We start from the raw sequence: 56722 nt of genomic DNA, 5'->3' as shown, positions 1-56722 counted from the left end.
CGCGGTCGGACGGTCGATACGGACGAATGCGGGACACTGCTGCTCCTCGATGAGTGGGGTGGGCTGTCAGCCTACCGAGGTGACCGCCGGATCGTCTCGGCGCGACCCCGTCACCCACGGCAGCAGCCACGCCCCGAGCACCAGCACGACGCCGGCCCCGACCAGTGCGCCGCCGAGCGTGTCGGTGGCCCAGTGCACCGAGAGCAGGGTGCGCGAGATCGCCATCGCGACGACCCACGCTATGCCGAGAATCGCGGTCCACACCCGCGGGAACACGAGCCACAGCACCATCGCGATCGTCGCTGCGTTCGCCGCATGCCCCGAAGGGAATGAACCGAAGTCGCTCGCCACGATCATGTCCTCCGGACGCGCCCGGCCGAACAGGTGCTTGAGCAGCTGCACCGCACCGGCGCTCACGAGGAACGCCACGGCGGCGAACACGGCCGCCTGCCATCGGCGCGCGATCAGGAGCGCGATGATCACCAGCATCGGCACGAGGAGGATCGCGACCCAGCCGCCGCCGATGTGATCGAGCAGCAATGCGAACGACAGCATCCAGTCGGAGCGCGACGCGCTGATCGTGTCATTCCACCAGGTGTCGAACCCTGGCGGCTCGGTGTACCCGAACACGATCGCCGCTCCGAGGAGCGTCGCCGCGACGAGCATCCCTGTTCCCCACCACAGCAGCGTTCGTGATCTCATCGGACCATTCTGCCGGTCGGAAGCTGAAAATCAGGGAGCCAGCATGCCGACAGTCCGCGGTCGCACGATCAGCCACAGCGAAAGGATGCCGATCGCGGCGCATCCGACCATGACCGATGCCATGCTCGTGGCGGTGATTCCGGTGCCGTGCGAGATCCATCCGACGACCGGCGAGACGAGTCCCGCGACGCCGAAGTTCGTGGCGCCGATGACCGACGCCGCAGTGCCTGCCGCCTTGCCGTGGCGGTCGAGCGCGAGCACCTGCACGTTCGGGAAGGTGAAGCCGCAGGCCGTCATGAAGACGAACAGTGGGATGACCGTGCCCCAGAGGCCGAGCCCGAGCTGGTCGGTCACGATGATGGCGATACCGGCGAGCAGCAGCACGGCTGTGGAGTACGCCATCACCCATTGCGGGCCGAATCGTGCGGCGAGTCGCGAGGCGGTCTGGACGCCGGCGACGACGCCGAGCGAATTGACCGCGAACAGCAGGCCGTACTGCTGCGCATCCAGCCCGTGGGTCTGCTGGAACAGGAACGGCGATGCCGACAGATAGGAGAACAGGCCGGAGAAGGTCATGCCGCCGATGATCAGCACGCCGATGAAGACACGGTCGGAGAACACCGAGCGGTAGCGCTGCAGGACGGTCGCGCCGCCCTTCTCCTGGCGACGCGCGATCGGCAGCGTCTCGGGCACGAACACCACGGTCGACACCAGCATCACCACGCCGTAGAGGGCGAGCACGACGAAGATGCCCCGCCACGGCATGAACGTGAGCAGCCACGACCCGATCAGCGGGGCGATCACGGGCGCGACGCCCGAGACCAGAGCGAGGCGCGACAGCATCACGACCAGACGACGACCGCCGAACAGATCGCGCACGATCGCCATCGCGACGACGCCACCTGCGGCGGCTCCCACTCCCATGAGCACGCGGGCGCCGCTGAGCAGCGGAAGGGTCGGGGCGTATGCGGCGGCGACGCTGGCCAGCACATGAAGCGCGGTCACGATGATCAGCGGAATGCGCCGACCCACCTTGTCGCTGAGCGGGCCCACCACGAGCTGGCCCAGTGCGAACCCGATCATCGTGCCGGTCAGGGTCAACTGGATGGCGGCGGCCGTGGTCTCGAAGTCCTGCTCGAGCACCGGGAAGGCAGGCAGGTACAGGTCGATCGTGAAGGGTCCGAGCGCGGTGAGAGCACCGAGCAGCACGATGTACAGTGCGCGGCGGCCGTTCGAGATCGAGTCGCCGGGGTGCAGCATGATCGGGGCCGTGGCGGGGTTCGACCCGAGGGTGCGGATCGCCCCCGTCGCCGACGGGATGCGGATGCTGCCCGTCGCCGTCCGCTCGGGCGCGGGGGTCGTCGAGATGGAGTCAGTGCGTGGAGCGTCGGGCACGACGGTCCTTCCGGAGTTCTAGGGGCGTGTTCGAGGAGGGTGCGCTCGAGGGATGCGTTCGCGTCGCAAGGGCCACCGAATCGGCGAACGCTGTCGAATCGATTCGAATCGGGCGAAGAGTCCATGGTACAGCCCGCCGGCGCACACCCGCATGCCGCGAGGACGGATGGATGCCGAAACGCGCGGTCTCCGCATGCATTCGTCTTCTGAGCCAGCGCCCGCATGGTGATCCGCGCCCCGCGACCGCCGACCTCGGCGGACGGCGGACCCGGCGGACAGACCTCCGACCGCCGACCGACGACCGACGACCTGCGATCAGCGGAGGCGCGCGAGTCCCTGCTCGAGATCGGCGATGAGGTCGTCGACGCCCTCGATGCCCACCGACAGGCGCACCACGTTCTCGGGCACGGCGAGCGCGGTTCCTCTCACCGAGGCGTGGGTCATGTCCGGCGGATAGCCGATCAGCGACTCGACGCCGCCGAGGGACTCGGCGAGCTGGAAGAGCTCGGTCGACTCGGCGAACGCCTTGGCGGCATCCGCACCCGCCGACAGTCCGAGCGACAGCATCCCGCCGAAGCCGCTCATCTGCCCTGCGGCGATGTCGTGCCCCGGGTGCGAGGCGAGCCCCGGGTAGTACACGGTCGCGAACTCGGGGCGCGCCGTGGCCCACTCGGCGATGGCCTGTGCGTTCTCGGAGTGCTGGCGCACCCGCACCGCGAGCGTCTTGATGCCGCGGGTCGTGAGCCAGGCGTCGAGCGGGGCAGAGACCGCGCCCACGGCGAACTGCTGGAACTTGATCTGCTCGAAGAAGCGGTCGTCTCCGAACACCACCGCTCCGCCGAGGACGTCGGAGTGTCCGCCGAGATACTTCGTCGTGGAGTGCACGACGAGGTCGGCGCCGAGCGAGAGCGGCTGCTGCAGTGCCGGAGAGGCGAAGGTGTTGTCGACGACCGCGATGGCACCGGCGGCGTGCGCGATCTCGGCGACGAGCGCGATGTCGACGATCTTCAGCAGCGGGTTGCTGGGTGTCTCGACCCAGACGATCTTCGTCTCGGGGCGGATCGCCGCGCGCACCGCGTCGACGTCGGACAGTTCGACCGTCGAGAACTCGATCCCCCACGGTGCGAGTACGCGGGCGAACAGGCGGTAGGTGCCGCCGTAGACGTCGTTGCCGAGCACGACATGGTCGCCGGGCTTCAGGATGCCGCGCAGCAGCGCGTCCTCTGCTGCGAGCCCCGAGGCGAACGACAGGGCGTTCGCGCCGCCCTCGAGCGCCGCGAGCTGCGTCTCGAGCGAGGAGCGCGTCGGGTTGCCTGCGCGGTTGTACTCGTAGCCGTCGCGGAACCCGCCGATGCCGTCCTGCACATGGGTGGACGCCTGATAGATCGGCGGGATGATCGACCCCGTGGTCGGGTCGGGTGCCTGACCGGCGTGGATGGCTCGGGTGGCGAAGGCATGCTCTGACATGCTCCTCAGCCTACGTCCGCCCCGGGGAGGTCGGCTGGCCCTGTTACGCCGGGCGTCAGCGCGAGAGGTACGACAGCAGATCCTGCCGGGTGAGCACGGTGTGCGGCTTGCCATCGAGCGTGACGAGCAGCGCGTCGGCGTCGGCCAGAGCGGCCCTCGCCTGCGCGAGGGGGGCATGGATGCCGAGAAGCGGCAGCCGCTCACCCACGTGCGCTCCCACGGCATCCGCCGGCTTGGCGTCGCCGCGGAACAGCAGGTCGAGCAGACCCTTCTCGTCGACCGTGCCGACGACCTCGCCCATCATCACGGGCGGCTCCGCGCTCAGCACCACCAGCTGCGAGACGTCGTACTCGGTCATCATGCCGATGGCCTCGAGCACGGTGTCGGTCGGGTGCGCGTGCACCAGATCGGGTATCCCCTCCCCCAGCCGGGCGGTGCGGGCGGCCAGCACGTCGGCCACCGTCTCGCCCTCCTCGACCTCGCTGAAGCCGTAGGAGCGCATCCAGCCGTCGTTGAAGATCTTGCTGAGGTAGCCGCGTCCGCCGTCCGGCAGCAGCACCACCATCACAGCATCCGCCGGCAGGTCGCGAGCGACCCGCAGCGCGCCGACCACGGCCATGCCGCTGGAGCCGCCGACGAGGATTCCCTCTTCACGCGCGAGTCGCCGGGTCATCGCGAACGACTCCGCGTCGTCGACCGCGACGATCTCATGCGGAACCCTCGGATCGTAGGCGCCGGGCCAGATGTCCTCGCCGACCCCCTCGACCAGATACGGGCGTCCCTTGCCACCGCTGTAGACGCTGCCCACCGGGTCGACTCCCACGATGCGCACGCGATCTTCCGACACCTCACGCAGATAGCGACCGGTGCCCGTGATCGTGCCCCCGGTGCCGACGCCGGCGACGAAGTGCGTGATCAGTCCGTCGGTGTCGCGCCAGATCTCGGGACCGGTGGTCTCGTAGTGGCTGCGGGGTCCGTTCGGATTCTCGTACTGGTTCGGCTTGAACGCCCCGGGGATCTCGCGGGCGAGCCGATCGCTGACGCTGTAGTACGACTCCGGGCTCTCTGCCGCGACCGAGGTCGGCGTCACGACCACCTCGGCACCGTATGCCCGCAGCACGTCGATCTTGTCCTCCCCGACCTTGTCGGGCAGCACGAAGACGCACTTGTATCCGCGCTGCTGGGCGACCAGTGCGAGGCCGACGCCGGTGTTCCCGCTCGTGGGCTCCACGATGGTGCCGCCCGGCTTCAGGTCGCCCGAGGCCTCGGCGGCATCGATGATCCTCGAGGCGATGCGATCCTTCGCGGAACCGCCGGGGTTGAGGTACTCCAGCTTCACCAGCACGGTGCACGCGACGCCCTCGGTGACGTGCTGGAGCTTCACGAGGGGCGTGTCGCCGACGAGGTCGACGATGGAGTCTGCGTACTTCATGTTCACAGCGTACGTGCGACGATGCCGCGACCGGGGCTGTGTTGCGCCCGATCGCGGCATCGTGTGCTCGACCTGTCGTACCGACCCGATCAGCCCTTCGTGGACCCCGCCAGGAGTCCTCGCACGAAGTACCGCTGGAGCGAGAAGAACACGATCAGCGGGACGATGATCGACACGAACGCACCTGCAGTCAGGAGGTACCAGCCCTCACCGCGGCCGGTGATCTCGGCGAGCACCTTGGTGATCGGCGAGGCGGCGCCGTCGGCGAACACCAGGGCGACGAGCAGGTCGTTCCATACCCACAGGAACTGGAAGATCGCCACCGACGCGATCGCCGGCATCGTCAGCGGCAGCACGATCCTGAAGAAGATCTGGCCGCGGGATGCACCATCGACGCGCGCGGCTTCGATGATCTCGCCGGGGATCTCCGACATGAAGTTGTGCAGCAGGTAGATCGCCAGCGGCAGCGCGAACATGGTGTGGGCGATCCACACCTGCGCATAGCCGCCGGAGGCGTCGAGTCCCTGCGTCACCTGCACGCCGAACAGGTTGATCCCCCGCGAGAACGATGACAGCAGCGGCACCAGCGCCATCTGGATCGGCACGATCTGCAGTGCGAACACGAAGATGAACAGCGCGTTGCGTCCCTTGAAGTCGATCCACGAGAACGCGTACGCCGCCATCGCCGCGATCATCAGCGGGATGAGCGTGGCCGGGATCGTGATCACGATCGAGTTGAAGAAGGACTCCAGGATCGTCAGCTGCGTGGTGCCCGACTGCAGCACCGCCACGTAGTTGTCGATGGTGAACTGTGGATTGGTGAAGAACGTCCACCACCCGGTGGTCTCGATCGCATCCCTCTCACGGAACGACGAGATGAACAGTCCGAGCGTCGGGATGGTCCACACCACGGCGATGACGATCGATGCGACCGTCGCCCACGGGCGGCTGAGCCGCTTGCGTGCACGGCCTGCCGACGCTTCGAAGCGTCCGGCGGTCGTGATCGCCCTGGTGCTCTGGTCGGTGTCTGAGTTCACGGTGTCGGTCATCGGATCTCCCGCTGCTTCTTGATCTGGCGCGCGTTGTAGATGACGATCGGGAGCACCAGGATGAACAGGATGACGGAGAGCGCAGCGCTGCGACCCGCCTCGAACTTGGAGAACTGCGTGTACATCTCGTTCGCGAGCACGGATGTGCCGTAGTTGCCACCGGTCATGGTTCGCACGATGTCGAACACCTTCAGCGAGGCGATCGAGATCGTGGTCAGCACGACGATCAGCGCCGGTCGGATCGACGGGATCGTCACCGAGCGGAATCGCTCCCAGGCGTTCGCGCCGTCAAGCTCGGCCGCTTCGAGAAGCTCGGTGGGCACGCCCTTGATGGATGCCGAGAGGACGACCATCGCGAACCCGGTCTGCACCCAGATCAGCACGACGATCAGCGCCAGGTTGTTCCACGGACCGTTCAGCAGGAACTGCTGCGGCTCTCCGCCGAACCAGACCAGGATCTGGTTGAGCAGACCGATCTGCTCGAACTCCGGACCGCGATAGGCATACACGAAACGCCAGATGATGCTCGCGCCGACGAACGAGATCGCCATCGGCATGAAGACCAGCAGCTTGTAGATCTTCTCGCCGCGGGTCTTGTCGATGAAGACCGCGTAGGCCAGACCGACCATCGTCGAGAGCGTCGGAACCAGCAGCACCCAGACGATCGTGTTCACCACCGAGGTGACGCCGTCGGACTGCGTGAAGATCCAGAGGTAGTTCGAGAAGCCGACGAAGTCGCTGCCGGTCGAGTTCCAGAATGACGCGTAGACGGTCTGGATCGACGGAAGGATTAGTCCTGCCACCAGCAGCAGCATCGCCGGCGCCATGAAGGCGACGAGCTGGATCAGGTATCCCGCTCCGTCGCGGGATCGGTAGTCGAGGAAGAAGAACAGCGCTCCCACGGCGACTGCCACTCCCATCGCCCAGTAGTACGAGTTGAAGAACCACATCACCGCGAACGGGATGAGGAGGCACATCGCGAGGCGAATGCCGGTGTAGAGCGCGCCCTTTCGCGGCGCGATGTCGACGAGCAGCAAGATGACGACGACGACCACCGCGAAGGCGAGGACGACGGCGAGAGCTTGGACGATCGGGGGCAGAGACCCGATCCATTGGAAGAACACAGTCGCGTTCATGGATTCCCCTTCATGAGACGGAGCTGATCAGCGGACGGCGCGCCCATGCGTGGTCCGAGTGCGAGAGAGGGTGGGCCGCCCATCGGGGCGGCCCACCTCATCCGATCAGCTGGAGGGCCAACCGGTCTCGATCTGGGTCAGCACCTCGTCAGTCGAGGTCCCGTTGATCCAGGCGACCATGCCCTTCCAGAAGGTTCCGGAGCCGACGGCTCCGGGCATCTGGTCGGATCCGTCGAAGCGGAACGTCACCGAGTCGTCCTGCAGCAGCTTGATCGACTCCTGCAGGATCGGGTTCTCGACGGCTTCGATGTCGACCCCCTTGTTCGCAGAGGTCACGCCGCCGAGTGCGAGACGGCTGTCCGCCCACTCGGGGCTCGAGAGGTACTCCAGCACCTTCTGCGTCGCCTCGTCGTCGCTGAACGCGCCGACGATCTCGCCACCACCGGTGATGAACGTCTCGTCCTCGCTCTGGCTCGGAAGCAGGAAGGCCCAGACGTCGCCCTCCTCGGAGATGTCCGTGCCCTCGGGGAAGAAGCCCGAGAGGAAGGACGCCTGGTGGGTCAGCGCGCACTCGCCGCTGGCGACTGCCGGGGCGACATCACCGAATGCGGTCGAGTTGATCGAGCGCACGTCACCGAAGCCGCCGTTGACGTAGGCCGGGTTGAGCAGGAGTTCACCCGTCGCGTCGAACGCCTCCTTGATCTGCGGGTCGGTGAACGGGATCTCGTTCTTGACCCACTGGTCGTAGACATCTGCTCCGGCGTTGCGGAGCACGAGGTCCTCGATCCAGTCTGTTCCGGGCCAACCCGTCGCGACGCCCGACTCGAAGCCGGCGCACCACGGAGCCTTGCCACTCGTCTCCTGGATCTTCTGAGTGAGCGTGAGCAGCTCTTCCCAACTCGTCGGCTCCTCGACACCCCATTCGGCGAACTTCTTGGGCGAGTACCAGACCCAGCCCTTGACGCTCGCCATGAGCGGTGCGCCGTAGAACTCGTCCTCGTAGGTGCCGAAGTCGACCCACCCCTGCGTCCAGTACTCCTTCGCGTTCGCCTCGACCGCTTCGGGTGCTGGCTTCAGGAAGTCGCGGGCGGCGTAGTCCGCGAAGAGTCCGGGCTGCGGGAAGATCGCGATGTCGGGCGGGTTGCCGCCCTGTGCGCGCGTTCCGAGCTGAGTCTCGAAGTCCTGGCTGCCCTCGTACTTGATCTCGATGTCGTTCTCTTCTTCGAAGTCCGCCCAGGACTCCGCGAGGAGTTCCGCTTCTCCCTCGACGATCGTGCCGTAGATCGTGACGGAGTTATCGCCGCCACCACCGCCTTCTCCCCCGCCGTCCGTGCCGCCGGGAGCACCACAGCCGGCGAGCGCGATGCCCGCGACTCCCAGCAGTGCGATTGGCGCGTAACGCCGGGAACGCTGTGACAGACCCATGTGAATTCTCCTCTTCGAGTTTCACGGCTCCCACGTCATTCTGCGCCGCCCCTCGGCGCAGAATCGGGAACCGATTCCAGGACAACCTACCGGGGTCTCACGCCGCGACACAATAAGCCAGGATCACAAGCTCGCAACCTTTCGCGATGTCCGATGCTCGGACGTGGGAGCGCTCCCGAGCGATTCGTATGGAACCGGTTCCTTTCCCGCCGCTGAACGGTTACGCTTTCATCGGCGTGGAGGCGCGGACTCGCGTCGAAAGGCATGGTCGAGGAGGACCGATGAGCACGATCGCGGACGTCGCGGCGCGCGCAGGCGTGTCGAAGGCGACGGCGAGCCGAGCGCTCAGCGGACGCGGATACGTCTCCGACGGCACCCGTCAGAGGGTCGCCGATGCCGCCGATGAACTCGCCTACGTCGCCCACTCCTCCGCGACCAGCCTCGCCACGGGGCGGACGCAGACCGTCGGCGTCATCATGCCGCCTGTCGACCGCTGGTACTTCTCCGAGCTGCTGGCCGGGATCCAGGAGTCGCTGTTCGCTCTCGACTACGAGCTCGCCCTCTACGGCATCCGCGAAGGCAGCGAGACCCGCGAGCGCCTCTTCGACACGGTGCTGCCCGGCCGGCGGTTCGACGGGATCATCGCCGTCGGCATCCAACCCAGCGCGCAGGAGCTCGAGCGGCTGCATCGCTCAGAGCGGCCGCTCGTCAGTGTCGGCCCCTACAGCGAAGGGTCGAGCGCGGTGTCCATCGATGACGTCGCCGCCGCTCGCATCGCCACCGAGCACCTCATCGAACTCGGCCACACGGACATCGCATTCGTCGGTGGTTCCACGGATCCGGACGACCTCAGCTTCGGCGACGCCCAGCGTGTCGAGGGATACCTCGAGGCACTCGCTGCAGCGGGCCTCGAAGCGATCGCCAGGATCGCGGATGCGCGCCCGACGATGCCCGGCGGCTACGCCGCCGCCGTCGAGCTGCTCGGTGATCGCCGAGGGCGACCCACCGCGATCGTCGGCGTGTGCGATGAGGCGGCGATCGGAGCGATGATCGCGGCCCGGCGCCTGGGGATCGCCGTCCCCACGGAACTCAGCATCGTCGGGGTCGATGACCACGAGCACGCCGAGATGTTCGCGCTCACCACCATCAAGCAGTCGCCACGGGAGCAGGGGCACGAGGCGGTGCGGCTGCTGCAGCAGCAGATAGACCAGCCGGACTCGCCACGAGAGCGCACTGTGACGGCATCCGCCCTGGTCGTTCGCAGTTCCACCGCGGGTCGACGCTGACCCGCGACCTCGCTCGCGAGGCCTCTCACCGGCCCCGGACGCACGAAAGCCCCGGGCGGACCCGGGGCTTTCGTGAAGCGTTCAGACGCATCCAGGGCGAGGCGCACGCGCCGCGACCTGGAACGGATTACTTGAGGGTAACCGTGGCGCCTGCCTCTTCGAGAGCAGCCTTTGCCTTCTCGGCGGCTTCCTTGTTCGCGCCCTCGAGCACGGCCTTGGGAGCACCGTCGACGACAGCCTTGGCCTCGCCGAGGCCGAGCGAGGTGAGCTCGCGGACGGTCTTGATGACCTGGATCTTCTTGTCGCCGGCAGCCTCGAGGATGACGTCGAAGGAGTCCTTCTCCTCGACCTCTTCAGCAGCGCCGCCGCCTGCGCCTGCAACGGCGACGGGGGCAGCAGCGGTGACCTCGAACTTCTCCTCGAACGCCTTGACGAAGTCGTTGAGCTCGACGAGGGTCAGGCCTGCGAACTGCTCGAGCAGCTCCTCAGTGGTGAGCTTAGCCATGATGTATCTCCTAGATAGATGGGTTTGTTGAACGAGATCGCAGGTCGCTCACGCGGCCTCAGCGGTCTCCAGCTTTTCGCGAAGAGCATCGATGGTGGCGGCAGCCTTGCCCATCGTGGCCTTCATCATGCCCGCAGCCTTCGCCAGCAGAACCTCACGGCTCTCGAGCGCGGCGTACTTGTTGACCTCGTCGGCGGTGAGGGCGTTGCCCTCGAAGATGCCCGACTTGATCACGAGAAGCGGGTTGGCCTTGGCGAAGTCACGAAGAGCCTTGGCAGTGGCGACGAAGTCACCGTGCACGAACGCGACGGCCGACGGACCCTTGAGGTCGTCGTCCAGCGCGGTGATGCCAGCCTTGTTGGCGGCGATCTTGGTCAGCGTGTTCTTCACCACGGCGTACTCAGCGTCCTGACGGATGCTGTTGCGCAGCTCCTTGAGCTGGGCAACCGTCAGACCGCGGTACTCGGTCAGCAGAACGGCAGTCGAGTTCTCGAATGACTTCGTGAGCTCGGCAACCGATGCGTCCTTCTGCGCCATGGTCACTCCTTGGTGTGTACGAGGCGCCCCACGGAGGTGAGGCGCCGGTTCCGACCGCTGGCAACAGAAAAGCTCCGGCGCAAGCGCACGGAGCTTTGGGAAGTTCGTGTCCTGCGCGGGCCCCTGCTGAGCAGAGCTTCGATCCTCATGCGCTAGCGCACACGACGATGACCAGCGGTCTTCGGTTACGACAACTGTACCCCACGGCATCCCCGGCCCCAAATCGGTCGGGATCACCGACGGTGCGCGGCGCGACCTCCGTGGCCCGCGAGCGCGTCGGCGGCGCGGATGAGACTCAGGTGCGAGAGCGCCTGCGGGGTGTTGCCGGCCTGCCGCGCGTTCGCGACGTCGTACTCCTCCGACAGCAGTCCGAGGTCGTTCGTCATCCCCATCAACCGCTCCATCAGATCGCGCGCCTCGTCGACACGGCCACTCGTCGCATACTGCTCGACCAGCCAGAAGCTGCACGCGATGAAGGGATGCTCATCGCCGTCGAGCCCGTCCACACCCGACTCCGTGCGGTAGCGGCGGAGGAATCCGTCGGTGAGCAGGGTGCGCTCGATCTGCTCCACCGTGCGCAGCATCCGCGGATCGTCAGGGTCGCAGAACCCCACCTGAGGCAGCACGAGCAGCGACGCATCCACCTCGATCGAGCCGTAGTGCTGAACGAAGTACCCGTGGTCCGCGTCGACTCCGTGCTCGTCGATCTCGCGCCGCAGCCCGTCACGGACCCCCGCCCACCGATCGGCGTCGCCCGGGAGGCCATGCTCGTTCACGGCCCGGACGCCGCGGTCGAGCGCAGCCCACATCATGACCCTCGAATGCGTGAACCACTGCGGCTCGCCCCGGATCTCCCAGATGCCGTTGTCGGGACGCTGGATCGAGGCGATCACCTGCTCGATGAGCGCCCGCTGGAGGGGCCACGAGAAGTCCCCTTCCTCGAGGCCGGCGATCCGGGCCGCCTCCAGGGCGACGAGCACCTCGCCGATCACATCGCCCTGGTGCTGGTCGACCGCCCCGTTGCCGATCCGCACCGGGGCCGCGCCTCCGTAGCCGGGCAGACTCGTGAGCTCTCGTTCGATGAGGTCGCGCTCTCCCGCGATCCCGTACATGATCTGCACCTCGTTCGGCTCACCGGCCACGGCTCGGAGCAGCCATCGCCGCCAATGGTGCGCCTCGGTGAGGAACCCGTGAGCGATGAGGGCTTCGAGCGTCAGGGCGGCGTCCCGCAACCAGACGAAGCGGTAGTCCCAGTTGCGCGAGCCGCCGAAGTCTTCGGGAAGCGATGTCGTGGCCGCAGCCACGATGCCACCGGTGTCCTTGTTCGTGAGTGCCCTCAGCACCAGCAGAGACCGCACGACCTCGCCGCGGTACGCGCCGTCGTGCTGGATCCCGCTCGCCCACCCCTGCCACCAGGATCGCGTGGCGGCGATCGCGTCGTCGACGTCGAGTGCCGCCGGCGCGTGCTCGTGCGAGGGGAACCAGCTGAGCGTCAGGTCACGGACCTCCTCCGCGGCGACCGTGAACGTCGCACGGTGCCGGTGGTCCTCCGCGACGAGCCGCACGCCGCGCACGGTCACGGCTTCGGGTCCGGCCGTCGCGCGCAGCGCCGGCTCCTCACTCGTGCCCACCTGCCGCACCCACGGGAGCCTCCGGGAGTAGTCGAAGTGCAGGCGCAGCTCGGTGACGAATTCGACGTGGCCCGCGATCCCGACGACCCTGCGAACGACATCGCTGCGCGAGGAGTGCAGCGGCATGAACTCCTGCACCTCTGCGGTGCCGCCGGCCGTCTCCCATCGGGTGACCAGGATGAACGTGTCCGACACGTAGTGGCGCTGCGAGGTCGCGGCGGCGTCGAGCGGTCGCAGGCTCCAGCATCCGTTGCTCGCCTCTCCGAGCAGGGCTCCGAACAACGACGGCGCGTCGAAGCGAGGAAGGCAGAGCCAGTCGATGCTGGCCTCCTTCGAGACGAGCGCGCCGGTGCGGCAGTCGCTGAGCAGGGCGTAGTCCTCGATGGGAGCGGGCATCGACCGATTCTGGCACGACCGTCCGTCGAGTGGACGGGATACGGTGAGACCATGACCGATGCGACGACGCTGGTGATCCTCGGGGCCGGTGGCGACCTCACCGCCCGGCTCCTCCTCCCCGCGCTGGGACAGCTGCTGACGCGGGAGCCCTCCCGCGCGGTGCGCATCGTCGGCGCCGACCGCGAGGAGTGGACCGACGCGGATCTCGAGTCCGTCGTCCGCGCGTCGTTCGCGTCGATGGATGCCGAGGATGCCGCGTCCCGCGTGGACGTGACGTACACGCGGACCGACATCACACATCCGGACGACCTCCGCGCACTGTTGAAGGACTGCACCGGGCAGGTCGCGCTCTACTTCGCCGTGCCGCCCGCCGTGGCCGCGGCATCTGTCGCGACTCTCACCCCCGACATGCTGCCGGCGGGCGCGATGCTCGTCATGGAGAAGCCCTTCGGCACGGACGAGGCGAGTGCCGAAGAGCTGAACCGGACGTTGACCGATCTCGTGCCCGAGAGCCAGGTGTTTCGGGTGGACCACTTCCTCGGCCGCTCGACCACGCTCAACCTCCTCGGGGCGCGGTTCGCGAACCGCATCCTCGAGCCGCTCTGGTCTGCCGAGAGCATCGAGTCGGTCGACATCGTCTACGACGAGTCACTGGCGCTGGAGGGACGCGCGGGCTACTACGACAAAGCGGGCGCACTGGTCGACATGATCCAGAGCCACCTGCTGCAGGTGCTCGCCGTGCTCGCGATGGAGGAGCCGGCGACTCTCGATGAGATCGACTTCCGGGCCGCGACCTCTGCGGTGCTCCGTGCGACCGCGGTGTGGGGCGACGACCCCGCGGGGTCGTCGCGTCGAGCCCGATACACCGCAGGAGAGATCGACGGCGCGGCGAAGCCGTCGTACGTCGACGAGCCGGGGGTCGACCCCGACCGCCAGACCGAGACGCTCGCCGAGGCGACGTTCGAGGTGCGGAACGCCCGATGGGCGGGGATCCCGTTCCGGCTCCGCTCCGGCAAAGCCCTCGGCACGCCTGCAAGGGAGATCGTCGTGCGCTTCCGTCCGGTCCGCCACCTGCCACGGGGACTCACGGGCACGTCGGACGGCGCGGTGCTGCGGTTCTCGCTGGGACCGGACCGGATGTCCCTCGAGCTGAACCTCAATGCGTCCGAGGACCCGTTCGAGCTGGAGCGGGCCACGTTGTCGGCCGAGCTCGGAGAGGGTGCACTCAAGGCGTATGCCGAGGTCCTGTCCGGCGTCTTGGACGGCGACCCGATGCTGGCAGTGCGCGGCGACGCCGCCGAACAGTCCTGGCGCATCGTGGCTCCGATCCTCGAGGCGTGGCGGCAGGGCGATGTGCCGCTCGACGACTACGTCGCCGGATCCTCCGGCCCTGAGGGGTGGCCTGCGCTCGGCTGACCCCTTTTCCGACGCGGCGAGCGCCCGGGGGATGCCACGGAGCGGCGTGTGCGGGAGGGAGAGTCGGCGACCGGGGTTACCCTCGATAGGTGACCCCCGAACTCCAAGCTCGCATCGTCGCGGACTCCCGCGACCGCGTGGCCTGGATGAGGGCACGATCGCGCGGGATCACCGCCACGGACGTCGCCGGACTCACGAGCGAGAGGTCGATCGCGCGCGCGGCCGACTCGAAGCTCGGCGGTGGGCCCCGCTTCGGAGGCAACGCCTATACCGATCACGGGAGACGCCGCGAGCCCGAGATCGCCGCCTGGGTGGCGGCGACCCACGGCATCCTGCCGTCGTCCGCCCTGTTCCGCGCCGAGGTCGAGCACCGGCACCTGGCGACCCCCGACGGCATCGCCGTCGACGCGGACGGCCGCGTCAAGCTCGCCGAGATCAAGACCACGAACAAGGCGTTCCGCGGCATCCCCCGCACCTACCTCCGCCAGATCTGGTGGCAGCAGCACGTGCTCGGCGCCGAGCGCACTCTGTTCGTCTGGGAGGAGCACGTCGACTTCGCTCCGATCCACGATGAGCCCCGCTGCGTCTGGATCGATCGCGACGACCGCGAGATCGCGAAGCTCGTCGGCCTCGCCACCGACCTCATCGACGAGCTGTACCGACGAACCACCGGCATGCAGGTGCCGACCCGGATAGCGGATGCTGCGGCAGCGGCCGCCGCCAGTCGCCGCGAGCACCTTCGCGAGCGCGACGCCTTCCGCGCGCTCGCTCTCGCCGACTAGACGCCGTTGGCGGGAGTGCAGGTCGGCGCGCCCGCGATCAGCGGAGCGTTGTAGGTGGCTGTGGTGACTCCGGGAGAGGTCCACCCCGAATACGTCGTCCGCATCTCGAGGATGACGTCCGCGCCCAGCAACGACCCGAGCAGCCCCGAGAGCAATCCTGTCGTGATGTCCGCCGTGTACCTGCCCTGGGCATTCGGCCCCGTGACCACGGGGGCGATCACCGTCGTGCCGACGCGCCACTGCACGTTCGCCGATGTCATGGTCGAGTACGGTGCCGCAGCGTTCGGCCACTGGAAGACGATCTTCATGAACGAACCGCCCAGCACGGGCGGCCGGATGCACGAGGAGAAGCCGGTGATCTGAGGTGGAGCGAGACGCAGCGCGGTGATGGTCGTCCGGGCGTGGTCGCTGTCGGTGAAAGCCGCCTCGGTCATCTGAGCCGACGGTGCCATGCCGATGCCCAGCAGAAGAGCTGCCCCCGCGACGCCGGCGAGGACGCGCCGCCCACGTCGGCCGGTCATGACCCGTCCTCGCTCTCGACGAGGACACGGCGGCGGCCCGCCACGAACAGCAACGTTCCGACGGCGCCCACGGCGATGGCCGCGCCGATCGTCCAGGGCGCGAGCGGTGAGAGGCCGGTCGTCGCGAGTCCCCCGTCCGGGCCGATCACGGCCGACTCCCCGGCGCCGCGCGCATGCACCCGCACCTGCGTGCTTCCGGCGTCGTCGCCGGCTAGAGAGATGACGAGCCTCAGGTGCGCGACCTCCGTGTCCGGCATCTCGAGGAGGTCCACCTCCGCGCCGTCTCGGGGAATCGGCCAGCCGGTTGTCAGCTCTTCCACGCCGCCGGCGCAGCCGGTCTCGTCCCACACCAGCTCGCACCGGTAGGCATCCACGATGAGCGACGCATCTCCCGACGCGCTCACGCCCACCGCCACGACTCCCGGGTCGGGCGCCTCCGCACTCACTGTCACGTCCCAGTGCACAGGCTGTCCTGGCAACAGGCTCGAAGCAGCGTCCCAGTCGGCGACCGAGACCAGCCGCAGAACATCTCCCTGCACCACCTGCGTGGACGGCGCCGCCCACGCAGGGCCCGCCGCGAGAAGCGCGCCGAGAACGACCGCCGAGGCGCTCGTCGCGCATGCGGCCCGCCGGTTCATCGGCCGGCCCCCGCCGTGTGGGTCCGCACGCGACGATCCTTCGACGAGCGCGGCCAGAACGCCCAGACGACCAGGGCCGTCGCGCCGAGGGTGAGGCCGCCGAGCACGTAGGGGTTGCCCATCGCGACGATCACGGTGGCGATTCCCGGAACCGAGAACAGCACGACTCGCACCGTCTGCACGGTGTACGGGTAAGGATCGTCGGCTGCGTTCGCGTCTCCTCGCATCGTGATCACACGCTCATCCTCGTTCGACCCTGGAGTGATCGACGTGATCCGGTGAGTGACAGGCAGGTCGCCCGCCCTATCGACGGTGACGACGTCGCCGACCTGCACCTGCGAGGCGGCGACGCTCTGGACGACCGCGACGGAGCCTGCCGGAATCGTCGGCGCCATGGATCCGGTGCGGAACATGATGAGGGTGATGTTCGCCGTGAGGGCCACGACGACCAGCACCATGCAGGCGACGCCGGCGATCGCCGAGAGCCAGAGAAGGGCGTCGGCGAGCACGCGCCCGAGACCTCGACGGGTCGAACGCCTCGGAACGGATGCCGACGCTGCGGGCGCGGAGGGCGACGCGTCGACGGTCGCCGTCTGCTCACGCAGGCTCCGCCTCGTGGGTGCGCTCATCGTTCCTCCTCAGACGTCATCCGTAGCTCTGCCCGCGCATCAGCTGGAGGTGCCGACGACCTGCCATGTCTGGATCGCCGTCAGCCCCTGGGCTCCGTTGTCGGTCGCAGCGGGCAACGTCACCGCGAAGCAGTAGTTCACCGTCGTCCCGCCGTTCGCCGCGACCGCCTGGGTTCCGGTGCCGCCGACCGACATCAGCGAGTTGTCGGGAACGACCGCGGTGCCGGCCGTATAGGTCGTGCCGTTGCACGTCGTCCCGGCGATCGCCCGCACGCCGTAACGCAGGTAGGTGCCGAGACCGGTTCCCGCCGTCGAGGTCACGCTCAGCTGCAGCGTGCCCGCGACGGATGGGTTGGCGGTGCGCACGCTGAACAGCGAGTACACGGTGTTTCCCGGAGCCATGGCCGAGAACGGTGCGCTGAACGACAGCGCTGCCGGAGTGCCGACGGGGTGGCTCGAGAACGTCGTGCCGTCGGTCGCACCCACGATGTCGAACCGCCCCGCGGTGAATGTCGCGTTGCCGTGCTCGGAATCGTTCCAGGCGGCGAGGGTCATGGTCGCGCCGACGCCGAACACCAGGCCGCCCGCGAGAACGGCTCGAATCCGACGGGAGAGCAGCCGCTTCGCCTCCCGCATGCCTCTGCGGGTGACAGCCATGGTCAGTCCGCAGTCGAGGTGGCCGTGAACTCCCATGTCGCGGTCGCGGTCGCACCCTGCGTGAGACCGGCACCGGCTGTCACCGCGAAGCACAGCTGAACGGGCGTTCCCGCGGTCCCTGCCGGGGTGCCCTCGGTCAGCGGAACCGAGGTGGCTCCGGTCTGAGCGCTGAGTGTCGTTCCCGATGCGACGACCGTCCCTGCGGCGGTGGCATCACACGCATCACCCGCGTCGATCGCTGTGACCGTGTACGACAGGTTCGCCTCGTTTCCGCCCGTTCCCGCGGTGATCCCCGACGGGACGAGCGTGGCGCTGTTCGTGGTGGTGCTGTCGAGCCGCACCCAGAACGGCGCGTAGACGACGTCGCCCGGCGACATCGACGATGCGACAGTCGGCAGCTCGAAGACGAGCGCTGCGGCCGTCTGCCCCAGGTCGACGTTGTGGTTGGCATATCCGGTCGTGGCACTCGTCGTCGAGCCCTCGAGGTTGAACGAGCCTGCGGTGAACGTGCCGGTCGCGAACTCCGAATCGTTCCAGGCCGCGAGCGTCACCCCGATCCCTACGCCGAGCACCAGCCCACCGGCCAGAACTGCCAGAACCTTGCGTTGTGTGTCTCTTTCAGCCATGACATTCCCCCTCCGGAATTCATGAACCGCAGATGCTGGGGATGGCCGCCCTTCTGCGGCCCGCATCCGAGTGTTCATGTCGTTCCCGTCAGCTTTGTCCAAGGAATGTCTTATTTCAAGGGGTCCGTGATCACGATCAGGCGTCCACATCGGTATTTCATGACTGAATGTCTGTGACGATCGAGAACCGATCGGCTGGTTGACGAGCTCGAACTCACCTCGACGGGTCCTGCCGTCAGCGCGACAGCACCCGCCGAGCCTCGTCCGCGACCTCGGCGGCGATGGTGTCGAGCAGCCGAGACCGCAGATTCCACTGCTGCCAGTAGAGGCTGACGCGCAGCGGTGGTCCTCCGAGCCGCACCAGCTCGTGATCGCCCTGCAGCAGCGGCACCATTCCCCAGCCGAGTCCCAGCCGGACGGCGAGCGCGTAATCATGCGACGCCGGCACGTAGTGCCTGGGGACCCCGTGCTGCGCGACGCCCATGGCGCTCAGCCACTCATGCTGAAGCGTGTCGCGTCGATCGAAGTCGACGAAGGGCGCGGCGGCGAGAGCGTCGGCCGTGACGCCGTCGCCGAACCAGCGCCGGGCGAACGCGGGCGCGGCCATCGCGTGGTACTCCAGCACGCCGAGCGGCGAGACGGAGCATCCGGCCACGGGTTCCGCCTCACTGGTGACCGCCCCCATGACGGTGCCCGACTCGAGCAGACGGGCCGTGAAGTTCTGGTCGTCGCGATGCAGGTCGAAATCGAGCTCGTGCGTCGCAGAGAGTCTCGCCAGCGGGCTGAGGAACCACGTCGCCATCGAGTCCGCATTGACGGCGAGAGGGATGCGGGTGCGCGGCGCGTTCACGTCGTCGAGACCGAGCGCGGTGAGGGCGTCGTGTTCGAGCAGGGCGATCTGCCGCGCCAGTCGAACGACCGACTCACCTGCCTCTGTGAGGCGCGCCGGCTTGGCGCGCACCACGAGCACGCGTCCGAGCTGCTCTTCGAGGCTCTTCAGCCGCTGGCTCACCGCAGAGGGGGTCACCCCCAGCGCTCGGGATGCCGCGTCGAAGGTTCCTTCGTCAGCGACCGCGGCAAGTGTGACGGCGAGTTCGGGGTCGATCTTCACATTAGCGATGCTAATGGTAGTCAAGGAATACGAACTGGTGTTGATGTCTACTCGGACCTAGCGTGGGATCATGCTCCCCGTGTTCTCCGGCCTCGGCCTCGGCCTGTCCCTGATCGTCGCCATCGGCGCTCAGAACGTCTTCGTCCTTCGTCAGGGCATTCGCCGTGAACACGTGCTGCCCGTCGTCATCATCTGCGCCGTCTCGGACGCCCTGCTGATCGTCGCGGGCGTCGCCGGACTCGGATTCGTCATCTCAGCGGCTCCCTGGCTCATCGTCGTCGCTCGCTGGGCGGGTGCCCTGTTCCTGCTGGTCTACGGAATCCTCGCGGCTCGTCGAGCGTGGCGGGGCGGCGAGCAGCTGCGGGTCGACCCGGCAGACGGTGAAAGAGCGACTCGCCGATCGAGCGGCCCTGCCACGGCGACCGCGACTCGCACTGCGCTCGCTCCGGTGGTCGCGACGGCGCTGGCGCTGACCTGGCTGAATCCCCATGTCTATCTCGACACCGTGCTGATGCTCGGATCGATCGCGGCCACCCACGGCGAGGATCGCTGGCTGTTCGCGGCCGGAGCGATCATGGCCAGCATCCTGTGGTTCACCGCGCTGGGCTTCGGCGCCCGCTACCTCGGTCGCTGGCTCCGCACTGAACGCTCATGGCGCATCCTCGATGCCCTCATCGCGATCGTCATGATCACGCTGGCTGTCAGCCTGGTGCTGCCGGTGCTCGGCGCCTGAGACGCCTCGAGGCCATCCACCCCCGCGTCTCGGCGCGGTCCGCGGTCACTCGCCGTCGAGGGGCCTCATGATGCGGGTGAGGAATCTCTTCGTGCGCTCGTGCTGCGGGGCGCCGAAGATGTCGGCCGGGGCGCCCTCTTCGACGACGACGCCCGCATCCATGAACAGGACATGGTCAGCCGCCTCGCGCGCGAAGCTCAGCTCGTGCGTGACGACCACCATGCTCCACCCCTCATCGGCGAGCTCTTTGATCACCAGCAGCACCTCCCCCACGAGTTCGGGATCGAGCGCGCTGGTCGGCTCGTCGAAGAGCAGGAGGTCGGGGCGCAGCGCGAGAGCGCGAACGATGCCGACACGCTGCTGCTGCCCACCGGAGAGCTCGTGCGGGCGGGCGTCCGCCTTATCGGCGAGCCCGACCCTGGCGAGGAGCACCTTTGCTTCTGCGACGACCTCGGCCTTGGGGCGCCCCTGCACGCGCCACGGCCCCTCGATCACGTTCTCGAGCACCGAGAGGTGCGGGAAGAGGTTGTGGTGCTGGAAGACCATCGCCGAACGATCACGCAGCGCGAGTCGCTTCTGTGCCCGCGTGCGCTTCGACACCGGCGTCTCAGGGGCGAAGTCGATGTCGGGCCCGCCTGCGACGACGATCGTGCCTGCATCGGGCGTCTCGAGGCCGTTGAGTGCGCGCAGGACGGTCGTCTTGCCCGACCCGCTCGGGCCGATCAGCACGACGACCTCGCCGCGGTGCAGCGTCAGATCGATGCCGCGGAGCACCTCGTTGTCGCCGAAGCGTTTGTGCAGGCCGCGCACCGTGAGAAGAGCGTCTGCGGTGGACGTGTGGGGCGTGCGTGCAGCATCAGCGAGCGACATTGCGATCCAGTCTCCTCTCGAGTGCGCTCTGACCGAACGACAGCACGAGGCACAGCACCCAGTAGACCAGGGCGGCCGCGAGATACAGCACCATGAACTCCAGAGTCGCCGATGCGATCTGCTGCGCGACCTTGAAGAGCTCGGTCACAAGGATCAGCGAGGCGAGCGAGGTGTCCTTGACGAGCGAGATGAACGTGTTCGACAGGGGCGGCACCGAGACCCGTGCGGCCTGCGGAAGGATGACGCGGGTGAGCGTGCGCGTGCGATTCATGCCGACCGTGTACGCCGCCTCCCACTGCCCCTTCGGGACGGACAGGATGGCGGCGCGCACGACCTCTGCCCCGTAGCCGCCGACGTTGAGCGACAGCGCGATGATCGCACTGGGCCACGGGTCGATCTTGAGTCCGATCGACCCGAGCCCGTAGAAGATCACGAACAACTGGACGATCATCGGCGTGCCTCGGATCACCGAGATGTAGAACCTGGCGATCCCCGACAGCAGCGGATTGACCGAGATCCTCATCAGGGCGACGCCGATCGCGAGCACGAGCCCCAGCGCGAACGACACGAGCGCGAGCGGCACCGTCACCGTCACTCCCGCCAGGGCTATCGGCCCGAGTGAATCGAAGAACAGCTGCCAGGGATTCTCCATCGGCTACTGCGTCACGTCTTCGCCGAAGTACTTGTCGCTGATCTCGGCCAGGGTGCCGTCTGCCCGCAGCTCTTCGAGCGCGCCGTCGACGGCCTCGACGAGGTCGGTCTTGTCCTTGGTGAACACGAACGCCTGCTCGCCCGCCTCCTCGGTCTCGGCGGCGATCTTCAGACCGGACGGGCTGTTGGTGGTCTCGTAGTCGAGGAAGGTCAGCTTGTCGTTGATGGTGGCGTCGACACGGCCCTGGCGGAGCAGCTCGACGGCCTGCGCCCAGCCCTCGACGCCCTCGACCGTGGCACCGGACTCGGTGGCCAGCTCATACCAGTTGCTGGTGAGGGACTGCGCGGTGGTCTTGCCTTCGAGGTCGTCGAACGACGAGATCGAGTCGTCGTCCTCGGCGACCACGATGACTCCTGGCGAGACGGTGTACGGAGTGCTGAACAGGTACTTCTCCTGCCGCTCCTCGTTGATGCTGACCTGGTTCGCGATGAGGTCGAAGCGTCCGGCGTCGAGGCCCGCGAAGATCGCGTCCCACTGGGTCTCCTGGAACTCGACCTCGAGGTCGAGCTTGTCGGCGACAGCCTGGATGATCTCGACGTCGAAGCCGGTGAGGTCACCCGTGCCGCCGTCGCCGTGGAAGCTGAACGGACGGTAGGTCCCTTCGGTGGCGACCGTGAGCACCCCGTCGTTGACGAGACTGAAGTCCGAGCCGGCCTCGTTCGAGCTGCTCTCAGCGGGGGTCGTGCTTCCACTGCAGGCGGTGAGTGCTGCTGCGGTGACGACCAGTGCGGTGACGGCGATGAGGCGACGGGACATGTGACCCTCCTGGGGTGCGATGAGGCGCGATTGCTGTGGCGCGGAACTCATTCACAGTACGCGGCATCCGACCCGCATCCCAACATCCGATGACGCTCGATGTCGTTCTGGATGCAGAAAGGCCCCCGCAGAATGCGGGGGCCTTTCCGGAATCACACTCAGATGGCGTTGACGTCCAGCGGGATGCCGGGGCCGAACGTGGTCGACACCGCACCCTTCTGGATGTAACGGCCCTTCGAGCTCGACGGCTTGAGGCGGACGATCTCCTCGAGCGCTGCGCCGATGTTCTCGTCGAGCTGCTCAGCCGAGAACGACGACTTGCCCACGACGAAGTGCACGTTGGCGTGCTTGTCGACGCGGAACTCGATCTTTCCGCCCTTGATCTCCTCGACGGCCTTGGCCGTGTTGGGGGTCACCGTGCCGGTCTTCGGGTTCGGCATGAGTCCACGCGGACCCAGGACCTTTCCGAGACGACCGACCTGGCCCATGAGCTCCGGGGTCGAGACGGCCGCGTCGAACGCGGTCCAGCCTGCGGCGACCTTCTCGATGAGCTCGGCGCCGCCGACCTCATCTGCACCTGCGGCGATCGCTGCCTCGGCCGCGGGGCCGGTGGCGAAGACGATGACGCGGGCGGTCTTGCCGGTGCCGTGGGGCAGGATGACGGTGCCGCGCACCATCTGGTCTGCCTTGCGGGGGTCGACTGCGAGCTTGAGCGCGACCTCGACGGTCGAGTCGAACTTCGACGAGCCGGTCTCCTTCGCGAGGGCGACTGCCTCGCTGGGAGTGTAGAAACGGTCTGCCTCGATCTTCTCGGCGGCAGCCTTGTAAGCCTTGGACTTCGTAGCCATGATTATTCTCCTCAGCCCTCGACCGTGATGCCCATGGAACGGGCGGTGCCGGCGATGATCTTCGAGGCAGCCTCGATGTCGTTAGCGTTCAGGTCGGCCTGCTTGGTCTCGGCGATCTGACGGACCTGGTCCTTGGTGATCTTCGCGACCTTGACCGTGTGAGGCGTCGACGAGCCCTTGGCCACGCCAGCGGCCTTCTTGATGAGCTCCGCGGCCGGCGGGGTCTTCAGGATGAACGTGAAGCTGCGGTCCTCGTAGACGGTGATCTCGACGGGGATGACGTTGCCGCGCTGCGACTCGGTCGCGGCGTTGTACGCCTTGCAGAACTCCATGATGTTGACGCCATGCTGACCGAGCGCGGGGCCGATCGGCGGCGCCGGGTTGGCTGCACCGGCGTTGATCTGAAGCTTGATCAGGCCGGTCACCTTCTTCTTCGGTGCCATATCCTCTTCCTTTCATCGAACGGATGCGGGTGCATCCGCTCTCCCGCGAACCCGGCATCTCCGGGCTGCGGTCGTCCGCGCGCACGCCGAAGCGGCACGCAAACCACACAAGTCTACCTGATCCGGAGGCATGCCTCCTACGCAGGAACGGCCGCCCCGGAATGGGACGGCCGTTCTCTGAGGCGTATGTCAGATCATCTTCGTGACCTGGTCGAACGACAGCTCGACCGGGGTCTCGCGCTCGAAGAGCGACACGAGCACGGTGAGCTTGCCGCTCTCGGGCTTGATCTCGCTGATCGAACCGGGAAGACCCGCGAACGAGCCCTCCTTGATCGTGATGGTCTCGCCGACCTCGAAGTCGACCTCGGCGGGAAGCGGACGAGCGACCGCGAGGCCGCCCTTCGACGCGATGTTCTTGGCCGTCGGGACGTCCTTGACCTCGACGAGCGACTTCAGCATGTTGAAGGCCTCTTCGAAGCGCAGCGGGGTCGGGTTGTGGGCGTTGCCCACGAAGCCGGTGACGCCGGGAGTGTGGCGCACGACCGACCAGGTGTCTTCCGTGAGCTCCATGCGCACGAGCACGTAGCCCGGGATGCGCACGCGGGTGACCATCTTGCGCTGGCCGTTCTTGATCTCGACCACGTCTTCCATCGGGACCTCGATCTGGTAGATCTCGTCCTCGACCTCGAGCGTCGACTTGCGCTGCTCGATGTTGGCCTTGACCTTGCGCTCGAATCCGGCGTACGAGTGGATGACGTACCACTTACCCGGAAGCATCCGGAGGTCCATGCGGAAGGCCTCGTACGGGTCTTCCTCGGCGTCGTCCTCGTCGGACTCGGCGTCGTCGCCAACGGCCGCGATGTCATCGTCGCCGTTGACGTCGGGTCCGTCGTACGGGGTGACCTCATCGGCCTCAGCAGCCTCGAGCTCGGCGGTCTCTTCCGCCACAGAGTCGTTGAGGACCTCGGCGGCAGCCTCAGACTCAGCCGCTTCGTCCAGGTTGAGAGCGTCGTTCACGATAGCGTCCGCCTCCGGGTCGTTGATGTCGATGTCGGTGTCGTCGTCCTGCACGTCGACGTCGTCGTCTCCGTCGACGTCCTCGATGTGGAGGGCGACATGTTCGGCCGAGGTGACCGACTGCTCCTCCGCAGCGAGCACGTTGCCCTCCTGGGCCTCGTCCTCTTCGCTGGACTGCTCGGCAGCCGTCGCCCAGTCGGCGTCGTCGGAATATCGTTCAGACACGTTGTTTCTTTCCAATCACTGCGGCCAGGGCCGCGAGGGCGTCAGGCGCCCGGGACCCCGAAGACGATGTGCGTCACCCAGGCGAACAGGGTGTCCAGTCCGTAGACGATGCCCATGACGATGAGAACGAAGACGAGCACCACTGCGGTGAACTTGACCAGCTCTTTGCGGGTCGGCGTGACGACCTTGCGCAGCTCTGCGATGACCTGACGGAAGAACAGGGCGATCCCTGCGAAGAAGCCCGCGATGCCACGCTTCTTCTCGCGGGTGGCGCCGGCCGCGACGACCTCGCCGCGCGGTTCGTCCTGATCCATCCTGAATGTACCTTTCGTGTGTCAGCGTGTGCTGACGCGCAGGGCGGACAGGAATCGAACCTGCAACCTGCGGTTTTGGAGACCGCTGCTCTGCCAATTGAGCTACCGCCCTAGAGACCGGGAGGTCTCGGGGTGTCGTCTCCATCCTGCCACCGCTGTCGGACCGGAAGGACCGGGCACGGCGAAAGAATGCAGACAACAACTGCTGGTCAAGCATACGGCATCCGCCGGTCGGTGCCGAACCGGGCCCGCTCTCGTCGTTGTTGTTAGGCTCGGCGAGCGGACGAAACGGGAGGGGGCGCAGTGAGCGCTGACGTGCAGCAGTTCCAGGTGGACCTGCGCGGTGTCGTCGACCTCCTGAGCCGCCACATCTACTCGAGCCCGCGCGTGTATCTGCGCGAGCTGCTGCAGAACGCCCGCGACGCCATCACGGCACGACGCGAGGTCGACGGCGGGGGCGGGAGCATCCGCATCACCGCGCTGACGGACGACTCCGGCGAGTTCGTGCTGCGAGACGACGGAGTGGGCCTGAACGCCGCCGAGGTGGGCGATCTGCTCGCCACGGTCGGACGCAGCTCGAAGCGCGACATCTTCGATCTCCCTCGCAGCGACTACCTGGGTCAGTTCGGCATCGGCCTGCTCAGCTGCTTCATGGTCGCCGATTCGATCGTGATCCGCTCGCGCAGCGCACGGGGCGGTTCGGCCGTCGAGTGGACGGGCAGCGCCGACGGCACCTTCCGCGTCGTGGAGATCGACGACGACCTGCCCGTCGGCACGAGCGTGCACCTCAAGCCCCGATTCGACGCCGACGAGCTGCTGCGCCCCGCAGCCGTGCGCGAACTGGCCACCGCCTTCGCCGAGTTCCTGCCCGTGCGGGTGACGCTCGAGTCCTCGAACGGCGACATCGACATCACGAGACGCGCGCCCTTCCTCGACGCCGTCGACGACATCGACAGCGCAGTGCAGTACGGACGCGACCTGCTGGGTGCCACTCCGCTCGACGCGATCGAGCTCAGCGAACCCGCCACGGGCACTCGAGGGCTCGCCTTCGTGCTCCCCTACGCTCCCCCACCGGGTGCCCGTCAGGCGACTCGCATGTACCTCGGCAGGATGCTGCTCGGCGAGCGGGTCGACGACGTGCTGCCCGAATGGGCCTTCTTCGTGCGGGCGGTCGTCGATTCGACCGGCCTCGCCCCGACGGCGAGCCGCGAGTCGCTCGTCGACGACGCGGCGCTCGAGCGCGTCCGCGAGCAGCTGGGCGCCGGCATCCGCCGCTGGGTGCTCGAGCTGGGGCTGCGCGAGCCGCACAGACTGGCCCAGTTCGTGGCGATCCACGAGGTCGGTCTGAAGTCTCTCGTGCGCCACGACGACGAGCTGGCGACGTTCATCACCCGGTGGCTCACCCTCGAGACGACGCACGGCACGATGCGCATCGGCGATCTCGTCGAGCGGTACCCGCACGTGCGCTACGCGCAGACGGTCGACGAGTTCCGCCAGGTCGCCGGCATCTCGCCCGGCTCCGAGGTCCTGGTCAACGGCGGCTACCTGTACGACGCAGACCTCGTGCGGATGCTGCCGGACCTCTACCCCCATGTCACGATCGAGCTCGTCGACGTCGCGGGTGAGCTCGACCGCCTCGACCCGCCGCCCCTCGACGACCGCGATGCCGCGATGGCGCTGGAGGAACGAGCGGGCCGCGTGCTGACGGCATCCGGATGCTCCGTCACGGTGCGTTCGATCGACCAGCCGGAGCTCGCAGCGCTCTACGTCGCCGATCCGGAGGTGCTGCGCCGGATCGACCGCGGTCGCACGAAAGGCATCACCGGATCGCTGTGGGGCGGCGTGCTCGATCGCATCGACTCGACCGTCGCGGCCTCCCGCGACGACGATCTGAGCGCGCGCCTCTGCCTGAACTGGTCGAACCGCGTCGTGCGGGCGCTCGTGCGCGTGCAGGACGACGCGGTGTTCGCCCGCACCGTGCAGCTGCTCTACATCCAGGCTCTGCTGGCCGGTCACCATCCGCTCTCCGACGCCGATCGTGCACTCATGACGACGGCGCTCTCCGACCTCGTGTCGCTGTCGGCCGGCATCGAAGAGGACTCGATCCCCTTCGATGACGCCGTCTGACCACAGCTCTGCCATCCGCTCCGTCCGAAGGATCCCCATGACACGTCCGAAGAAGCGCTTCACGCAGCTCATCGAGGAGATCGACCGCACTCCGTGGGGCCCTGCGGAGCAGGCGCTGGTGGCGGATGCCGTCGCACTCGCTGTCGAGCTCGGCGACGAGCGGCTCGAGTACGAGGCGCGGATGCGGCAGACCGCGTCGGCGAACATGAACGGCGCGACCGACGTGATGCTGAACTCCTTCGCGTGGTGCCTCGCCAGGCACGACGCCGACCCGCAGCGGTTCCCCGCCGATCTCGAGTACGGCGGCGCCGATCTGATGTGGCAGTTCAAGTGGATGGCCTCGTCCCTGCGTTCGTCTCCCGCCTTCTCCGTCGAGCAGATCGCGGCGGTGCTCGACGACATGGAGACGCACTACCGCACTGCCGGGCTCGGCATGAGCGGGGTGCTCACGGCCCGATTCGAGGACGCCTGGGACGCCGGGCGCATCGACGACGCCGAAGCGCTGCGCGTGCAGCTGGAAGCCACGCCCCGCGACGACCACAGCCACTGCGACGCGTGCGGGCGCAGCCAGTTCGCCGGGTTCTTCGCAGAGACCGATCGAGACGCCGAGGCCATCCGGCTCGTCGAGGAGATGCTCGAGGGCGGATTCTCATGCGGCGAGGAGCCGGAGCATGCGCTGTCGCGCGTGCTCGTGCCCTACCTGCGCGCCGGGCGCCTCGACGAGGCGAAGAGCGCGCATCTGCGCAGCTACCGTCTGGCGAAGGACAACCCCGACAACCTGCGCATCGTCGCGAACAACATCGTGTTCTCCGCCCTCACCGGCAACGAGGCCAGGGCGCTCGCCCAGGTCGAGCGCCATATCGCGTGGCTCGCGCACGACGGCCTCAACGTCGACGCGCATTTCGCGGCGCTGGCCGCATTCGCCTTCGCCCTCGACCGCGTCACCGCAGCAGGCCACGGCGACGCCCCGGTGCGCGGTGCCGACTCCCCCTCGCTCACCGCGTTCTTCGGCGAGCACGATGGGGCGTGGGGCGCAGCCGAACTCGCCGCCGCCGCATGGGGCGCTGCCGAGCGCATCGGCTCCCAGTTCGATCGCCGCGACGGCACCGAGGGCCACGCACGCAGCCTCGCCCGCATGCGCGCTCTCGCAGACGAGCACTACGACGTGCCGATCAGGTCGGACGCCTTCGCCACCACGCCGGACTCGGCCACGCCCGGCGATCCGGACGCCTGGTTCGACCGGGTCATGGATCTCGCCCAGTTCGGGGCGGAGCACGAGACGCTGCAGGCTCTGCCGCATGCCCTGGCGGTCGAGGACCCCTCGAAGGTCGCTCAGCTCATGTCGATGCGCCTCGGCATCCTCATCGCGCTCGATCGCGCCGACGAGGCCGCCGACCTGTTGCCGGCACGGATCGATGCCTTGCGCGCCGCCGGCCTCGATGCACAGGCCGATCTCGAGCAGCGCGTGGGTCTGGCGACCTTCGGGCTGAACACCGCCGATGCCGCAGCGGCGCTCGAGGACGAGCTCGCGAACGCCGAGTCCCTCCCGGCCTGGTCGCGGGGAGATGTCGCGATCAGCCGCGCCTCGCTGCACATGCAGGCCGACGAACCGGATGCGGCGCTCGACATGGCGGAGATCGCCGCCCGGGCGTTCGCCGACGCAGACGATGTGCGCCTCTCGAACACGACGACTCTCGTGGCCATCGCGGCGGTGCTGCAGAAGGGCGACATCGAGGCGGCATCCGCTCTGCTCGATCGCTTCCTGGCCCAGGACGATCTCAGCGTCGGTCACCGCGCCCAGGCCCTGCAGACGCGTGCCAGGGTGCGCGGAGGCAGCGACGACTACGCGCGTGGCGCGGCGGATGCCGATGAGGCGTCCCGGCTGCTCGCCGGGCTCGGCGCGACCACGGCGCTGGCAACGGCGCACCTGCTCGCCGGGGCGCTCTGGGAGGACGCCGGCGACCCCGAGAAGGCGGTCGCCCGCTACCGCGTCACCTCGCGTCTCGTCGCCCAGGAGGGCGGCGACCAGGCGGGGGCGGACTTCCGCCTCGCGCGGGCGATGCTCGCCGCGGGTGACGCCGAGGTGGCCGCCGAGCTGTTCGGTCAGGTGCTCGAGCGTGAGGAGCAGGCCGAGGTGCCTGCCGCTTCTCGGGCGATGACCGCATCGCTCCTCGCCCGCTCCCTGGGTTCGGCCGGCGAGTTCGGTCAGGCTGTCGGCGCGTACGGGTATGCGGCCGATCTCTTCGGTGAGGCGGAGGAACACGCCGATCAGGCCATGGCGTTGACCGAACGTGCGAAGATCCTCGCCCGATTCGACGAGCACGACGACGCGATCGAGTCGCTCGAAACGGCATCCGAGATCGTGCGCAAGGCCCCTGAGGCGGTCGGCGCCCTCGCCGACGTGCTGCACAACCTCGGGCAGGCCTACGGCGCGAAGCAGGACGACCGCGCCTTCGCCCTGTTCGACGAGGTCGCAGCGCTGGCTCAGGAGCACGAGGCGGGGTGGCTGCTCGCCGACGTGACCGATTCGCGAGGTCGGGTGCTCGCTCAGTTCGGACGGATCGACGAGGCTGTTGCCGCTGCTCTGACGGCAGCCGACGGATTCGCGGCGATCGGGGATGCGGGTTCGGCGGGCGGCTCCGAGCTGTTCGCCGCCCGCCTGCTCGCCGGCGACGACCGCGCGGCTGACGCCGTGCCGGTCTACCGCAGCGCGCTCGAGCACGCGGTGGAGCATGCGCCGCTGCGTCAGGTGTCGGCGCTCGAGCTCGGCAACGTGCTCGAGTCGCTCGGTCGCCAGGTCGAGGCAGCCGAGGTGCGCGCGCTCATCGAGAGCTAGGCGCGGGTTCGGAGCCTTCGCTTCGCCGCGGTTTCGACACCGTGGCAGCACCTCACCGCGAGCTGCCCGCTCGTCGGGAGGAGATCTTCCCCTCGGGAGGAGGAATCGGGCCGATTCCTCCTCCCCAAGAGGCGTTGTCCTCCCGAGCGCCCGAGGCTCAGAGGAACTGACGCCAGTTCGCGCGCGCGAGGTCGAGCAGTTCGTCTCCCTTGCCCGACATGACCGTGCGGATCGCGTACAGCGCGAAGCCCTTGACCTGCGCGGCCTCGATCGCCGGCGGCATCGACAGCTCCTGCCGCTCGGTGACGACATCGAGCAGCGCGGGGCCGTCGTGTGCGAGCACCTCGCGGACGGCATCCGGCAGATCCTCGCTGTTCTCGACGCGGCGGGCGAAGATTCCCATGGCCTCGGCGATCGCCGCGAAGCTCGGGTTGTCGAGCGCAGTGCCGTAGTTCACGAAACCGGCGGCCTTCATCTCGAGCTCGACGAAGTTCAACGACGAGTTGTTCACCACGATCGTCTTCACGGGCAGCTTGTTCTGCGTGAGCGTGAGCAGTTCGCCCAGCATCATCGCGAGCCCGCCGTCGCCGGCGAGTGCGATGACCTGTCGATCGGGATGCGAGACCTGCGCGCCGATGCCGTGCAGCAGGGCATTGGCCATCGATCCGTGCGTGAACGAGCCGATCAGACGTCGATTCTCGGTCATCGACAGATAGCGGGCGGCCCACACGGTCGGCGAGCCCACGTCGGCGGTGAACACCGCGTCATCTGCCGCCTGCTCATCGAGCAGTCGCGCGAGGTACTGCGGGTGGATCGGCCGACCGGCCTTCGTCGGTGTCGCGAGGTCGTCGAGCTTCGCCCTGGTCTTGCGATAGTGCGCGGTCGAGTCATCGAGGTGATCGCGGTCGCTCTTCTCCGCCAGCCTCGGCAGCAGTGCCTCGGCGGTGGCGCGGACATCACCGACCAGACCGAGATCGAGCGGATGCCGCTTGCCGAGCTGTGAGCCGCGGATGTCGACCTGGATGGTCGTCGCGTGCTCTGGATAGAACTGCTCGTACGGGAAGTCGCTGCCCAGCACGAGCAGCGTGTCAGCCGCCTCCATCGCCCGATAGCCGGAGGCGAAGCCGAGAAGGCCCGTCATTCCGACGTCGAACGGGTTGTCGTACTCGATGAACTCCTTGCCTCGGAGGGCGTGCACGATCGGCGCGCCGAGCCGATCGGCGAGTGCGATGACCTCATCGTGGGCGCCCTCGACACCCGCTCCGGCGAGGATCGTGGTCTTCTTCGAGGCATTGAGCAGTGTCGCCGCCCTGGCGAGCTCGTCGCCGCTCGGCACGATCACGGGGTGGGACCGCTCGATGACCACGGCTCGGTCGTCGGCGATCTCGGCCAGGGCGACGTCGCCGGGGATCACGAGCACCGCGACTCCGCGCTGCTCGATCGCCGCGCGCATCGCGATCTCGAGAAGGCGCGGCATCTGCTTGGGGTCTGCGACGTACTCGACATAGACGCTGCACTCGCGGAAGAGCTCTTGCGGGTGGGTCTCCTGGAAGTACCCCGTGCCGATCTCGGTCGTGGGGATGTGCGCCGCGATCGCGAGCACGGGGACTCGTGAGCGGTTGGCGTCGTAGAGGCCGTTGATCAGGTGCAGGTTGCCCGGTCCGCACGAGCCGGCGACGACGGCGAGGTCGCCCGTGAGCGCCGCATCCGCCGCCGCCGCGAAGGCCGCCGACTCCTCGTGCCGCACGTGCACCCAGCGGATGCCGCCGTCCTTTCGGAGGGCGTCGGTGAAGCCGTTGAGGGAATCACCCGGAAGGCCGTAGACACGGTCGATCCCGTTGGCGCGGAGGGTCTTGACGATGTTCGCTGCGACGGTTGCCATGCTTCCAACCTACGCCCGGGTGCGCATGCGGGCTCCGGCATCCGTCGAACCCCGGGCGCGTCAGGAACCGGGCACCGGGCGCACGAAGGGGCGGATGCCGCAGCATCCGCCCCTTCGTGCGGCGAGCGTCGCTCAGCCGATGCGGATGAGCTTCTTGTTGACGAACTCGTCGGCGGCGAGGTGGCCGAGTTCGCGCGAGGTGCCGCTGCGCTTGATGCCGCCGAACGGCAGCTCCGGGCTGTCGGCCAGCACGAGGTTGACGTAGACCATGCCCGCCTCGATGTTGTCGGCGACGCGCTCGGCCTGCTCGGCGTCGGTGGTGAAGACGTAAGACCCGAGACCGAAGGTCGTGTCGTTCGCGAGAGCGACGGCGGCGTCCTCGTCGGCGACCCGGTAGACGACCGCGGCGGGGCCGAAGAGCTCCTCACGGTAGACGTTCATCTCGGGCGTCACATCGGCCAGCACGGTCGGCGTGAAGAACGCTCCGTCGCGGGTTCCGCCGGTCAGCAGCGTCGCGCCCTGCTCGACGGCCTGGTCGATCTGCTTCTGCAGGTTTTCGGCCGCCGTCTCAGATGAGACGGGCCCGAGCACGGTGTCGTCGAGTGTCGGGTCCGAGGGCTGCACGGCCGCCATCGCAGCGGTGAACTTCTCGACGAACTCGTCGTACAGACCGTCGACGATGATGAAGCGCTTGGCGCCGTTGCACGCCTGTCCGTTGTTGTCGAGACGCGCGTCGACGCCGGCCTGCACCGTGGCGTCGAGGTCGTCGGTCGACAGCACGATGAAGGGGTCTGAGCCGCCCAGCTCAAGCGCGACCTTCTTGAGGTTGCGCCCGGCGATCTCGGCGACCGCGGCGCCTGCGCGCTCCGAGCCCGTGAGCGAGACGCCCTGCACGCGCGGGTCGGCGATCATGTCGGCGATCTGCTCGTTCGTCGCGAGCACGTTCTGGTAGGCGCCCTTCGGGAATCCGGCATCGTGGTAGATCGCCTCGATCGCGGTCGACGACTCGGGGCACTGCGGCGCGGGCTTCAGCAGGATCGTGTTGCCGACGATCAGGTTCGGCGCCGCGAAGCGGACGATCTGGTAGGCCGGGAAGTTCCACGGCATGATCCCGACGAGCGGTCCCAGCGACGACTTGCGGACGATCGCCGAGCCCTCTCCGAGGATGGCGATCGGCTGGTCGGCCATGATCGCCTCGGCCTGGTCTGCGTAGTACTCGGCGATGTCGGCGGCGAAGTCGACCTCTCCGAGTGCCGCCTCGCGCGGCTTGCCCATCTCGCGCACGAACACGTCGGCGAGCTGCTCGCGACGCTCGCGGTGCAGCTCCGCTGCACGACGGAGCAGCGCTGCGCGCTCAGCCACGGTCGAGGAACGCGACCAGTCGCGGTGCGCGGCGTCGGCGGCCGCGACCGCCTCCTCGATCTGCGCATCCGTGAACGTGTCGAAGGACGCCAGCGTCTCTCCGGTGGCGGGGTTGATGACGGCGTAATCGGTCATGTTCTTTTCCTCTCGTTCGGTTCCCGGTCGTCGAGCGAGGAGCGGAGCTCCGCCCGCCCGACGACCGAAAGGATCAGGAGATCGGGATCAGGGTGTACTTGGTCGACAGGTACTCGTGGATGCCCTCGAGACCGCCCTCGCGGCCGACGCCCGACTGCTTGACGCCGCCGAAGGGGGCAGCTGCATTCGACACGACACCGACGTTCAGACCCATCATGCCGGTCTCGAGCTTGTCGATCATCCGCTGCCCGCGCTGCAGGTTCTCGGTGAACACGTACGAGACGAGCCCGTACTCGGTGTCGTTCGCGAGGCGCACGGCGTCGTCCTCCGTCTCGAAGGTCGCGATCGCGAGCACCGGGCCGAAGATCTCCTCCCGAAGGATCGCGGAACCTGCGACCACGTCGGTGAGCACGGTCGGCTCGTAGAAGGTGCCGGTGCCCTCGAGCGCCTTGCCTCCGGCGAGCAGCGTTGCTCCGCGCTCGACGGCGTCATCGACGAGCTCGCCGGCCTTCGCGACGGCGTCTTCGTCGATGAGCGGCCCGATGGCCACGCCCTCTTCCGTGCCGCGGCCGATCTTCATCGCCTTCACGCGCTCGGTGACCTTGCGGGCGAACTCGTCGGCGACGTCCTGGTGCACGATGAAGCGGTTGGCGGCGGTGCAGGCCTGGCCGATGTTGCGGAACTTCGCGGCAAGCGCGCCGTCGACCGCCTTGTCGAGGTCGGCATCGTCGAAGACGACGAACGGGGCGTTGCCGCCGAGCTCCATCGACACGCGCAGCACGCCCTCGGCGGCCTGGGCGATGAGCTTGCGGCCCACCTCGGTCGAACCCGTGAATGACAGCTTGCGCAGACGCGGGTCGGCGATGATCGGGGCCGACAGCGCCGACGACTTCGACGTCTGCACCACGTTGACGACACCGGCGGGGAGGCCCGCCTTCTCGAGCAGCGAGGTGAAGAACATCGTCGTCAGCGGCGTGAGTGCCGGTGGCTTGATGACCACGGTGCAGCCGGCTGCGAGGGCAGGGGCGATCTTGCGCGTCGCCATCGCGAAGGGGAAGTTCCACGGCGTCACGAAGAACGAGGGGCCCACAGGACGCTGCGAGACGACCATGTGGCCGGTGCCCTCGGGATTGATGCCGTAGCGGCCGCTGATGCGCACCGCCTCCTCGCTGAACCACCGAAGGAACTCGCCGCCGTAGCCGACCTCTCCTCGTGCCTCGGCGAGCGGCTTGCCCATCTCGAGCGTCATCAGCAGCGCGAGGTCCTCCTTGTGCTCCTGCACGAGGTCGAACGCACGGCGCAGGATCTCGCTGCGGGTGCGCGGTGCGGTCGACGCCCACGAATCCTGCGCGGCGACGGCCGCATCCAGCGCACGGATGCCGTCGCCGGGGGTCGCATCCGCGATCGTGCGGATCACCTCTCCGGTCGCCGGGTCGATCACGTCGAACGTGCCGCCGGTCTCGCCGTCGATCCACTCTCCCCCGATGAAGAGGCCGGTGGGGATGCTGTCGAGCAGCGCCTGCTCAGTCTGAGTGCTCATGGAATCTCTTTCTGTGGGGAGGAAGGAATGCGGATGCCGCGGATGCGGTCAGCGTCTGCGGATGCTCTCGGGAGCATCCATGCTGAGCGTCTCGCCGCGGAAGAACGCCGGGCGCTTGATCGACTGCCAGATCATGATGACGATGCCGATCGCGATGATGCCGACGCCGAGGACGAACACGAGCCCGACCCCGCCGATGCTCGAGCCGCTGCCGTACGCGGGGTCCATCGAGTCGATGAGCGTCGTCACGAACAGCACGGCGAGGATCGCGCCGCCGACGAGCGGGAACAGGAACGTGAAGAAGAAGCTCCTGGCCGAGTCGAACCACTGCTTGCGGAAGTACCAGACGCACGCGAACGCGGTGAGGCCGTAGTAGAAGCAGATCATCATGCCGAGCGACAGAATCGTGTCGGTGAGCACGTTCTCGCTCACCAGTCGCATCACGGCGTAGAAGACCGAAGCGACGACGGCCGAGACGATCGTCGAATAGCCGGGCGTGAAGAAGCGCGGGCTGACCCGTGCGAACTTCTTCGGCAGGGCGCCGTAGTGCCCCATCGCCAGCAGCGTGCGGGCGGGCCCGACCGCGGTCGACTGCAGCGACGCCGCCGAGCTCGACAGCACCGCGAGCGAGACGAGGAACGCGAGCGGGCCCAGGATCGGGTCGGACAGCGCGAAGAACACGTTCGCCGAGATGTCCTCGTTCGCGAGCCCGTAGTCGCCCGTGCCGACACCGGCGAACATGATGAGACCGATCGCGAGCAGCAGGTAGAGGCTGACCACGACGACGACGGTGACCATCGCCGCACGACCGGGAGTCTTCTCCGGATCCTTCGTCTCCTCGTTCATGGTGAGGACGACGTCCCAGCCCCAGAAGATGAAGATCGACAGGGAGAGGCCGGCGGCGAAGGCGCTGAACGACGGCACCTCGAACGGGTTGAACCACGACCAGGAGAACGCCGTGGGCTCGGGGGCATCGCCGGAGACAGCCTTGACGATCGCGACGGTGGCGAAGATCACGAGCACCAGCACCTGGAAGCCGACGAGGATGTACTGGAACTTCTGCGTCGTCTGCATGTCGCGGTACGACACGAGCGTCGCGCCGAGCATGAAGAGCAGGCACACCACGACGTTGATGATCGGGTTGAAGGCCAGGTCGGCGATCTCGGGGTTGCCGCTGAGCTGTGCGATCAGCAGGAAGAGGAACTCGACGGCGATGCCGGCGAGGTTCGACAGCACGATCACGGTGGCGGCGATCAGGCCCCACCCCGTCATCCAGCCGATCCAGGGGCCGAAGGCTCGCACTCCCCAGGTGAACGAGGTGCCCGAGTCCGGCATCATGCGGTTGAGTTCGCGATAGCCGAACGCGGTCAGGAGCATCGGGATGAAGCCGACGAGGATGATCGCCGGAACCTGCGTGCCGACGACCGCGACGGTCGGGCCGAGCGACGCGGTGAGAGTGTAGGCCGGGGCGATCGTGGAGACGCCGATCACGACGGCTCCGAGGACTCCGACGGCCCCCGCGCGCAGGCCCTTCTGCGAGATGCCGGTCGTCACACCGGATGCGGGCTCCGTCGCCCGGTTCGAGCTGCTCATCAGCGGACTCCTGCTTCGGCGCGCGTGCGCGGGACGACGATCATGGGCACGGGCAGTTCGTGCAGCATCTTCGCTGCGGTCGAGCCCAGGAACAGGCGGCGCGGCTGCGCCAGGCGGCTGGAACCGACGAGGACGACCTCGCCGGGCAGCCACGACAGATGAGCGACGGCGTCTTCGACCGTGTCGCCGGGGGCTTCTTCGACCTCGGCCTTGAGCTCTTCGGGCAGCAGACCCTTGGCGATCTCGAGAACTTCGTTCGCGTGCTCGTCGCCGACCACGCGGATCGCCCCGGTGTCGAGACCGGGGGGCACGTCGAACGGCACGAGGGAGACCAGACGGAGACCGACGCGCGACTCGGTCGCGATCGCAGCGGCCTCGTCGAGGAGATTGTCTGCGCCGGCGCGGTTGCCGACCGCCGCCGTCACCCGCGGGAGCACGTGGTCGTCCTGCTCTGCCGTGCCGGCCGGGGCGAGCGCGACGGGGATGGACGACGAGTGCAGCAGCTCAGAGGCGACGCTGCCGAGACGGTGGCGTCCGAAGATGCTGCCGCCGGCGGTGCCGATGACGATCAGCCGCGCATCGAACTCCTCGCCGGCGGCGATGAGCCCTTCCGCGAACGACTCGGCGAAGCGCACATGACCCGTGCGGGTGAGCTCCTGCGGCAGCCGGACGACGGCATCCTCGAGCCACTCCTTCGCCTGCCGGCGGATGTGCTCTTCGTATGCCCGCTCGGGCGGAACCGCCGCGTTGCGGGTGCCCTCAGAGGGAAGCACGATCACCAGGTGCAGAACCGCGCCGAGGCTGCGCGCGAGCCGTGCGCCGAGCGCTGCGGCATCCGCTCCCGCATCCGTCGCCGTGTAGCCGACGACGATCGCGCCGGTCATCCGTCGACCTCGGCGGTGTCGCCCGCGGCACGCGTGGCTTCGACGATGGTCGATGCGACGAGGTGCCCCATGCGGATCGCGCCGTCGACGTGCTGGTATCCGGCGCCCGCCATGTCGCTGCAGGCGAAGTGGATGGGTCCGACGGCCGAACGCAGGTCGGCGCCGTAGCGGTGCAGTCCGCCCATGTCGAAGCTCGCCGCGTACGCGCCACGGGTCCACTCCTCCGTGCCCCAGTCGCTCTCGTAGTACACGACCGGGTTCTTCGCCTCGTCGCCGTAGTAGTGCGAAAGGGACTCGAGGATCCGCTCTCTGCGCTCCTCTGCCGACAGTGTGAACAGGTCGTCGGCGTTCTGGTCGCTCACGAAGCCGACCAGGGTGCCCCGCTCGTCACCGTGGTTGGTGTTGTCGTACGCCTCGTGCGCGAGCTCGTAGGGGCTGAACGCGGTGCCGCTGAGGCCCTGTTCGCGCCAGAACGGGCGGTCGTAGACGGCGTGCACCTTGATCACGAAGCCCATCGAGATGTGCTGGTGCATCTGGTGCTGGCGACGGGGCAGCGGCGGCACGAAGGCGATGCGGCTGTAGAGGATCGGGGCGTGCGCGAGGATCGCGAAGCGCGCGCGCACCGTGGTGTCATCGGTCGTCGCGGTCACGCCGTCGGCACTCCATTCGAGCGACCGCACCGGCTGGTTCAACAGCACGTCGTCCCCGAGGCGCTCGGCGAGCAGCAGCGGCACCTTCTGCAGGCCGCCGACGACGCGCTTGTCGAGGATGAAGTCGGCGTCGACGAGGTTCGAGTACGAACCGGCGGATGCCGCCATCAGCAGCGACTGCAGCAGCGAGAACGAGTGCGTGGGCTTCGTGAGCATCGCGGATCCGGTGGCGAATGCCAGGTTGCGCACTGCCTCGTCGTCGTCGGTCTGCGCGCGCAGCCAGGCATCCCACGTGACCGAGTCCCACTCTTTCGCCTTCGCGTGCTCCCAGGGGCGGTCGGGGTCGATCTCGGCGACCATGGCGTCGAGACGCTCGGTGATCTCGGCGATGACGGCCTCGGTCTCGGCGGACACCGGGAACATCTCGCCCGTGAAGCGGTGCGTCTGGCCGTCGGGGCCGACGTACACGCTGTCGCCCTCGCGATAGCGGCTGTAGGTCTCGAGCCCCAGCTCCTCGATCGTGTCCTTCAGGGCATCCTGATCGGGCGAGACCCACTGGCCGCCGATCTCGAGCATGGCGCCGTCGATGACGTCGGTCCACAGACGGCCGCCGACGCGGTCACGCGCCTCGAGGACGGCGACCGACAGGCCTGCCTTGCGCAGGTCGTTCGCGGCCGTGAGCCCTGCGGCTCCGGCTCCGACGATCAGCACGTCACGAGTGATCTCAGCCATCTGCTTCTCCTTCATTGGAAATGTGTGTGCCGGCCGCGACTCGAAATCCCCCGATCCTCGTCGCGGCCGGACGTGTGGTGGCGGTCACGACTGAGCGCGACCTCTGGTCTGTCAGGCCGCGTTCGCGGCGAGTGCGGCCGCGACGACGTCGAGGCCCTCGTTGAGCAGGTCGTCGCCGATCGACAGCGGCGGCAGGAAGCGGATGACGTTGCCGTACGTGCCGCAGGTGAGGACGATGACCCCCTGGGCGACGCACGCCTTCGCGACAGCAGCGGTCAGAGCGGCGTCAGGCGCCTTGGTCTCGGGGTCGACGAACTCGGCCGCGATCATCGCGCCATGACCGCGGATGTCACCGATGCGGGCATCCTTCTCCTGCATGGAGCCGAGACGCTGCACGAGGATCTCGCCGATCTCACGGGCGCGCTCGATCACGCCGTCGTTCTCGAAGACGTCGATCGCGGCGAGCGCTGCGGCGCAGGCGATCGGGTTGCCGCCGTAGGTGCCGCCGAGGCCGCCCGCGTGCGAGGCGTCCATGATCTCGGAGCGCCCGGTGACGGCGGCGAGCGGCAGACCGCCCGCGATGCCCTTCGCGGTCGTGATGAGGTCGGGCTCGATGCCGAAGATCTCGCTCGCGAACATGTGGCCGGTGCGGGCGAAGCCGGTCTGCACCTCGTCGGCGATGAAGACGACGCCGTTGGCGCGGCACCAGTCGGCGACCGCCGGCAGGAATCCGTCGGCCGGCACGATGAAGCCGCCCTCGCCCTGGATGGGCTCGATGATCACGGCGGCGAGGTTGTCTGCGCCGATCTGCTTCTCGAGCTGCAGGATGACGCGGGCCGCAGCCTCGCCGCCCTCGAGCCCGTCGCGGAACGGGTACGACATCGGTGCGCGGTAGACCTCGGGGGCGAACGGGCCGAAGCCGCTCTTGTAGGGCATCGACTTGGCGGTCAGCGCCATCGTCAGGTTGGTGCGGCCGTGGTAGCCGTGGTCGAAGGCGACGACCGCCTGGCGACCGGTGTGCTTGCGGGCGATCTTGATCGCGTTCTCGACAGCCTCGGCGCCCGAGTTGAACAGGGCGGTCTTCTTGGCGAAGTCACCGGGGGTGAGACGGTTCAGCGCCTCGGCCACCTCGATGTACGACTCGTACGGCGAGATCATGAAGCAGGTGTGCGTGAACTGCGCGGCCTGGGCGGCCACCGCTGCGGCGATCTTGGGGTGGGCATTGCCGACGGTCGTCACGGCGATGCCCGAGCCGAGGTCGATCAGCGAGTTGCCGTCGGCGTCGACGACCACTCCCCCGCCGGCCGCGACGGCGGCCACGGGAACGGTGTGCCCGACGCCTGCGGCGACGGCATCCGCCTTGCGGGCGAGGATCTCGGCCGATCGGGGGCCGGGGAGTTCGGTCACGAGGCGACGCTCCTGGGGGAGGTCGGGTCCGCCGAGGGGGACTGCAACAGCTGCGGTGTCGAGGAGAGCCATGTTCGTGAGCGTACGACCGGATCCGCCGTGGGCGCATTCGCCCGGCTGTACAATCTCGAAGAGATCATCGCCCGACCGTATAACGCGCTGACCGCGGAGACGAGAGAGGAGCGTCGCATGGATGACACCGAGCAGCCCACCCTGCGCGCCCTTTTCCGACGTCGTGACCTCGGACTCGGCCTGATCTCGGCCGAAGAAGACCTTCCGGCCGGCGCCCTCGATCGTCCACTGCGCTGGGTGCACAGCTCCGACCTCGCCGACCCGACGCCGTTCCTCGCCGAGGATCTCGCTCTGCTGACCACAGGCACCCAGTTCGACGCCGGCACCGACGTCGATGTCTACGTGGGGCGGCTCGCGGATCGCGGGGTGCTCGGCCTCGGATTCGGCACGGACGTGCACCGCGCAGGGATCCCCGAGGAGCTGATCCTCGAGTGCGCACGCCGCGGGATCCCCCTCTTCGAGGTGCCCTATCGCACGCCGTTCATCGCGGTCGCCCGCGCACACTCCGAGGCCATAGCCGCTCAGGCATATGCCCGCAGATCATGGGCGCTAGACACCCAGCGCGCGCTCGCACTGGCGGCTCTCCGCCCGCGGGGACTCGACGCGACCGTCGCCGAACTCGGCCGTCGCCTCGGCGTCTGGGTCGGCATGTACGACGCGGCCGGTGCTCTGCAGCTGTCGCACCCCCGGTCAGCCGTGTCTGCGGGCCGCCTGACCGAGCTCGGCGAACGCGCCACCGAGATCCTCACCCGCGGACTCGAAGCAGGGCAGTCGCTGACGATCGACGATGAGACGTTCACGCTCTTCACGGTCGGCCGCGGCGGACACCTGCGGGGAGTGATCGCGCTGGCCGTCGATGCGCTCGACGCCGAGGCGCGCACGGTCGTGACCTCGGTGATCGCGATGGCCGGGCTCGCCCTCGAGCAGAGCGACCAGCTCGCCCGCAGCAAGCGTCGGCTGAACTCGCAGCTGCTGAGCTCTCTGCTCGATGACGACCCGTCCCTTGCACGGAAGGTGCTCGGCGGCATGCCGTCGGCGCCCGTCGTGGTGGCGATCGCCGCGGACGCACCGACCGGACCGTTCGCCGACTGGTGGGACCGCCGCCGCGCCGAGCACGGCACCGCCAGCTTCCTCGCCGAGTCGCCGGAGGGCGTCGTGCTCTGCGTGTCGATGGCCGACGACGCACTGCTCGACGAGGTCGCCGCACGTTTCGGCATCCGCGTCGGGGCATCGGGCTCGGAGTCGTACGACGCGTTCTCGCGTGCCCACGCTCAGGCGCTCGCGGCACTGCGCCAGCAGTCCGGCACAGGGGTCTTCCACTTCGCCGATGCGGCGGGATCCAGCATCCTCAGCGCGCTCGCGACCGATGAGGCCCGTCTGGTCGCGGAGTCGCGCCTGGCTCCCCTGCGCGACCACGATGCGCGATCCGGCGGCGACCTGGAACGTTCCCTGCGAACCTGGCTCGAGCACGATGCGAAGGCCGATCCGGCGGCCGCTGCTCTCGGGGTGCACCGTCACACGCTGCGGTCGCGGATCACGCAGGCCGGCACCCTGCTCGGCAGCGATCTGTCGTCGTTCCCCGCCCGCGCAGAGCTGTGGGCGCTGCTGCAGACCGCTCGGGACTGACGCCTTCGGCGTCGCTACTCCCCCGCGCCCTCGCCGAGGTTGTCGGAGACGACCTCGAGCGCATGAGCCCGCGCCTGCACGGCATCCGCGCCCCGCTCCGCCGTGACGGCCGCGGCGAACACCTCGGCGAACACCAGATATGCGACGCGCGAGGTGTGCTCGAGCTCGTCGCGGAAGCTCACCCCGGTCGGGGCGATCACGAGCGACAGCGTCGCGGCCTCGGTCAGCGCCGATGAGGCGAAGGAGGTGAGGGCGATCACCGTCGCACCGCCCCGGGCTGCCGCGGTCGCGACGCGCAGGCTCGCCTCGTTCGCGCCCGATCCGCTGACGATGAGGCAGACGTCGTCGGGTGTGAGATGACGTGCGGCGATCTGCTGCGCGATGGCATCCGCGATGAACTCCGCCGCACGACCCGACGCGGTCAGCCGCATGGCGAGGTCGTTCGCGATGGGCGAGGACAGACCGTTCGCGAGCACGAGCAGCCGGCGAGCGGACGCTGCGAGCCGGACGGCCTCGCTCACGGCATCCGCGTCGAGCAGGCTCGCGAGGGCCGGAAGGGATGCCGCGACGCGATCGATCTCGCCCCGCATCCGCCCGAGCGCGCCCGGCCCGTGGTCGATGCCCGCCTCCCCCGGCCCGCTGCCGAGTTCGGAGGCGAGCGCGACGCGCAGCTGCGGGTATCCGCGGTAGCCGAAGCTCTGGCACGCGCGCACGACCGTGGCGCGGCCGACACCCGCTCGGTCGGCGAGCTCCTGGGCGGTCCATTCGACCACCGCCTCCGCCGACTCGACGATCAGCTCGGCGACGCGGCGTTCGGCGGGCTGCAGGGTGTTGAGCACCGCGGCGATTCGAGCGGTGGGTGGGGCGCTAGGAGAGAACACGGGCGCGGGCTCCCTCCATGATCCGGCGGCGGATCGCGCCGGACACGGCATCGATCAGCATCGTGACAGCGACGACCACGATGAGCAGGACGCCCACCGTCGACCACTCACGGTACTGGGTATAGGAGGTGAGCATGTCACCGATTCCGCCGACGCCGATCAGACCGAGCACCGCCGACGAGCGCACGTTGATCTCGAAGCGATACAGCCAGAACGACCAGAACGCGGGCTCGACCTGCGGCCAGACACCCCAACGCAGCACCTGCAGGGTACCGCCACCGGCCGCGCGTGCGGCCTCGATCGGCCCGGACGGCACGGCCTCTACCGCTTCGTATCCCCACTTGCCGAGTGTGCCGATGCCATTGATCGCCAGCGCGAGCGCACCCGTGAAGGGCGTGAGCCCGGTGACCGACAGGATCACGATCGCGATGATGATCTCGGGAACGGCCCGGATGAGCGAGAACAGGCCGCGCAGCAGCGCGCGCAGCCAGGCGGGGCCGAATCCGCGCGCGGCGAGCAGGCTGATGGGGGTCGCGAGCAGGATGCCGAGGATCGTACCGACCCACGCCATCTCGATGCTGCGCCAGGTCTGCCAGAGCGCCTCGGGCAGCTTCTCCCAGTTCGGGCTGCCGAACATCAGGAACGTGTAGCGGACGATCTCCGCAGGCAGGTCGGCGAGACGTGCCCAGTTGATGTCGATCGACCAGAAAGCCAGCACGACGATGGCGGTGACGATGATCCACGAGGCAATGAGCCACGGGCGTCGCGGCCTGTCGGGGATGACGGTGATGGCAGGAGGCGGAGTGAGCACGGTGGTCATACGAGCCTCCGTCGGATGGCGTCGGAGACGAGGTCGATCACGATGACGACGATGAGGATCTCCAGGATGATGAGCGAGAGCTGGTCGTAGCGGTAGAACGTGCGGACGGCGTCGATGAGCAGGCCCATGCCGCCGGCGCCTACCAGACCGAGCACCGTCGAGGCGCGGACGTTGAGCTCGAAGACGTAGAGGGTCTGGTTCGCGAACGCGGGCCAGGCGTCCGGGAGCGCGAGCGTGCGGTTGATCTTCGTCTGAGTGGCTCCGACCGCGCGGCCCGCCTCGAGCGGACCCCGGTCGTTGGTGTCGATCGCCTCCGAGACGAGCTTGACGATGATTCCGACATTGAACAGCAGCAGCGCGAGGATGCCGGGGAGCGCGCCGACACCCACCATCGCGACGAGGATCGCCGCGTAGAGCAGGTCGGGGACGCTGCGGATGACGTTCAGGATGCCGCGCACGATGATGCGCGCCGGAGCGTTCGGGTTGGTGGCGCGAGCCGCCCAGAAGCTCAGCGGCAGCGAGATCACCGCGCCGATCGCCGTCGCGATGACGGCCATCTGCAGCGTCTCGATGAGCGGCGGGAGCGTGCGCGGGAAGAAGCTCCAGTCGGGCATCAGCAGCTTGATGATCTTGTCGGCGCCGTTCTGCCAGTTGCGCGCGATCGCCGAGAGGTCGACCCCGATGCCGATGCCGGGCAGGCACATGACCACGGTGATGGCGACGATGGCCAGCAGGATCACGGGCCCACGCCACGCGCCGGACGGCCGCCGAGGTATCTCGAGCGGTGCCGGTGTCGCCTCGGTCACGTGTCGAGCCGATCGTCGGCGGTGAGGGATCGACCGTAGATGCTCTCGAAGTCGGCATCCGTCGCGCTCGCTGCCGGACCGTCGTAGACGATCCTCCCCGCGCGCATGCCGATCATCCGCGCTCCGTATTCGCGGGCGAGGTCGAGCAGGTGCAGGTTGACCAGTACGGTGATGCCGAGGTCCCGATTGATGCGGCGAAGGTCGTTCATGACACCGTGCGCGGTCGGCGGGTCGAGGCTCGCGACCGGCTCGTCGGCCAGGACGATGCGCGGCTCCTGCGCCAGTGCGCGTGCGATGGCGACGCGCTGCTGTTGCCCACCCGAGAGGTCGGATGCGCGCGAGTGGATCTTCGGCAGGATGCCGACACGGTCGAGCGCCTGATAGGCCAGTTGCCGGTCGGCGTCGGGGTAGGCGCCGAGCAGGGTGCGCCACAGGGGCGTGTGGGCGAGACGCCCGACGAGCACGTTCTGCAGCACGCTCGCCCGGCCTGCGAGGTTGAACCCCTGGAACACCATGCCGATGTCGCCGCGCAGGCGTCGCAGAGTGCGGGGCGAGGCTCCGCTGACGCGGTGCTCGCCGACGTCCAGCGTTCCGCTCGTCACCGGCACGAGGCCGTTGATCGTGCGGATGAGAGTGGACTTGCCCGACCCTGAGAGGCCCACGACCGCGACCATCTCTCCGGCGTCGATGTCGAGCGAGACACGGTCGAGACCGACCGTCCCGTTCGGGTATCGCACCGTGACGCCATCGAGACGGATGGACCACGGCGTGGACGCCGCAGCCTGGGCTGCGGCGTCCACGTGCTGGATCTGATCGGACAATTTACTGGAGCCCCAGTGCCTGGGCTGCGCGGGCGACGACGTCGAGCGACTCGGGATCGGCGGGCGCGAGCTTCGTGATCGAGTAGATGCTCGTGAGGATCTCGGAGCCCTCCTCGGTGTTCGAGAAGTCTTCGAGAGCCGTGGAGATGCGGTCCTGCAGCTCAGGCGACAGGTCGGACGACAGCGCGACGCCGTCATTCGGGATCTCCTCGGTCAGGGCGAAGACGACGACCTTCTGGCCCACATCGGGGGTGTCCTTCTGCACGATCGTGCGGGCATCCCAGAAGCTGAAGCCGACCTCGGCGTCGCCGTTGTAGACCGCCAGCACGGACGCGTCGTTCGCTGTCACGGGGATCTGCTGGATGTCGGTGTCGGTGTCGAGTCCCGCCTCCTGCAGCGCGAGGACCGGGTAGATGTAGCCGGCCGGCGAGCCGGGTCCGAGCAACGCGACCTTCGCGCCCTCGACCTTGTCGATGCTGTCGAGACCGGCAGGACCCGACATGGCGTCGGCGCCGTTGCAGAACAGCATCCCGTCGCGCTCGACCGGCTCGTCGTCGCAGTACTTGTCCGGGTTGTTCGTCATGAACTGCGCGGGGTAGGTGATGTTGCCGTTGCGCTCGGTCTGCAGCACGACCGATGCGTCGTACATGTCGTTGGCCTGCCACAGCTGCAGCGACGGGAGGAACCCGATCTGCGCCTGACCTGCTCCCATCGCCTCGACCGCGGCCTGGTAGTCCTTGGAGACCACACCCGTGACCTCGATGCCGAGCTCCTCGGTGAGGTAGTCGGTGAGCGGAGCTGCGGTGTCGACGAGGCCGTCCTGGTCCTGCGAGGGGACGAGCGCGAGCACGAGCGATTCGGGGTCGGCAGCGGGGGCGGCGGACTCGTCGGGCGCGGCGGTGTCGGTCGAGCAGCCGGTGAGCACGACGGCGAGCAGGGCGCCCGCGGCGACGAGCCCCGCGGCGGTCCGGCGGAAGGGGGAGGTACGCATTGTCATCCTTCGATGGGGTGGTGGGTGTGAGGGAGGGTGGAGTGGTGCGGGTTCAGGAACGCAACCATGCGGTGAGCTGAGGGATCAGCGTCGCGAAATCGGCAGCGCGATAGGTGGGGGTCGCGTGCGGGTCGGCGAATCCGCCGATCAGCGCGGTCTCGTGGCCACGGGCGTGGGCGGGGGCGAGGTCGTTGTGCCAGATGTCTCCGATGCTCAGCACCCGCGCATCAGCGGGCAGGTCAGCCAGGAACACATCGAGACCGGCCGGCTTGCCCGCACTCGTGACGATGCGGTCGAAGAGCCCGGCGAGGCCGAGCGCGTCCAGCGCCTGGTCGATGCGGATCGCCGGTGCGTTGGTGACGAGAACGAGCTCCGCGTCAGCCGCAGCAGCGGCGAGGAAGGCTGCGAGGCCGTCGGGTGCGGTGATCGGAGCCGCTGCGGTGGCGAGTTCTGCGCGGCTCGCGAGATACGCGGCGCTGAGCATCCGGGCATCCGCACCTCGAGCAGCCGCAGCCCGCCGCACTGCGTCGTAGCCGTCGAGGGCCTCACCGTCAGCAGCGGAGAGCGTCTCGCGGATGCCGTCGACGAAGCCGTGGTCGTCGTCGAGAGCGGCGGCCACCTGCGTGGCGTAGGCGAGAACGGGGCCGTCGCCGAGCGCGATCGTGCCGTCGAAGTCGAAGAGGAGAATGGAGTTCACGGTGTTCTTTCCGCATCCGCACTCTGATCTCGCGGACGCTCCGTCCAGCATGGTCAGTCATTGTGGACAGAAAGTCCCGATCGTGTGAACGCCGTGTGAACATTCCGTCCATCGGAGTCTTGTAGCGTAAACGCCGTGTCCGGAATCGACGACCTCACGACCGCTGCGATCCGCGCGCAGTCAGACTCGGCGACGGCCGCGCGCACAGCCCTCGACAGTCTTCCGTGGCTCGTCGCCTCGCTCGAGGACGACCGTGCCCACGGACGCTTCGACGCCTGGGGCCGATCGACCGTGATCGACGAGAACATCGGCGCGGCCGTCATCTCTCCGGCGCTGTTCGACGAGTTGCACCGCCGAGCGGGCATGAGGGCGCAGTGGCCCGTCGGCAACGCCGGCCTCCTGCACTGCTACGGGTATCTGCTGTCACTCGTCGAGACGCCATACGGGCTCAAGCGCGACCGCTGGGTGACAACCGCTCTCGCCGAGGCATGCGCTCTCACACCCGACGCGTTCCTTCCCTGGCGCGAAGACGCCACACTGCTCGACAGGGCAGGCACCGCCGCATCCGAGATCCTCCACAGCGCATCATCGTCGCGCACAGCGACCGTCGACGGGCGACACACCCGCGTCGGGGTCACCCGCGAGCAGGGACCCGCGGCTTTGGTCTACGCGGTCGCCGCCGCCTCCGAGACCACTCCGCTGCTGATCACGATGTTCCCCGTCGCCGACGCGGGCGTCGTCCTGACGGAGTTCGCGAGCACTCCTCGCCTGCGCTGGAACGCGGTGTGATCCACATACATCAGGCGCGCCGGTCACGATGCCGATCGGCGTCGAGTGGAACTTCGTCGCCTTCGCACTCGTGGCGATCGTCGCGGCGGTGGCCGTATCCCTGGTGCCGAAGAAGCCCGCGACTCTCGGCTGAGGCACGTCAGCGCGGTGCGTGCGCCTCGAGGAACTCGTAGACGTCCGTCGTGTCGACCCCGGGGAAGGCACCGGTCGGCAGCGTGGCGAGCAGCGTGCGAGGAGTCTTGACGTTCGGCCAGGAGTTCTCGCGCCACCGCCCCTCGAGGTCGGCCGGCGCGCGGCGGCAGCAGACCTCGACCGAGTGCTTCGAGACCCCACGATGCGGGGTGTCCCGGCCGACGAACCACTTCGTGTCGTCGAAGCGCACGCCCACGCTGACCGAGTGCAGCCCCTCGCTCGACGCCTCGACACGGGCGGTGCACCAGTAGGTGCCGTTGCCCGTGTCGGTGTACTGGTAATACGGGTTGAAGCGGTCGTCCTCGTCGAACACGACACGGCTCGTCCATCGGCGACAGCACATCTGTCCCTCGATCGAACCGAGCCTGTCCGTCGGGAAGTTCACGTCGTCGTTCTCGTATGCCTTCGTGATCGTCCCCGACTCGTGCACCTTGAGGAAGTGCACCGGGATGTCGAGGTGGCGGGTCGCGAGGTTCGTGAACCGATGCGCCGCCGTCTCGTACGACACCGAGTAGGCGTCTCGGAGGTCTTCGATCGAAATGGCCCTACGGGACTTCGCATCCTTCAAGGCGGGCACCACGTGGGCCTCGGGAACCAGCAGCGCCCCGGTGAGATAGTTCGTCTCGACGCGCTGGCGCAGGAACTCGGCATAGCTGCGCGGTTCGGCATGCCCGAGGATGCGGCTGGACAGCGCCTGCAGCACAGCCGTTCTCGCATCGCCCTTGGCCGGCACACTGCTCGACAGATAGAGCCGCCCGTTCGCGAGGTCGGCGACACTGCGCGTGGTCTGCGGCAGATCGGGCGCGTAGTGCAGGGTGAATCCGAGATAGGCGGCGATCTCGGATGCGGTGCGCTGCGTGAGCGGTCCACCCGGGTGCCCGACCGCCGCGAGTATCTCGGCGGCCTTGCTCTCGAGGTCGGCGAAATGGTTGTCCTGCCTGCGCATGAGGTGACGCAGCTCGACGTTCGCTCGCCTGGCCTCCTCCGGGGTCGCGGCCCGCTCGTCCCTGAGCCGGTCGATCTCGCCGTGCAGCGCGAGCAGCGCCTTCAGCGCATCCGTCGGCATGCTCTTGGCGATGCGGAAAGGCTCGATCCCGAGCGCCTGGAACGTCTGGCCTTTCATGGCGCGCTCGAGGGCGATCTCGATCGCGCTGCGCTCGTCGAGTGGCTCACCCTCGAGCAGCGCATCGATCGTGACACCGAGAGCGCGCGCGATCGCTTGAAGCTGGGTGAGCTTCGGTTCGCGCTTGCCGGTCTCGATCATCGACATCTGGCTCGGTGCTCGATCGACGGCCGCCGCGAGGTCGTCGAGGGTCATTCCCCGCGCGGTGCGCAGCTGACGGATGCGTCGACCGATCGTGAGGGAGTCGGCGTCTTCTTCGACCGCTGAAGTGCTCATGCGGCCGATTCTGTCACAGAAACAGAATTTCGCGCGATCTTCACAAGCCGAGTGGCCGGTTTCAGGGTAGATCTTCACGCACAGTGGAAACACGCCACCCGGCTTCACGGTCCGGGCATCCAACGGAGGAGACACCATGACGAACACCGCTCAGAACCCCGCACCTCGCCCCGCCGGTCTGCGCGCTGGCGACCAGGTTCAGACGGCCGCCGAGCTCCGGGAGATCTGGGAGACGGATCCCCGTTGGGACGGTGTCGAGCGCACCTACTCGGCCGAAGACGTCATCCGCATCCGCGGCTCGGTGCGCGAAGACGCGACCCTCGCCCACCGCGGGGCCGAGAACCTGTGGAACCTGCTGCACACCGAGGACTACGTGCGGGCGCTCGGCGCCTACACCGGCGGCCAGGCGGTGCAGCAGGTGCGGGCAGGCCTCAAGGCCATCTACCTGTCGGGGTGGCAGGTCGCCGCCGACGGCAACCTCGCCGGCCAGACCTACCCCGACCAGTCGCTCTACCCGGCGAACTCGGTGCCGGCGGTCGTGCGTCGCATCAACAACGCGCTGATCCGTCAGGACCAGCTCGAGCACGCCGAGGGAGAGATCACCCAGGACTGGCTCGCCCCGATCGTCGCCGATGCCGAGGCCGGGTTCGGCGGGCCGCTCAACGCCTACGAGCTCGCGCAATCGCTGATCCAGGCGGGCGCCGCGGCGATCCACTGGGAAGACCAGCTCGCGAGCGAGAAGAAGTGCGGCCACCTCGGCGGCAAGGTGCTCGTGCCCACTCAGCAGCACATCCGCACGCTGAACGCGGCACGCCTCGCGGCCGACGTGTCGGGTGTCCCGACGGTCATCATCGCCCGGACGGATGCTCTCGCCGCCGACCTGCTCACCAGCGACGTCGACGAGCGCGACCAGCAGTTCACCACCGGCGAGCGCACGACCGAGGGCTTCTACCGCATCCGCCCCGGCATCGAGTCGGTCATCAGTCGCGGCCTGGCGTTCGCGCCGTACGCCGACCTGCTGTGGGTCGAGACGGGCGAGCCCGACATCGAGCTGGCGCGTGCGTTCGCCGCGGCGATCCACGAGCAGTTCCCCGGCAAGATGCTCGCCTACAACTGCTCCCCCAGCTTCAACTGGAAGCGCCACCTGACGGACGCCGAGATCGCGACGTTCCAGCAGGAGCTGGCCGACCTGGGCTACAAGTTCCAGTTCATCACGCTCGCCGGCTTCCACGCCCTGAACCACTCGATGTTCGACCTCGCCCGCGGCTACGCCGATCGCGCCATGAGCGCGTACGTCGAGCTGCAGGAGGCCGAGTTCGCCGCAGAGGCGAACGGCTACACCGCCACCAAGCACCAGCGCGAGGCGGGCACCGGCTACTTCGATGTCATCTCGACCGCGCTCAACCCCGACAGCGCGACCCTCGCCCTCGCCGGCTCCACCGAAGCCGCGCAGTTCCACTAAGCCATTCCAAAGGACTCAGATCATGACCACTCCCACCGCTCCCCCGACCACCGCGCCGATCCAGACGACACAGCAGGGCCCGGCCATCAGCGTCACCGGCCCGCTGCGTGAGCGCTACGACGAGATCCTCACCCCCGAGGCGATCGCGTTCCTCACCGAGCTGCACCACCGCTTCGCCGCTCGCCGTCACGACCGGCTCGCCGACCGCATGCGCCGCCGGTTCGAGATCGGCAACGGGCACGACCCGCGCTTCCGCGACGACACCGCGCACATCCGTCAGGATGCCGACTGGCGTGTCGCCGGCCCCGGCCCCGGACTCGAAGACCGTCGGGTCGAGATCACCGGACCGACGGATCCGAAGATGACGATCAACGCGCTGAACTCCGGAGCACGGGTGTGGCTCGCCGACCAGGAGGACGCCACGAGCCCCACGTGGAAGAACGTCATCGAGGGTCAGCTCTCGCTGCGCGACGCGATCCGCGGCGAGCTCTCCTTCACCGGACCAGCGAGCGACGCGGGGCCGGGCAAGGAGTACCGCGTCACCGCCGAACGCACGCCGACGATCGTGATGCGCCCTCGCGGCTGGCACCTGCCCGAGAAGCACCTGCAGTTCACCGATCGCGCGGGGCGCCGCACTGCGGCATCCGGTTCGCTCGTCGACTTCGGACTGTACTTCCTGCACAACGCTCGGGAACTGATCGCAAACGGCCGCGGACCGTACTTCTACATCGCCAAGCTCGAGTCGAGCGAAGAGGCGAAGCTGTGGGACGACGTGTTCACTTTCAGCGAGGAGTACATCGGCATCCCGCACGGCACGATCCGCGCGACGGTGCTCATCGAGACCCTGCCTGCGGCGTTCGAGATGGACGAGATCCTCTTCGAGCTGCGTGATCACTGCGCCGGCCTCAACGCCGGACGCTGGGACTACATCTTCTCGATCATCAAGAACTACCGCGGCCGGGGCGCGCGCTTCGTGCTTCCCGACCGCAGCGAGGTGACGATGACCGTTCCCTTCATGCGGGCGTACACCGAGCTGCTCGTGCAGACCTGCCACAAGCGGGGCGCCTACGCGATCGGCGGCATGAGCGCCTTCATCCCGAACCGGCGCGACCCTGAGGTGACGGCACGGGCGATCGAGAAGGTCTCGGCCGACAAGAAGCGCGAGGCCGGCGACGGCTTCGACGGCACATGGGTGGCGCACCCCGACCTGATCCCGACCGCGCAGGCCGAATTCGACGCCGTTCTCGGCGATCGACCTAACCAGGTCGACCGTCAGCTCCCCGAGGTCACGGTGACCGCGTCGCAGCTGCTCGACCTGCACATCGGTCGCCCGATCACGGCTCAGGGCGTGCGTGACAACGTGTCTGTGGCGATCCGGTACCTCGAGGCGTGGTTGCGGGGCCTCGGCGCGGTGGCCATCGACAACCTGATGGAGGATGCCGCGACCGCCGAGATCAGTCGCTCACAGGTGTGGCAGTGGATCCACCAGGACCGCACCACGGAGGACGGCACGCCGATCACCGCCGAGTACATCGAGGGCTTGATCGGCGAGGTGCTCGACGAGGTCGAACGACGCGACGACGACCGATTCGACGACGCGGCATCGGTGTTCCGCGATGTCGCGCTGCACGAGGAGTTCCCGGCGTTCCTGACGCTCGGCGCCTACAGCCGCTTCCTCGTCGAGGAGGCCTGACCCTCTGCACGAGAGCCCCTCGGATGCCGCAGTTCGGCACCCGAGGGGCTCTGTCACGCGACGCCGGACGTTCGCCGAAGGGTCGGGTCCGCCCCTCGAGAACGGGCGTAGCCTGAGATCATGAGCGACGTCTGGTCCGACATCTCCTCCGAGTTCCTGCATCTGTATCCTCGCGGGCGACGGCTGGTCGTCGTCGCCGGAGCGGATGCCGAGCGCTCACGCCGCGCAGCGGACGACCTCGCCTCCGCCCTGACGCCCGCGGGTCAGCAGGTCGAGCGGAAGCACAGCGCAGACGGCGACGAGCAGGCTCTGCGCGCCGACATCATCGCTCCGTTCCGCGCCGCACCCGACGGCGGCACCGTTCTCATCGTCTCGGGTCCGCCCGAGTTGCTCAGCACGACAGCGCGCGGACTCTGGAACTTCATCGTGTGGCAGCTCGCCGGCGACGAGACGCCGCACTCGATCGCCACTGCGATCGTCGATGTCTCAGACCCCGATCATCCGACCCGACGCTTCGCCGACTACTGCGCACTGCCCTCGTCGTTCGGCGCCTGACAGCATCCTCCGCAGCCGGGTTCGCGGGTGCCTCGGTCCCCCCGACCGAGGCACCCGCACGTCCGCCGGCGCTGCGCGCCGACGATCCGTCGTGCCCGACGCTCTCGCGCCTTCCCCCGAGCTTCCGGACGGGCGATCCCGCCTCGTCCGGAAGCCGTGACGGCGGGCGTGTCGGAAGCCGCGGCTTCTCCCTCACCTGCCGTCATGGCCCGCCTGGGGACACGGGCAGGTTCAGGTTATGCACGCGGCCAGGATGCCGAAAGCGCCGCGGACCGTCCCGTCACCGGGTGAGCGGAGCCCGGCACGCTGTGCCACAGTTGGCGCCGGAATCGCGGTCGCGCGTCACTCTGCGCACCGCGTCCGGTCAGCGCGCCGGCCCCACCAGACCCCGATCTTGAACGCGGCGACCCTCGTTCGATTCCGGCGCCCGGCGCCCGACACCGCCGACTCAGACCGAGGGGCCCGGCTGCTCGTCGCTGAGCAGCATCGCTTCGGCAAGCCGCGAGGGTTGCGTGCGCGCGGCCATCCGAAACGCACTCGGGCTCACCCCGACGTGACGGGAGAACTGGGCACGAAGCGCCGCCGCGTCTGCGAAGCCGGACTGCGCAGCGACCGTCGCGAGATCCTGTGGCGGAGCGGACACCAGCTGCTCACGCGCCGTCACCAACCGCCGACGAAGCAACCGCGCGGCAAGACTCTCGTCCATGCCGGCGTACAGCCGGAAGAGCTGGCGACGGCTGACGTGCAGTTCATCTGCGAGTTCCGCGATGCCGAATGCCGAATCTCGATGGCGTCGTTCGATGATCCTGTCCGCCTCAGCACGCACCAGAGAGGCCCGATCGGTCTCGCCGTCGCCCGGGAACTGCCGGAACAGGCTGCGCACGAGCGCGACGAGCGCCGCTTCGGTGCCCGCCAGAGCTCCTTCGCCTTGATCAGGATCCTTCGCCCATTCGAACAACATGCGCCCTAGAGCGGCTCCCGCGGCCCTGGTCAGCGGGGTATCGGGAAATACGTCGGCTCCCGCTGCGAGCACATGCTGATATCCGGGCACTGCGGCGACCGGCACGACCACACCGGTCGTCTCGCTCACACCGAGATGCTCGATCGACGACGTCCCGAGACTCGACATGAATCCCATCCGCCCGACGCTCAACAGCTGCACGCCGGCGGCGGTGCGCAACCGCTGTCCGCCCTGATTCGCCATGCCGAGGATGATGATGTCCATGCCCTCCGGTGCGCCAACTTCGTAGCTGACCGTGTGCGACGTCTCGAGCGTGCTGTAGAGCATCGTGGCGCCGATGGATCTGCGCAGCAGGGCAGCCTCGAACGCATCCGGATCAGCCGCCTTCATGGTGCCGAAGTTCGAGAGCTGCAGCATGCCGAGCGCACCGTCCAGGCGCATCGTCTGCGCGGTGAACCACGACGGGATTCTCGCGCCGTCGCCCGCGCCCCCTGGTGGCGGCGACCACAGTCCGCCTGAGAGCCGACCCAGCCATGCGGCCATCTCCGCATCATCGAGTACTCGTGCCATCGCATCCCCCAGCGGGTGCGAGCTGCCTTCTGCGCCCGCCCCAATCCCCGCCCTCACGATAATTCCGCCCGATGAGGCACAGCAATATATACGTTCGACCGAGCCCCGCACGAGGTCGACCCCGCGCACCGAGGCGGCGGATGCGCGGTCCGACGGCGGGTGACGTCGGCAGCTCAGCGGAAGGACGCGGCGACCGAGTTGCGGTGATAGTCGAACACGATGCTGGTCCGGGTCGAGGCGACGCTGCTCTGCGCAGAGAGGTGCTCGAGCACGAATTCGCGCATCTCCGAGGAGTCCGCCACGGCGATGTGCAACAGGAAGTCGTCGTCTCCGCCGAGGAAGAACACCTGGATGACCTGCGGCAGCACCCGCACCCGGTCGGCGAACTCGACGATGCTCTCCCTGCGCCCGCTGGGGCGCAGGGTCACGCCGATGATGGCCTGCAGTCCGGCGCCCAGCCTCCGCTCGTCGACGCTTGCGTGGAAGCCGCTGATGACCCCCCGCTCGACGAGTGCGCGCAGGCGGGCGTGCGCGGTCGACGGTGCCACTCCGAGCTGGCCCGCGAGCTCTGCGTTGGTCATCCGACCGTCCGCGCTCAACAGCTGTACGATCCTGGCATCGACTGCATCGAGTGCCGGCGCCCGAAGGGTGTTCGCCTGAGGGGCTTCGGATGACGTCTCCATGCGAATGATTATGCAGGATTCGCGGGTGAAACGAATGTTCTTCAGGGAATCTGTCGAATCGTCGACGTTTCTGCGATTCTGAGATGCACTCACGCAACCGTCACTTGGAGGATCGATGAAGATCGGCGTGCCGACCGAGGTCAAGAACAACGAGAACCGCACCGCGCTCACCCCCGCGGGTGCAGATCGGCTGGTTCACGAGGGCCACCGCGTGCTCGTGCAGTCGGGAGCGGGAGTCGGCTCAGGCATCTCCGACGAGGCGTACCGGATCGCGGGCGCCGAGATCGTCGAGACCGCCGAGGAGACCTGGGGCGAGGCAGACCTTCTCATCAAGGTGAAGGAGCCGATCGCCCAGGAGTACGGATTCCTGCGCTCGGACCTCACCCTCTTCACGTATCTGCATCTCGCCGCAGATCGGGCGCTGACGACCGCGCTCGTCGACGCGGGAACCACGGCCGTCGCCTATGAGACGGTGCAGCTGCCCGACCGCAGCCTGCCTCTGCTCGTGCCGATGAGCGAGATCGCCGGTCGCCTCTCTGTGACGATGGGCTCATACTCACTCATGCGATCCGCGGGGGGACGCGGAGTGCTGATGGGCGGCATCGCAGGGGCCCCGCGCGCCAAGACCGTCGTGATCGGCGGCGGCGTCGCCGGCGAGCATGCGGCTGCGAACGCGCTCGGCCTCGGGTCCCAGGTCACGGTGATCGACATCTCGCTTCCGCGTCTGCGCGAGCTCGAGCACCGTTACGGCGGCGCTCTCCAGACGCGTGCGTCGAGCCGGTACGACATCGCCGAAGAGCTCGCGACGGCGGATCTGGTGATCGGATCGGTGCTGATCCCCGGTGCCGCAGCGCCGAAGCTCGTCACCGACGACATGGTCGCCGGAATGAAGCCCGGCTCGGTGCTCGTCGACATCGCGATCGACCAGGGCGGATGCTTCGAGGGATCCCGTCCGACGACGCACGACGACCCCACCTTCGCGGTGCACGACTCGATCTACTACTGCGTCGCGAACATGCCCGGCGCCGTGCCCGAGACCGCCACGAGGGCTCTGACCAACGCCACCCTCCCCTACGTCTCTGCCATCGCCGGCAAGGGCTGGGAGCGCGCTGCGGCAGACGACGCCGCACTCGCCAAGGGCCTCAACGTCCAGGGCGGACGCATCACCCTGGATGCCGTGGCGAAGGCCCACGGTCTCGCGTCCGCCTGAACAGCTGCGGAGGCACCAGATGGGTCGGGGAGTCACCTCCCCGACCCATCTTCTCGTCAGCCACCCGCCCTAGGGCAGGTCGTCGAA

52 protein-coding genes and 1 tRNA gene (1 of these 53 cut by a window edge) are annotated in these 56722 nt (G+C 68.3%); 12 read left to right on the top strand and 41 right to left on the bottom strand.

Annotated elements, in window-relative coordinates; genetic code table 11:
* The 8 genes from RU09_RS08635 to RU09_RS08600 form a co-directional block, all read right to left on the bottom strand.
* A protein-coding gene (locus tag RU09_RS08635; RefSeq protein ID WP_042539598.1) for a GNAT family N-acetyltransferase crosses the window boundary here: on the bottom strand, positions 1-37 show its beginning. The gene continues 563 nt to the left of window position 1, outside the view; 37 of the gene's 600 nt are visible here — the first part of the coding sequence; its start codon is at positions 35-37; its stop codon lies beyond the left edge, outside the window.
* 29 nt (positions 38-66) lie between these two features.
* Complete coding sequence (locus RU09_RS08630; protein ID WP_042539596.1) at positions 67-702, bottom strand: phosphatase PAP2 family protein; 636 nt, start codon at positions 700-702, stop codon at positions 67-69.
* A gap of 30 nt (positions 703-732) precedes the next feature.
* Entirely contained in the window at positions 733-2097 is a 1365-nt protein-coding gene (locus tag RU09_RS08625; protein WP_376708819.1) for a multidrug effflux MFS transporter, read from the bottom strand.
* Positions 2098-2412: 315 nt separating this feature from the next.
* Positions 2413-3564: a cystathionine gamma-synthase gene (locus RU09_RS08620; RefSeq protein WP_042539592.1), complete on the bottom strand. Its 1152-nt coding sequence runs from the start codon at positions 3562-3564 to the stop codon at positions 2413-2415.
* A gap of 55 nt (positions 3565-3619) precedes the next feature.
* Positions 3620-4996: a cystathionine beta-synthase gene (locus tag RU09_RS08615; protein ID WP_042539589.1), complete on the bottom strand. Its 1377-nt coding sequence runs from the start codon at positions 4994-4996 to the stop codon at positions 3620-3622.
* Positions 4997-5085: 89 nt separating this feature from the next.
* Complete coding sequence (locus RU09_RS08610) at positions 5086-6045, bottom strand: carbohydrate ABC transporter permease (RefSeq protein ID WP_042539587.1); 960 nt, start codon at positions 6043-6045, stop codon at positions 5086-5088.
* Positions 6042-7181, bottom strand: a complete 1140-nt coding sequence (locus RU09_RS08605) for a carbohydrate ABC transporter permease (protein ID WP_042539585.1) — start codon at positions 7179-7181, stop codon at positions 6042-6044. The genes RU09_RS08610 and RU09_RS08605 overlap by 4 nt, the downstream gene beginning before the upstream one ends.
* 105 nt (positions 7182-7286) lie before the next feature.
* Positions 7287-8606 carry an ABC transporter substrate-binding protein gene (locus RU09_RS08600; protein WP_042539583.1) on the bottom strand — a complete coding sequence of 440 codons (1320 nt, stop codon included), beginning with the start codon at positions 8604-8606 and terminating at the stop codon, positions 7287-7289.
* Between the two features lie 281 nt (positions 8607-8887).
* On the opposite strand from RU09_RS08600, the gene RU09_RS08595 reads away from it, so the two are divergent.
* The gene (locus tag RU09_RS08595) at positions 8888-9892 is read left to right on the top strand and encodes a LacI family DNA-binding transcriptional regulator (RefSeq protein ID WP_042539581.1); all 1005 of its coding nucleotides are present in this window, start codon (positions 8888-8890) and stop codon (positions 9890-9892) included.
* Between the two features lie 127 nt (positions 9893-10019).
* On the opposite strand, the gene rplL is transcribed toward RU09_RS08595, so the two are convergent.
* From rplL to RU09_RS08580, 3 genes are all read right to left on the bottom strand, one after another.
* The gene (gene rplL, locus RU09_RS08590) at positions 10020-10397 is read right to left on the bottom strand and encodes a 50S ribosomal protein L7/L12 (protein WP_042539579.1); all 378 of its coding nucleotides are present in this window, start codon (positions 10395-10397) and stop codon (positions 10020-10022) included.
* A gap of 48 nt (positions 10398-10445) precedes the next feature.
* Positions 10446-10934, bottom strand: a complete 489-nt coding sequence (gene rplJ, locus RU09_RS08585; RefSeq protein WP_042539577.1) for a 50S ribosomal protein L10 — start codon at positions 10932-10934, stop codon at positions 10446-10448.
* Between the two features lie 233 nt (positions 10935-11167).
* The gene (locus tag RU09_RS08580; protein WP_042539575.1) at positions 11168-12961 is read right to left on the bottom strand and encodes a glycoside hydrolase family 15 protein; all 1794 of its coding nucleotides are present in this window, start codon (positions 12959-12961) and stop codon (positions 11168-11170) included.
* Between the two features lie 51 nt (positions 12962-13012).
* Here RU09_RS08580 and RU09_RS08575 point away from each other — a divergent pair, with 51 nt between their 5' ends.
* Entirely contained in the window at positions 13013-14377 is a 1365-nt protein-coding gene (locus tag RU09_RS08575; RefSeq protein ID WP_042539573.1) for a glucose-6-phosphate dehydrogenase, read from the top strand.
* Positions 14378-14466: 89 nt separating this feature from the next.
* Positions 14467-15159, top strand: a complete 693-nt coding sequence (locus tag RU09_RS08570; RefSeq protein ID WP_042539571.1) for a YqaJ viral recombinase family protein — start codon at positions 14467-14469, stop codon at positions 15157-15159.
* Here RU09_RS08570 and RU09_RS08565 read toward each other — a convergent pair.
* The 6 genes from RU09_RS08565 to RU09_RS08540 all read right to left on the bottom strand — a co-directional run bounded on the left by RU09_RS08565 (position 15156) and on the right by RU09_RS08540 (position 19341).
* Positions 15156-15680, bottom strand: coding sequence for a hypothetical protein (locus tag RU09_RS08565; protein WP_042539569.1), 525 nt, complete (start codon positions 15678-15680; stop codon positions 15156-15158). The two genes, RU09_RS08570 and RU09_RS08565, sit on opposite strands and share 4 nt — an antisense overlap.
* Complete coding sequence (locus RU09_RS08560) at positions 15677-16318, bottom strand: hypothetical protein (protein WP_042539567.1); 642 nt, start codon at positions 16316-16318, stop codon at positions 15677-15679. Before RU09_RS08560 ends, RU09_RS08565 begins: the two co-directional genes overlap by 4 nt.
* Positions 16315-16947, bottom strand: coding sequence for a signal peptidase I (locus RU09_RS08555; protein ID WP_052492908.1), 633 nt, complete (start codon positions 16945-16947; stop codon positions 16315-16317). The genes RU09_RS08560 and RU09_RS08555 overlap by 4 nt, the downstream gene beginning before the upstream one ends.
* A 39-nt stretch (positions 16948-16986) precedes the next feature.
* Positions 16987-17604: a SipW-dependent-type signal peptide-containing protein gene (locus RU09_RS08550; RefSeq protein WP_052492907.1), complete on the bottom strand. Its 618-nt coding sequence runs from the start codon at positions 17602-17604 to the stop codon at positions 16987-16989.
* Between the two features lie 2 nt (positions 17605-17606).
* The gene (locus RU09_RS08545) at positions 17607-18230 is read right to left on the bottom strand and encodes a SipW-dependent-type signal peptide-containing protein (protein WP_042539565.1); all 624 of its coding nucleotides are present in this window, start codon (positions 18228-18230) and stop codon (positions 17607-17609) included.
* A 235-nt stretch (positions 18231-18465) separates the two neighbouring features.
* Positions 18466-19341: a LysR family transcriptional regulator ArgP gene (locus tag RU09_RS08540; RefSeq protein ID WP_042539563.1), complete on the bottom strand. Its 876-nt coding sequence runs from the start codon at positions 19339-19341 to the stop codon at positions 18466-18468.
* Positions 19342-19411: 70 nt separating this feature from the next.
* On the opposite strand from RU09_RS08540, the gene RU09_RS08535 reads away from it, so the two are divergent.
* Positions 19412-20074: a LysE/ArgO family amino acid transporter gene (locus RU09_RS08535; protein ID WP_042539560.1), complete on the top strand. Its 663-nt coding sequence runs from the start codon at positions 19412-19414 to the stop codon at positions 20072-20074.
* Positions 20075-20119: 45 nt separating this feature from the next.
* Here the strand turns inward: RU09_RS08535 and RU09_RS08530 are convergent, their stop codons facing one another.
* From RU09_RS08530 to RU09_RS08495, 8 genes are all read right to left on the bottom strand, one after another.
* Positions 20120-20944, bottom strand: coding sequence for an amino acid ABC transporter ATP-binding protein (locus RU09_RS08530; protein WP_042539558.1), 825 nt, complete (start codon positions 20942-20944; stop codon positions 20120-20122).
* Positions 20931-21596, bottom strand: coding sequence for an amino acid ABC transporter permease (locus tag RU09_RS08525; RefSeq protein ID WP_042539555.1), 666 nt, complete (start codon positions 21594-21596; stop codon positions 20931-20933). Before RU09_RS08525 ends, RU09_RS08530 begins: the two co-directional genes overlap by 14 nt.
* 3 nt (positions 21597-21599) lie before the next feature.
* Positions 21600-22412, bottom strand: a complete 813-nt coding sequence (locus RU09_RS08520) for a transporter substrate-binding domain-containing protein (RefSeq protein ID WP_042539553.1) — start codon at positions 22410-22412, stop codon at positions 21600-21602.
* 158 nt (positions 22413-22570) lie between these two features.
* Positions 22571-23260 carry a 50S ribosomal protein L1 gene (gene rplA, locus RU09_RS08515; protein ID WP_042539551.1) on the bottom strand — a complete coding sequence of 230 codons (690 nt, stop codon included), beginning with the start codon at positions 23258-23260 and terminating at the stop codon, positions 22571-22573.
* Positions 23261-23271: 11 nt separating this feature from the next.
* Positions 23272-23703 (bottom strand): 50S ribosomal protein L11, encoded by a 432-nt coding sequence (gene rplK / locus RU09_RS08510; protein ID WP_042539549.1) that lies wholly within the window; start codon positions 23701-23703, stop codon positions 23272-23274.
* A gap of 189 nt (positions 23704-23892) precedes the next feature.
* The gene (gene nusG / locus RU09_RS08505) at positions 23893-24945 is read right to left on the bottom strand and encodes a transcription termination/antitermination protein NusG (protein ID WP_042539547.1); all 1053 of its coding nucleotides are present in this window, start codon (positions 24943-24945) and stop codon (positions 23893-23895) included.
* A gap of 41 nt (positions 24946-24986) precedes the next feature.
* Entirely contained in the window at positions 24987-25259 is a 273-nt protein-coding gene (gene secE, locus RU09_RS08500; RefSeq protein ID WP_042539545.1) for a preprotein translocase subunit SecE, read from the bottom strand.
* A gap of 39 nt (positions 25260-25298) precedes the next feature.
* Positions 25299-25371: transfer RNA gene (locus RU09_RS08495), tRNA-Trp, on the bottom strand.
* A gap of 191 nt (positions 25372-25562) precedes the next feature.
* On the opposite strand from RU09_RS08495, the gene RU09_RS08490 reads away from it, so the two are divergent.
* Positions 25563-27386 (top strand): HSP90 family protein, encoded by a 1824-nt coding sequence (locus RU09_RS08490; RefSeq protein WP_042539543.1) that lies wholly within the window; start codon positions 25563-25565, stop codon positions 27384-27386.
* A 37-nt stretch (positions 27387-27423) separates the two neighbouring features.
* Positions 27424-30222, top strand: coding sequence for a tetratricopeptide repeat protein (locus RU09_RS08485; protein ID WP_042539541.1), 2799 nt, complete (start codon positions 27424-27426; stop codon positions 30220-30222).
* A gap of 157 nt (positions 30223-30379) precedes the next feature.
* Here RU09_RS08485 and poxB read toward each other — a convergent pair whose 3' ends face one another.
* From poxB to gabT, 7 genes are all read right to left on the bottom strand, one after another.
* Positions 30380-32104: a ubiquinone-dependent pyruvate dehydrogenase gene (poxB, locus tag RU09_RS08480; RefSeq protein WP_042539539.1), complete on the bottom strand. Its 1725-nt coding sequence runs from the start codon at positions 32102-32104 to the stop codon at positions 30380-30382.
* A 132-nt stretch (positions 32105-32236) separates the two neighbouring features.
* Complete coding sequence (locus tag RU09_RS08475; RefSeq protein WP_042539537.1) at positions 32237-33601, bottom strand: NAD-dependent succinate-semialdehyde dehydrogenase; 1365 nt, start codon at positions 33599-33601, stop codon at positions 32237-32239.
* A 73-nt stretch (positions 33602-33674) separates the two neighbouring features.
* Positions 33675-35141, bottom strand: coding sequence for an NAD-dependent succinate-semialdehyde dehydrogenase (locus RU09_RS08470; protein WP_042539535.1), 1467 nt, complete (start codon positions 35139-35141; stop codon positions 33675-33677).
* Between the two features lie 48 nt (positions 35142-35189).
* Positions 35190-36734, bottom strand: a complete 1545-nt coding sequence (locus RU09_RS08465) for an APC family permease (RefSeq protein WP_042539533.1) — start codon at positions 36732-36734, stop codon at positions 35190-35192.
* On the bottom strand, positions 36734-37618 hold the full coding sequence (locus tag RU09_RS08460; RefSeq protein WP_042539531.1) for a universal stress protein: 885 nt from the start codon (positions 37616-37618) through the stop codon (positions 36734-36736). The genes RU09_RS08465 and RU09_RS08460 overlap by 1 nt, the downstream gene beginning before the upstream one ends.
* Complete coding sequence (locus RU09_RS08455; protein WP_042539684.1) at positions 37615-39000, bottom strand: flavin monoamine oxidase family protein; 1386 nt, start codon at positions 38998-39000, stop codon at positions 37615-37617. The genes RU09_RS08460 and RU09_RS08455 overlap by 4 nt, the downstream gene beginning before the upstream one ends.
* 111 nt (positions 39001-39111) lie before the next feature.
* Positions 39112-40479 carry a 4-aminobutyrate--2-oxoglutarate transaminase gene (gene gabT, locus RU09_RS08450; RefSeq protein WP_042539530.1) on the bottom strand — a complete coding sequence of 456 codons (1368 nt, stop codon included), beginning with the start codon at positions 40477-40479 and terminating at the stop codon, positions 39112-39114.
* A 117-nt stretch (positions 40480-40596) separates the two neighbouring features.
* Between gabT and RU09_RS08445 the strand changes: the two genes are divergently transcribed.
* A complete protein-coding gene (locus RU09_RS08445; RefSeq protein WP_042539682.1) occupies positions 40597-42105 on the top strand; it encodes a PucR family transcriptional regulator in 1509 nt (502 codons plus the stop codon).
* A 14-nt stretch (positions 42106-42119) separates the two neighbouring features.
* Here RU09_RS08445 and RU09_RS08440 read toward each other — a convergent pair whose 3' ends face one another.
* From RU09_RS08440 to RU09_RS08415, 6 genes are read right to left on the bottom strand one after another with little or no spacing between them, the layout of a single operon-like run.
* Positions 42120-42944: a MurR/RpiR family transcriptional regulator gene (locus tag RU09_RS08440; RefSeq protein ID WP_231567495.1), complete on the bottom strand. Its 825-nt coding sequence runs from the start codon at positions 42942-42944 to the stop codon at positions 42120-42122.
* Positions 42945-42972: 28 nt separating this feature from the next.
* Complete coding sequence (gene phnE / locus RU09_RS08435) at positions 42973-43806, bottom strand: phosphonate ABC transporter, permease protein PhnE (RefSeq protein ID WP_042539526.1); 834 nt, start codon at positions 43804-43806, stop codon at positions 42973-42975.
* The gene (phnE, locus tag RU09_RS08430; RefSeq protein ID WP_042539524.1) at positions 43803-44612 is read right to left on the bottom strand and encodes a phosphonate ABC transporter, permease protein PhnE; all 810 of its coding nucleotides are present in this window, start codon (positions 44610-44612) and stop codon (positions 43803-43805) included. The genes phnE (RU09_RS08435) and phnE (RU09_RS08430) overlap by 4 nt, the downstream gene beginning before the upstream one ends.
* Entirely contained in the window at positions 44609-45433 is an 825-nt protein-coding gene (gene phnC / locus RU09_RS08425) for a phosphonate ABC transporter ATP-binding protein (RefSeq protein ID WP_231567494.1), read from the bottom strand. The genes phnE (RU09_RS08430) and phnC overlap by 4 nt, the downstream gene beginning before the upstream one ends.
* Position 45434: 1 nt before the next feature.
* Positions 45435-46424 carry a phosphate/phosphite/phosphonate ABC transporter substrate-binding protein gene (gene phnD / locus RU09_RS08420; RefSeq protein WP_042539522.1) on the bottom strand — a complete coding sequence of 330 codons (990 nt, stop codon included), beginning with the start codon at positions 46422-46424 and terminating at the stop codon, positions 45435-45437.
* Between the two features lie 52 nt (positions 46425-46476).
* Positions 46477-47121, bottom strand: coding sequence for an HAD family hydrolase (locus RU09_RS08415; RefSeq protein ID WP_231567493.1), 645 nt, complete (start codon positions 47119-47121; stop codon positions 46477-46479).
* 135 nt (positions 47122-47256) lie between these two features.
* Here RU09_RS08415 and RU09_RS08410 point away from each other — a divergent pair, with 135 nt between their 5' ends.
* A complete protein-coding gene (locus RU09_RS08410) occupies positions 47257-47910 on the top strand; it encodes an amino acid deaminase (protein ID WP_231567492.1) in 654 nt (217 codons plus the stop codon).
* Positions 47911-48049: 139 nt separating this feature from the next.
* On the opposite strand, the gene RU09_RS08405 is transcribed toward RU09_RS08410, so the two are convergent.
* Complete coding sequence (locus RU09_RS08405) at positions 48050-49501, bottom strand: helix-turn-helix domain-containing protein (protein ID WP_042539518.1); 1452 nt, start codon at positions 49499-49501, stop codon at positions 48050-48052.
* 136 nt (positions 49502-49637) lie between these two features.
* On the opposite strand from RU09_RS08405, the gene aceA reads away from it, so the two are divergent.
* The 3 genes from aceA to RU09_RS08390 all read left to right on the top strand — a co-directional run bounded on the left by aceA (position 49638) and on the right by RU09_RS08390 (position 53211).
* Positions 49638-50963: an isocitrate lyase gene (gene aceA / locus RU09_RS08400; protein WP_042539516.1), complete on the top strand. Its 1326-nt coding sequence runs from the start codon at positions 49638-49640 to the stop codon at positions 50961-50963.
* Positions 50964-50985: 22 nt separating this feature from the next.
* Positions 50986-52656 carry a malate synthase A gene (gene aceB, locus RU09_RS08395; protein ID WP_042539514.1) on the top strand — a complete coding sequence of 557 codons (1671 nt, stop codon included), beginning with the start codon at positions 50986-50988 and terminating at the stop codon, positions 52654-52656.
* Between the two features lie 120 nt (positions 52657-52776).
* Positions 52777-53211 (top strand): hypothetical protein, encoded by a 435-nt coding sequence (locus RU09_RS08390; protein ID WP_042539512.1) that lies wholly within the window; start codon positions 52777-52779, stop codon positions 53209-53211.
* Between the two features lie 448 nt (positions 53212-53659).
* Here RU09_RS08390 and RU09_RS18075 read toward each other — a convergent pair whose 3' ends face one another.
* Entirely contained in the window at positions 53660-54715 is a 1056-nt protein-coding gene (locus RU09_RS18075; RefSeq protein ID WP_052492906.1) for an AraC family transcriptional regulator, read from the bottom strand.
* Positions 54716-54915: 200 nt separating this feature from the next.
* Complete coding sequence (locus tag RU09_RS08380) at positions 54916-55425, bottom strand: Lrp/AsnC family transcriptional regulator (RefSeq protein WP_042539510.1); 510 nt, start codon at positions 55423-55425, stop codon at positions 54916-54918.
* A 115-nt stretch (positions 55426-55540) separates the two neighbouring features.
* Here RU09_RS08380 and ald point away from each other — a divergent pair, with 115 nt between their 5' ends.
* Positions 55541-56635 carry an alanine dehydrogenase gene (gene ald / locus RU09_RS08375; RefSeq protein WP_042539508.1) on the top strand — a complete coding sequence of 365 codons (1095 nt, stop codon included), beginning with the start codon at positions 55541-55543 and terminating at the stop codon, positions 56633-56635.
* The last annotated feature ends 87 nt before the right edge of the window (positions 56636-56722 follow it).

Origin of the sequence: Microbacterium sp. MEJ108Y, from assembly GCF_000834175.1 — a bacterium.
Taxonomy (GTDB): domain Bacteria; phylum Actinomycetota; class Actinomycetes; order Actinomycetales; family Microbacteriaceae; genus Microbacterium; species Microbacterium forte.
Note: the sequence above shows the minus strand (reverse complement) of the source record. Positions and strands in the feature narration are given on the sequence as shown.

What these genes read in the sequence shown, in the direction of transcription:
- RU09_RS08630 (WP_042539596.1), bottom strand. Translation starts at nt 702, where the DNA reads ATGAGATCACGAACGCTGCTGTGGTGGGGAACAGGGATGCTCGTCGCG.
- RU09_RS08620 (WP_042539592.1), bottom strand. Translation starts at nt 3,564, where the DNA reads ATGTCAGAGCATGCCTTCGCCACCCGAGCCATCCACGCCGGTCAGGCA.
- RU09_RS08615 (WP_042539589.1), bottom strand. Translation starts at nt 4,996, where the DNA reads ATGAAGTACGCAGACTCCATCGTCGACCTCGTCGGCGACACGCCCCTC.
- RU09_RS08610 (WP_042539587.1), bottom strand. Translation starts at nt 6,045, where the DNA reads ATGACCGACACCGTGAACTCAGACACCGACCAGAGCACCAGGGCGATC.
- RU09_RS08605 (WP_042539585.1), bottom strand. Translation starts at nt 7,181, where the DNA reads ATGAACGCGACTGTGTTCTTCCAATGGATCGGGTCTCTGCCCCCGATC.
- RU09_RS08600 (WP_042539583.1), bottom strand. Translation starts at nt 8,606, where the DNA reads ATGGGTCTGTCACAGCGTTCCCGGCGTTACGCGCCAATCGCACTGCTG.
- RU09_RS08595 (WP_042539581.1), top strand. Translation starts at nt 8,888, where the DNA reads ATGAGCACGATCGCGGACGTCGCGGCGCGCGCAGGCGTGTCGAAGGCG.
- rplL (WP_042539579.1), bottom strand. Translation starts at nt 10,397, where the DNA reads ATGGCTAAGCTCACCACTGAGGAGCTGCTCGAGCAGTTCGCAGGCCTG.
- rplJ (WP_042539577.1), bottom strand. Translation starts at nt 10,934, where the DNA reads ATGGCGCAGAAGGACGCATCGGTTGCCGAGCTCACGAAGTCATTCGAG.
- RU09_RS08580 (WP_042539575.1), bottom strand. Translation starts at nt 12,961, where the DNA reads ATGCCCGCTCCCATCGAGGACTACGCCCTGCTCAGCGACTGCCGCACC.
- RU09_RS08575 (WP_042539573.1), top strand. Translation starts at nt 13,013, where the DNA reads ATGACCGATGCGACGACGCTGGTGATCCTCGGGGCCGGTGGCGACCTC.
- RU09_RS08565 (WP_042539569.1), bottom strand. Translation starts at nt 15,680, where the DNA reads ATGACCGGCCGACGTGGGCGGCGCGTCCTCGCCGGCGTCGCGGGGGCA.
- RU09_RS08560 (WP_042539567.1), bottom strand. Translation starts at nt 16,318, where the DNA reads ATGAACCGGCGGGCCGCATGCGCGACGAGCGCCTCGGCGGTCGTTCTC.
- RU09_RS08555 (WP_052492908.1), bottom strand. Translation starts at nt 16,947, where the DNA reads ATGAGCGCACCCACGAGGCGGAGCCTGCGTGAGCAGACGGCGACCGTC.
- RU09_RS08550 (WP_052492907.1), bottom strand. Translation starts at nt 17,604, where the DNA reads ATGGCTGTCACCCGCAGAGGCATGCGGGAGGCGAAGCGGCTGCTCTCC.
- RU09_RS08545 (WP_042539565.1), bottom strand. Translation starts at nt 18,230, where the DNA reads ATGGCTGAAAGAGACACACAACGCAAGGTTCTGGCAGTTCTGGCCGGT.
- RU09_RS08535 (WP_042539560.1), top strand. Translation starts at nt 19,412, where the DNA reads ATGCTCCCCGTGTTCTCCGGCCTCGGCCTCGGCCTGTCCCTGATCGTC.
- RU09_RS08530 (WP_042539558.1), bottom strand. Translation starts at nt 20,944, where the DNA reads ATGTCGCTCGCTGATGCTGCACGCACGCCCCACACGTCCACCGCAGAC.
- RU09_RS08525 (WP_042539555.1), bottom strand. Translation starts at nt 21,596, where the DNA reads ATGGAGAATCCCTGGCAGCTGTTCTTCGATTCACTCGGGCCGATAGCC.
- RU09_RS08520 (WP_042539553.1), bottom strand. Translation starts at nt 22,412, where the DNA reads ATGTCCCGTCGCCTCATCGCCGTCACCGCACTGGTCGTCACCGCAGCA.
- rplA (WP_042539551.1), bottom strand. Translation starts at nt 23,260, where the DNA reads ATGGCTACGAAGTCCAAGGCTTACAAGGCTGCCGCCGAGAAGATCGAG.
- rplK (WP_042539549.1), bottom strand. Translation starts at nt 23,703, where the DNA reads ATGGCACCGAAGAAGAAGGTGACCGGCCTGATCAAGCTTCAGATCAAC.
- secE (WP_042539545.1), bottom strand. Translation starts at nt 25,259, where the DNA reads ATGGATCAGGACGAACCGCGCGGCGAGGTCGTCGCGGCCGGCGCCACC.
- RU09_RS08485 (WP_042539541.1), top strand. Translation starts at nt 27,424, where the DNA reads ATGACACGTCCGAAGAAGCGCTTCACGCAGCTCATCGAGGAGATCGAC.
- poxB (WP_042539539.1), bottom strand. Translation starts at nt 32,104, where the DNA reads ATGGCAACCGTCGCAGCGAACATCGTCAAGACCCTCCGCGCCAACGGG.
- RU09_RS08475 (WP_042539537.1), bottom strand. Translation starts at nt 33,601, where the DNA reads ATGACCGATTACGCCGTCATCAACCCCGCCACCGGAGAGACGCTGGCG.
- RU09_RS08470 (WP_042539535.1), bottom strand. Translation starts at nt 35,141, where the DNA reads ATGAGCACTCAGACTGAGCAGGCGCTGCTCGACAGCATCCCCACCGGC.
- RU09_RS08465 (WP_042539533.1), bottom strand. Translation starts at nt 36,734, where the DNA reads ATGAGCAGCTCGAACCGGGCGACGGAGCCCGCATCCGGTGTGACGACC.
- RU09_RS08460 (WP_042539531.1), bottom strand. Translation starts at nt 37,618, where the DNA reads ATGACCGGCGCGATCGTCGTCGGCTACACGGCGACGGATGCGGGAGCG.
- RU09_RS08455 (WP_042539684.1), bottom strand. Translation starts at nt 39,000, where the DNA reads ATGGCTGAGATCACTCGTGACGTGCTGATCGTCGGAGCCGGAGCCGCA.
- gabT (WP_042539530.1), bottom strand. Translation starts at nt 40,479, where the DNA reads ATGGCTCTCCTCGACACCGCAGCTGTTGCAGTCCCCCTCGGCGGACCC.
- RU09_RS08445 (WP_042539682.1), top strand. Translation starts at nt 40,597, where the DNA reads ATGGATGACACCGAGCAGCCCACCCTGCGCGCCCTTTTCCGACGTCGT.
- phnE (WP_042539526.1), bottom strand. Translation starts at nt 43,806, where the DNA reads ATGACCACCGTGCTCACTCCGCCTCCTGCCATCACCGTCATCCCCGAC.
- phnD (WP_042539522.1), bottom strand. Translation starts at nt 46,424, where the DNA reads ATGCGTACCTCCCCCTTCCGCCGGACCGCCGCGGGGCTCGTCGCCGCG.
- RU09_RS08405 (WP_042539518.1), bottom strand. Translation starts at nt 49,501, where the DNA reads ATGAGCACTTCAGCGGTCGAAGAAGACGCCGACTCCCTCACGATCGGT.
- aceA (WP_042539516.1), top strand. Translation starts at nt 49,638, where the DNA reads ATGACGAACACCGCTCAGAACCCCGCACCTCGCCCCGCCGGTCTGCGC.
- aceB (WP_042539514.1), top strand. Translation starts at nt 50,986, where the DNA reads ATGACCACTCCCACCGCTCCCCCGACCACCGCGCCGATCCAGACGACA.
- RU09_RS08390 (WP_042539512.1), top strand. Translation starts at nt 52,777, where the DNA reads ATGAGCGACGTCTGGTCCGACATCTCCTCCGAGTTCCTGCATCTGTAT.
- RU09_RS18075 (WP_052492906.1), bottom strand. Translation starts at nt 54,715, where the DNA reads ATGGCCGCATGGCTGGGTCGGCTCTCAGGCGGACTGTGGTCGCCGCCA.
- RU09_RS08380 (WP_042539510.1), bottom strand. Translation starts at nt 55,425, where the DNA reads ATGGAGACGTCATCCGAAGCCCCTCAGGCGAACACCCTTCGGGCGCCG.
- ald (WP_042539508.1), top strand. Translation starts at nt 55,541, where the DNA reads ATGAAGATCGGCGTGCCGACCGAGGTCAAGAACAACGAGAACCGCACC.